Annotated in this window: 53 protein-coding genes, 2 tRNA genes, 2 other RNA genes, 2 pseudogenes and 1 other annotated feature (1 of these 60 running past the window's edge); of the genes and pseudogenes, 31 read left to right on the forward strand and 28 right to left on the reverse strand. The window is 55.4% G+C overall.

Annotated elements, in window-relative coordinates:
• Position 1: 1 nt before the first annotated feature.
• The 6 genes from V3W49_RS15730 to V3W49_RS15755 all read right to left on the reverse strand — a co-directional run bounded on the left by V3W49_RS15730 (position 2) and on the right by V3W49_RS15755 (position 2,071).
• Positions 2-133: non-coding RNA, RtT sRNA (locus V3W49_RS15730), on the reverse strand.
• A 46-nt stretch (positions 134-179) separates the two neighbouring features.
• A tRNA-Tyr gene (locus V3W49_RS15735) sits at positions 180-264 on the reverse strand.
• Between the two features lie 57 nt (positions 265-321).
• Positions 322-453: non-coding RNA, RtT sRNA (locus V3W49_RS15740), on the reverse strand.
• Between the two features lie 43 nt (positions 454-496).
• Positions 497-581: transfer RNA gene (locus V3W49_RS15745), tRNA-Tyr, on the reverse strand.
• A gap of 142 nt (positions 582-723) precedes the next feature.
• The gene (purU, locus tag V3W49_RS15750; RefSeq protein WP_500146759.1) at positions 724-1,566 is read right to left on the reverse strand and encodes a formyltetrahydrofolate deformylase; all 843 of its coding nucleotides are present in this window, start codon (positions 1,564-1,566) and stop codon (positions 724-726) included.
• A 46-nt stretch (positions 1,567-1,612) separates the two neighbouring features.
• The gene (locus V3W49_RS15755) at positions 1,613-2,071 is read right to left on the reverse strand and encodes a YchJ family protein (protein ID WP_500146760.1); all 459 of its coding nucleotides are present in this window, start codon (positions 2,069-2,071) and stop codon (positions 1,613-1,615) included.
• Positions 2,072-2,181: 110 nt separating this feature from the next.
• On the opposite strand from V3W49_RS15755, the gene rssA reads away from it, so the two are divergent.
• The 4 genes from rssA to V3W49_RS15775 all read left to right on the forward strand — a co-directional run bounded on the left by rssA (position 2,182) and on the right by V3W49_RS15775 (position 6,651).
• A complete protein-coding gene (gene rssA / locus V3W49_RS15760) occupies positions 2,182-3,069 on the forward strand; it encodes a patatin-like phospholipase RssA (RefSeq protein WP_500146761.1) in 888 nt (295 codons plus the stop codon).
• A gap of 93 nt (positions 3,070-3,162) precedes the next feature.
• Complete coding sequence (gene rssB, locus V3W49_RS15765; RefSeq protein WP_500146762.1) at positions 3,163-4,176, forward strand: two-component system response regulator RssB; 1,014 nt, start codon at positions 3,163-3,165, stop codon at positions 4,174-4,176.
• Positions 4,177-4,375: 199 nt separating this feature from the next.
• Complete coding sequence (gene galU / locus V3W49_RS15770) at positions 4,376-5,284, forward strand: UTP--glucose-1-phosphate uridylyltransferase GalU (protein WP_500146763.1); 909 nt, start codon at positions 4,376-4,378, stop codon at positions 5,282-5,284.
• A 23-nt stretch (positions 5,285-5,307) separates the two neighbouring features.
• A complete protein-coding gene (locus V3W49_RS15775; RefSeq protein ID WP_500146764.1) occupies positions 5,308-6,651 on the forward strand; it encodes a UDP-glucose dehydrogenase family protein in 1,344 nt (447 codons plus the stop codon).
• Between the two features lie 475 nt (positions 6,652-7,126).
• Here the strand turns inward: V3W49_RS15775 and hns are convergent, their stop codons facing one another.
• Positions 7,127-7,540 (reverse strand): histone-like nucleoid-structuring protein H-NS, encoded by a 414-nt coding sequence (gene hns / locus V3W49_RS15780; protein WP_500146765.1) that lies wholly within the window; start codon positions 7,538-7,540, stop codon positions 7,127-7,129.
• A gap of 540 nt (positions 7,541-8,080) precedes the next feature.
• On the opposite strand from hns, the gene tdk reads away from it, so the two are divergent.
• A complete protein-coding gene (gene tdk / locus V3W49_RS15785; RefSeq protein WP_500146766.1) occupies positions 8,081-8,686 on the forward strand; it encodes a thymidine kinase in 606 nt (201 codons plus the stop codon).
• A gap of 62 nt (positions 8,687-8,748) precedes the next feature.
• On the opposite strand, the gene adhE is transcribed toward tdk, so the two are convergent.
• The gene (gene adhE, locus V3W49_RS15790; protein ID WP_500146768.1) at positions 8,749-11,442 is read right to left on the reverse strand and encodes a bifunctional acetaldehyde-CoA/alcohol dehydrogenase; all 2,694 of its coding nucleotides are present in this window, start codon (positions 11,440-11,442) and stop codon (positions 8,749-8,751) included.
• Between the two features lie 442 nt (positions 11,443-11,884).
• On the opposite strand from adhE, the gene V3W49_RS15795 reads away from it, so the two are divergent.
• From V3W49_RS15795 to oppF, 6 genes are all read left to right on the forward strand, one after another.
• Positions 11,885-12,532 carry a YchE family NAAT transporter gene (locus tag V3W49_RS15795; protein WP_500146769.1) on the forward strand — a complete coding sequence of 216 codons (648 nt, stop codon included), beginning with the start codon at positions 11,885-11,887 and terminating at the stop codon, positions 12,530-12,532.
• Positions 12,533-13,072: 540 nt separating this feature from the next.
• Positions 13,073-14,704, forward strand: a complete 1,632-nt coding sequence (oppA, locus tag V3W49_RS15800) for an oligopeptide ABC transporter substrate-binding protein OppA (RefSeq protein WP_500146771.1) — start codon at positions 13,073-13,075, stop codon at positions 14,702-14,704.
• Positions 14,705-14,771: 67 nt separating this feature from the next.
• Positions 14,772-15,692, forward strand: coding sequence for an oligopeptide ABC transporter permease OppB (oppB, locus tag V3W49_RS15805; protein WP_500146773.1), 921 nt, complete (start codon positions 14,772-14,774; stop codon positions 15,690-15,692).
• Positions 15,693-15,706: 14 nt separating this feature from the next.
• On the forward strand, positions 15,707-16,615 hold the full coding sequence (gene oppC / locus V3W49_RS15810; protein WP_500146774.1) for an oligopeptide ABC transporter permease OppC: 909 nt from the start codon (positions 15,707-15,709) through the stop codon (positions 16,613-16,615).
• An 11-nt stretch (positions 16,616-16,626) separates the two neighbouring features.
• Positions 16,627-17,616: an ABC transporter ATP-binding protein gene (locus V3W49_RS15815; RefSeq protein WP_500146776.1), complete on the forward strand. Its 990-nt coding sequence runs from the start codon at positions 16,627-16,629 to the stop codon at positions 17,614-17,616.
• Positions 17,613-18,614 (forward strand): murein tripeptide/oligopeptide ABC transporter ATP binding protein OppF, encoded by a 1,002-nt coding sequence (oppF, locus tag V3W49_RS15820; RefSeq protein WP_500146777.1) that lies wholly within the window; start codon positions 17,613-17,615, stop codon positions 18,612-18,614. Before V3W49_RS15815 ends, oppF begins: the two co-directional genes overlap by 4 nt.
• A 36-nt stretch (positions 18,615-18,650) precedes the next feature.
• Here the strand turns inward: oppF and V3W49_RS15825 are convergent, their stop codons facing one another.
• Both V3W49_RS15825 and cls read right to left on the reverse strand, forming a co-directional pair.
• Positions 18,651-18,980, reverse strand: a complete 330-nt coding sequence (locus V3W49_RS15825) for an HI1450 family dsDNA-mimic protein (protein WP_138099263.1) — start codon at positions 18,978-18,980, stop codon at positions 18,651-18,653.
• A 32-nt stretch (positions 18,981-19,012) separates the two neighbouring features.
• Complete coding sequence (gene cls, locus V3W49_RS15830) at positions 19,013-20,473, reverse strand: cardiolipin synthase (protein ID WP_500146779.1); 1,461 nt, start codon at positions 20,471-20,473, stop codon at positions 19,013-19,015.
• 144 nt (positions 20,474-20,617) lie between these two features.
• Here cls and V3W49_RS15835 point away from each other — a divergent pair, with 144 nt between their 5' ends.
• Positions 20,618-20,791, forward strand: coding sequence for a YciY family protein (locus V3W49_RS15835; protein WP_500146780.1), 174 nt, complete (start codon positions 20,618-20,620; stop codon positions 20,789-20,791).
• Between the two features lie 322 nt (positions 20,792-21,113).
• Here the strand turns inward: V3W49_RS15835 and V3W49_RS15840 are convergent, their stop codons facing one another.
• A complete protein-coding gene (locus tag V3W49_RS15840; RefSeq protein ID WP_500146781.1) occupies positions 21,114-21,410 on the reverse strand; it encodes a YciI family protein in 297 nt (98 codons plus the stop codon).
• A gap of 214 nt (positions 21,411-21,624) precedes the next feature.
• On the opposite strand from V3W49_RS15840, the gene V3W49_RS15845 reads away from it, so the two are divergent.
• The gene (locus V3W49_RS15845) at positions 21,625-22,377 is read left to right on the forward strand and encodes an energy transducer TonB (RefSeq protein WP_500146782.1); all 753 of its coding nucleotides are present in this window, start codon (positions 21,625-21,627) and stop codon (positions 22,375-22,377) included.
• A gap of 168 nt (positions 22,378-22,545) precedes the next feature.
• On the opposite strand, the gene V3W49_RS15850 is transcribed toward V3W49_RS15845, so the two are convergent.
• The 5 genes from V3W49_RS15850 to V3W49_RS15870 form a co-directional block, all read right to left on the reverse strand.
• A complete protein-coding gene (locus V3W49_RS15850) occupies positions 22,546-22,812 on the reverse strand; it encodes a SymE family type I addiction module toxin (RefSeq protein WP_500146783.1) in 267 nt (88 codons plus the stop codon).
• Positions 22,813-23,722: 910 nt separating this feature from the next.
• On the reverse strand, positions 23,723-24,133 hold the full coding sequence (yciA, locus tag V3W49_RS15855) for an acyl-CoA thioester hydrolase YciA (RefSeq protein WP_500146784.1): 411 nt from the start codon (positions 24,131-24,133) through the stop codon (positions 23,723-23,725).
• Between the two features lie 138 nt (positions 24,134-24,271).
• Positions 24,272-24,808, reverse strand: coding sequence for a septation protein A (locus V3W49_RS15860; protein ID WP_500146785.1), 537 nt, complete (start codon positions 24,806-24,808; stop codon positions 24,272-24,274).
• Positions 24,809-24,861: 53 nt separating this feature from the next.
• Positions 24,862-25,605, reverse strand: a complete 744-nt coding sequence (locus tag V3W49_RS15865) for a YciC family protein (RefSeq protein WP_500146786.1) — start codon at positions 25,603-25,605, stop codon at positions 24,862-24,864.
• A 14-nt stretch (positions 25,606-25,619) separates the two neighbouring features.
• Positions 25,620-26,027, reverse strand: a complete 408-nt coding sequence (locus tag V3W49_RS15870; protein WP_500146787.1) for a YkgJ family cysteine cluster protein — start codon at positions 26,025-26,027, stop codon at positions 25,620-25,622.
• A 298-nt stretch (positions 26,028-26,325) separates the two neighbouring features.
• Between V3W49_RS15870 and ompW the strand changes: the two genes are divergently transcribed.
• On the forward strand, positions 26,326-26,958 hold the full coding sequence (gene ompW, locus V3W49_RS15875; protein ID WP_500146788.1) for an outer membrane protein OmpW: 633 nt from the start codon (positions 26,326-26,328) through the stop codon (positions 26,956-26,958).
• Between the two features lie 561 nt (positions 26,959-27,519).
• Here the strand turns inward: ompW and V3W49_RS15880 are convergent.
• Positions 27,520-27,888: a hypothetical protein gene (locus V3W49_RS15880; protein WP_500146789.1), complete on the reverse strand. Its 369-nt coding sequence runs from the start codon at positions 27,886-27,888 to the stop codon at positions 27,520-27,522.
• Between the two features lie 115 nt (positions 27,889-28,003).
• Between V3W49_RS15880 and V3W49_RS15885 the strand changes: the two genes are divergently transcribed.
• On the forward strand, positions 28,004-28,231 hold the full coding sequence (locus tag V3W49_RS15885) for a hypothetical protein (RefSeq protein WP_500146790.1): 228 nt from the start codon (positions 28,004-28,006) through the stop codon (positions 28,229-28,231).
• Positions 28,232-28,263: 32 nt separating this feature from the next.
• Here V3W49_RS15885 and V3W49_RS15890 read toward each other — a convergent pair whose 3' ends face one another.
• On the reverse strand, positions 28,264-28,686 hold the full coding sequence (locus V3W49_RS15890; protein ID WP_500146791.1) for a DUF2000 domain-containing protein: 423 nt from the start codon (positions 28,684-28,686) through the stop codon (positions 28,264-28,266).
• A gap of 146 nt (positions 28,687-28,832) precedes the next feature.
• On the opposite strand from V3W49_RS15890, the gene V3W49_RS15895 reads away from it, so the two are divergent.
• A complete protein-coding gene (locus V3W49_RS15895) occupies positions 28,833-29,306 on the forward strand; it encodes an Lrp/AsnC family transcriptional regulator (RefSeq protein WP_500146792.1) in 474 nt (157 codons plus the stop codon).
• 39 nt (positions 29,307-29,345) lie between these two features.
• On the opposite strand, the gene trpA is transcribed toward V3W49_RS15895, so the two are convergent.
• The 5 genes and pseudogenes from trpA to V3W49_RS15920 all read right to left on the reverse strand — a co-directional run bounded on the left by trpA (position 29,346) and on the right by V3W49_RS15920 (position 35,916).
• Positions 29,346-30,155: a tryptophan synthase subunit alpha gene (gene trpA / locus V3W49_RS15900; protein ID WP_500146794.1), complete on the reverse strand. Its 810-nt coding sequence runs from the start codon at positions 30,153-30,155 to the stop codon at positions 29,346-29,348.
• A complete protein-coding gene (gene trpB, locus V3W49_RS15905; protein ID WP_500146795.1) occupies positions 30,155-31,348 on the reverse strand; it encodes a tryptophan synthase subunit beta in 1,194 nt (397 codons plus the stop codon). The genes trpA and trpB overlap by 1 nt, the downstream gene beginning before the upstream one ends.
• Positions 31,349-31,359: 11 nt before the next feature.
• Positions 31,360-32,721, reverse strand: coding sequence for a bifunctional indole-3-glycerol-phosphate synthase TrpC/phosphoribosylanthranilate isomerase TrpF (trpCF, locus tag V3W49_RS15910; RefSeq protein WP_500146796.1), 1,362 nt, complete (start codon positions 32,719-32,721; stop codon positions 31,360-31,362).
• 8 nt (positions 32,722-32,729) lie between these two features.
• Positions 32,730-34,354, reverse strand: a pseudogene (gene trpD, locus V3W49_RS15915) (bifunctional anthranilate synthase glutamate amidotransferase component TrpG/anthranilate phosphoribosyltransferase TrpD).
• Entirely contained in the window at positions 34,354-35,916 is a 1,563-nt protein-coding gene (locus tag V3W49_RS15920; RefSeq protein WP_500146797.1) for an anthranilate synthase component 1, read from the reverse strand. Before V3W49_RS15920 ends, trpD begins: the two are co-directional and overlap by 1 nt.
• 24 nt (positions 35,917-35,940) lie before the next feature.
• Positions 35,941-36,031: a sequence feature (Trp leader region), on the reverse strand.
• 123 nt (positions 36,032-36,154) lie between these two features.
• On the opposite strand from V3W49_RS15920, the gene rnm reads away from it, so the two are divergent.
• From rnm to pmrB, 4 genes and pseudogenes are all read left to right on the forward strand, one after another.
• On the forward strand, positions 36,155-37,060 hold the full coding sequence (rnm, locus tag V3W49_RS15925) for an RNase RNM (protein ID WP_500146824.1): 906 nt from the start codon (positions 36,155-36,157) through the stop codon (positions 37,058-37,060).
• Entirely contained in the window at positions 37,057-37,677 is a 621-nt protein-coding gene (locus V3W49_RS15930; RefSeq protein ID WP_500146798.1) for an L-threonylcarbamoyladenylate synthase, read from the forward strand. The genes rnm and V3W49_RS15930 overlap by 4 nt, the downstream gene beginning before the upstream one ends.
• Before the next feature lie 229 nt (positions 37,678-37,906).
• On the forward strand, positions 37,907-39,208 hold the full coding sequence (locus V3W49_RS15935) for a carbohydrate porin (RefSeq protein WP_500146825.1): 1,302 nt from the start codon (positions 37,907-37,909) through the stop codon (positions 39,206-39,208).
• A 140-nt stretch (positions 39,209-39,348) separates the two neighbouring features.
• Positions 39,349-40,438, forward strand: a pseudogene (gene pmrB, locus V3W49_RS15940) (two-component system sensor histidine kinase PmrB).
• 217 nt (positions 40,439-40,655) lie between these two features.
• Here pmrB and V3W49_RS15945 read toward each other — a convergent pair.
• Positions 40,656-41,687, reverse strand: a complete 1,032-nt coding sequence (locus tag V3W49_RS15945; RefSeq protein WP_500146799.1) for a methyltransferase — start codon at positions 41,685-41,687, stop codon at positions 40,656-40,658.
• 345 nt (positions 41,688-42,032) lie between these two features.
• Between V3W49_RS15945 and rluB the strand changes: the two genes are divergently transcribed.
• Positions 42,033-42,908: a 23S rRNA pseudouridine(2605) synthase RluB gene (gene rluB / locus V3W49_RS15950; RefSeq protein ID WP_500146801.1), complete on the forward strand. Its 876-nt coding sequence runs from the start codon at positions 42,033-42,035 to the stop codon at positions 42,906-42,908.
• Positions 42,909-42,994: 86 nt separating this feature from the next.
• Here rluB and cobO read toward each other — a convergent pair whose 3' ends face one another.
• Together cobO and V3W49_RS15960 are read right to left on the reverse strand one after the other, a co-directional pair.
• Positions 42,995-43,585: a cob(I)yrinic acid a,c-diamide adenosyltransferase gene (gene cobO / locus V3W49_RS15955; protein WP_500146802.1), complete on the reverse strand. Its 591-nt coding sequence runs from the start codon at positions 43,583-43,585 to the stop codon at positions 42,995-42,997.
• Positions 43,582-44,343, reverse strand: coding sequence for a YciK family oxidoreductase (locus V3W49_RS15960; RefSeq protein WP_500146827.1), 762 nt, complete (start codon positions 44,341-44,343; stop codon positions 43,582-43,584). Before V3W49_RS15960 ends, cobO begins: the two co-directional genes overlap by 4 nt.
• A gap of 239 nt (positions 44,344-44,582) precedes the next feature.
• On the opposite strand from V3W49_RS15960, the gene sohB reads away from it, so the two are divergent.
• The gene (gene sohB / locus V3W49_RS15965) at positions 44,583-45,635 is read left to right on the forward strand and encodes a protease SohB (RefSeq protein ID WP_500146804.1); all 1,053 of its coding nucleotides are present in this window, start codon (positions 44,583-44,585) and stop codon (positions 45,633-45,635) included.
• Between the two features lie 36 nt (positions 45,636-45,671).
• Here the strand turns inward: sohB and V3W49_RS15970 are convergent, their stop codons facing one another.
• Complete coding sequence (locus V3W49_RS15970) at positions 45,672-45,923, reverse strand: YciN family protein (protein WP_500146805.1); 252 nt, start codon at positions 45,921-45,923, stop codon at positions 45,672-45,674.
• 391 nt (positions 45,924-46,314) lie between these two features.
• Here V3W49_RS15970 and topA point away from each other — a divergent pair, with 391 nt between their 5' ends.
• From topA to acnA, 6 genes are all read left to right on the forward strand, one after another.
• Positions 46,315-48,915 carry a type I DNA topoisomerase gene (gene topA, locus V3W49_RS15975; protein ID WP_500146806.1) on the forward strand — a complete coding sequence of 867 codons (2,601 nt, stop codon included), beginning with the start codon at positions 46,315-46,317 and terminating at the stop codon, positions 48,913-48,915.
• Positions 48,916-49,101: 186 nt separating this feature from the next.
• Entirely contained in the window at positions 49,102-50,076 is a 975-nt protein-coding gene (gene cysB, locus V3W49_RS15980) for an HTH-type transcriptional regulator CysB (protein WP_500146807.1), read from the forward strand.
• A gap of 344 nt (positions 50,077-50,420) precedes the next feature.
• Positions 50,421-50,549, forward strand: a complete 129-nt coding sequence (locus V3W49_RS15985) for a YmiA family putative membrane protein (RefSeq protein WP_500146809.1) — start codon at positions 50,421-50,423, stop codon at positions 50,547-50,549.
• Between the two features lie 2 nt (positions 50,550-50,551).
• Positions 50,552-50,719 (forward strand): YciX family protein, encoded by a 168-nt coding sequence (locus tag V3W49_RS15990; protein ID WP_500146810.1) that lies wholly within the window; start codon positions 50,552-50,554, stop codon positions 50,717-50,719.
• A gap of 160 nt (positions 50,720-50,879) precedes the next feature.
• Positions 50,880-50,975: a small membrane protein YmiC gene (ymiC, locus tag V3W49_RS15995; protein WP_277752980.1), complete on the forward strand. Its 96-nt coding sequence runs from the start codon at positions 50,880-50,882 to the stop codon at positions 50,973-50,975.
• A gap of 299 nt (positions 50,976-51,274) precedes the next feature.
• Positions 51,275-53,950, forward strand: coding sequence for an aconitate hydratase AcnA (acnA, locus tag V3W49_RS16000; protein ID WP_500146811.1), 2,676 nt, complete (start codon positions 51,275-51,277; stop codon positions 53,948-53,950).
• 63 nt (positions 53,951-54,013) lie between these two features.
• Here acnA and ribA read toward each other — a convergent pair whose 3' ends face one another.
• Positions 54,014-54,604 carry a GTP cyclohydrolase II gene (gene ribA, locus V3W49_RS16005; RefSeq protein ID WP_154776266.1) on the reverse strand — a complete coding sequence of 197 codons (591 nt, stop codon included), beginning with the start codon at positions 54,602-54,604 and terminating at the stop codon, positions 54,014-54,016.
• Positions 54,605-54,812: 208 nt separating this feature from the next.
• Between ribA and pgpB the strand changes: the two genes are divergently transcribed.
• The 3 genes from pgpB to lapB form a co-directional block, all read left to right on the forward strand.
• Positions 54,813-55,565 carry a phosphatidylglycerophosphatase B gene (gene pgpB, locus V3W49_RS16010; protein WP_500146813.1) on the forward strand — a complete coding sequence of 251 codons (753 nt, stop codon included), beginning with the start codon at positions 54,813-54,815 and terminating at the stop codon, positions 55,563-55,565.
• Positions 55,566-55,716: 151 nt separating this feature from the next.
• Complete coding sequence (locus V3W49_RS16015; protein WP_500146814.1) at positions 55,717-56,031, forward strand: LapA family protein; 315 nt, start codon at positions 55,717-55,719, stop codon at positions 56,029-56,031.
• Positions 56,032-56,037: 6 nt separating this feature from the next.
• Positions 56,038-56,747, forward strand: the 5' portion of a protein-coding gene (lapB, locus tag V3W49_RS16020) for a lipopolysaccharide assembly protein LapB (protein ID WP_500146815.1). It continues 460 nt past the right edge of the window; only the first 710 of its 1,170 coding nucleotides appear in the window; it begins with the start codon at positions 56,038-56,040; the stop codon falls past the right edge of the window.

Raw genomic sequence — 56,747 nt, forward strand, 5'->3', positions numbered from 1 at the left:
ATGGTGGTGGGGGAAGGATAATTCGTCGCTGCGCTCCTCACCCTGCGGGCCGTTGCCTGCGGCAACGTTCTCTCGCTTGCGCTCGAGTCGAACCTTTATCGAAGGTTCTCGTCCTTCCCTGTGTTTGTACACTATGGGAAAACTGACTCTGGGATTAAATACGGAGAAACATAAAGTGATGGTGGTGGGGGAAGGATTCGAACCTTCGAAGTCGATGACGGCAGATTTACAGTCTGCTCCCTTTGGCCGCTCGGGAACCCCACCGGGGGAAATCAAATTGTTGTGGCTTTACGCCGCTTCACTGTAAACAGTGAGGAAAGATGGTGGTGGGGGAAGGATTATTCGTCGCTTCGCTCCTCACCCTGCGGGCTGTTGCCTTCAGCAACGTTCTCTCGCTTGCGCTCGAGTCGAACCTTTATCGAAGGTTCTCACCCTTCCCGTCAGGTGTTGCGCAGTAGCTTTACCTGGCGGCTTACCGTATGGTGACGGCAAATAATGGTGGTGGGGGAAGGATTCGAACCTTCGAAGTCGATGACGGCAGATTTACAGTCTGCTCCCTTTGGCCACTCGGGAACCCCACCACTGGCCTGCTTCCGTCTCGGGAAGCGGGGCGCATCATATCAAATGAAGCGCCCCTGTAAAGAGATGAATTCGGGAAAATAAATTGTTTGCGTACTTTTTGCGCGTAACGCCCTAAAGTTAAACAACCTTTTCCCCGGGTGCTTACAGAATAATCGTTCGGTTACCGTAGACGAAGACCCGCTGAGCCAGCACCTGATACAGCGCGCGGCTCAGTACGTTTTTCTCTACATCGCGCCCGGCGCGCATCATATCCTCGGCGGTATAGGTGTGATCGACATGAATCACGTCCTGCATGATGATCGGGCCTTCATCCAGATTATCGTTGACGTAGTGCGCTGTGGCGCCGATGATCTTCACGCCGCGTTCATAGGCCTGGTGATAGGGACGAGCCCCGATAAAAGCTGGCAGGAACGAGTGATGAATGTTGATGATCTGATTCGGGAAGCGGGCCACGAACTCAGGGGTCAGCACTCGCATATATTTCGCCAGTACTACGTAGTCGGGCGACCAGGCTTCAATGGCTTCAGCCATCTGATTATCGTGCTGCTCGCGGGTCAGACCTTCATGACTCACCAACTGGAACGGGATGTCGAAACTTTCCACCAGCCCGCGCAGGGTATCATGGTTGCCGATAACCGCAGCGATTTCCACGTCCAGGCCGCCGTAGCGGGACTTCATCAGCAGATCGCCCAGGCAGTGGGCCTCTTTGGTCACCAGGATCACCACCCGGCGCGAACCGGCGGGATGCAGTTCGCGCCGGGAGCCTTCCGGCAGTGCGCCGTCAAGATCCGCCAGCAGGGTGGTATCGTTAAAGATGCCTTCCAGCTCGGTACGCATAAAGAAGCGACCGGTGCGGTGATCGACGAACTCATTGTTTTGTACGATGTTTAACTCGTGCTTGTAACAGATATTGGTGATGCGCGCGATTAGCCCTTTCTGGTCGGGGCAGATGGTGCGCAGAACTTTTCGTTGTAAAGCTTGCATTGCGGGGAAGATCCTGTTGAAGGAAAGTGAGTTGTTATATATGCCGCTAGCTACCGCAGCATTTTTTAAATTTTTTCCCGGAGCCGCAGGGGCAGGGATCGTTACGTCCGATATCCGGTCGCTGGCCGTCGATATAATACCACCGTCCCCGTTCTTTTAAGAATCGGGAACGTTCGATAATTGCGCCGGGCGCCCCCTGTTCCTGATAACGCGCGACAAAGCTAACGTAGCCCTCGTTCGCATTTCTGCCCGGACTCTCTTCAAATAGCGTCAGACCTAACCATTGCGTACGGCCGAAACCGGCTTCAAGATCGGCGCGCAGACGTTCAGCGCCCACGCCTGGGTGCCAGCTGGCGATCAGCCATTCGGCATCGTGCATGACAAAAGCGCTGTAACGGCTGCGCATAAGTTGTGACGGATCTTTGGGTAACAGGTCTCCGCGTAGGTAAGGCTGGCAACATAGGCTATAATCCAAACCGCTGCCACAAGGACAAAGCTGCGACAAAGTATCTCCTTGGGTATAAAAACGAACAGGTACGGCCAGGCGGCTTATATTAACTGAGCGGTGGCGTTGATGCCACGAGGTGTTTTTCCGGGGAAGCTGACCGAGGCGTAATGAGACAGGTGAAAATTGGACTGGCGCTGGGTTCGGGCGCTGCCAAGGGATGGGCCCATATTGGCGTGATTAATGCTCTGGCGCGGACGGGGATCCGGCCAGATATCGTAACGGGCTGTTCAGTAGGCTCCCTGGTGGGCGCAGCCTATGCCTGTGACCGTCTGACGATGTTTGAACGCTGGGTGCGTTCGTTTAGCTACTGGGACGTACTGCGCCTGATGGATCTTTCCTGGCGTCGCGGCGGTCTGCTGCGTGGTGAACGGGTTTTTAACCATGTTCGTCGCCTTATTCCTCACGATCGGATCGAGCAGACGCCGCTGCGTTTTGCTACTGTAGCTACTAATCTGAGCACCGGCCGCGAGCTGTGGTTTACCGAAGGCGATTTGCATACCGCCGTGCGTGCATCGTGCAGCATGCCGGGCCTGCTGGCGCCGGTACGCCATAACGGCTACTGGCTGGTGGACGGCGCGGTGGTTAATCCCGTGCCAGTTTCACTAACCCGGGCGCTGGGCGCAGATATCGTTATTGCGGTCGATCTTCAGCACGACGCCCACCTGATGCAACAGGAGCTGCTGTCTGATGAGCCCCGTAATGAAGCCGGGCGCCAGCCGTCCGGCTGGCGTAAGCGCCTTGGTCAACTGCTGACCCGGCGCACCAGCGCGCCTCCGGGCGCGATGGAAATTATGAGCACCTCAATCCAGGTGCTGGAAAATCGTCTGAAGCGCAACCGCATGGCGGGGGATCCGCCAGATATCGTACTGCAACCCTACTGCCCGCAAATATCCACGCTGGATTTTCATCGGGCCGAAGAGGCTATTGCAGCGGGAACTCTCTCGGTTGAGAAAAAGCTGGATGAACTATTACCTCTGGTGCGTACTCATGAGTAGTTCTGTGCGTTTTACGCTTCTTCGGCTAAATCTGGCAGGCGAAAACCCAAGGCAACTGCCACTATTTAACTATTGTCAGTCTGGGGAACGCACATGACGCAGCCGCTGGTCGGAAAACAGATCTTAATTGTCGAAGACGAACCCGTTTTCCGGTCGCTGCTGGACTCTTATCTGGTTTCTCTTGGTGCGGTGACGCGCCTGGCAGGGGACGGCATTGAGGCGCTGGAGCAGATCGCCTGCGCCGCGCCGGATCTGCTGATCTGCGATCTGGCAATGCCGCGGATGAACGGCCTTACTCTGGTGGAACGCATTCGTAATAGCGGCAATCAAATGCCCATTCTGGTGATCTCCGCCACCGAGAATATGTCGGATATCGCCCGGGCTTTACGGCTGGGAGTGCAGGACGTTCTGCTGAAGCCTATAAAAGACCTTAATCGCCTGCGCGAAACGGTGTTTGCCTGTCTCTATCCCTCTGCCTTTAATTCCCGGGTAGAAGAGGAGGAGCGCCTGTTCCAGGACTGGGATGCGCTGGTCAGCAACCCGCAGGCGGCCGCGAGTCTGTTGCAGCAGCTGCAGCCGCCGGTGCAGCAGGATATGGCTCACTGTCGGGTGAATTACCGGCAACTGGTTTCGGCCGATAAACCTGGCCTGGTGCTGGATATCGCGCCGTTATCGGATAACGATCTGGCGTTTTACTGTCTGGATGTTACCCGTGCCGGAGACAACGGCGTGCTGGCGGCGTTGCTGCTGCGCGCGCTGTTTAACGGACTACTTCAGGAGCAGCTGGCGCGCCAGCGTCAGCGACTGCCGGAATTAGGTACTTTACTTAAACAGGTTAATCAGTTACTTCGCCAGGCTAATTTAGTCGGGCAGTTTCCGCTACTGGTTGGTTATTATCACAGTACGTTAAAAAATCTTATTTTAGTTTCCGCTGGGTTGAACGCTTCTTTAAATACCGGCGGCCATCAAATCCAGGTCAGCAATGGCGTTCCGCTGGGCACCCTGGGCAATACCTACCTTAATCAAATTAGCCAGCGTTGCGACGCCTGGCAGTGCCAGGTCTGGGGTGCGGGGGGACGTTTACGCCTGATGCTGAGCACGGAGTAAGCGCTTAAATCCTTTCCCTAAAAATGGTATCTCCTGTTGTGTCCTTGTGGTGCTAATATCACCGCAGGTTGTTTCGTATTAGTCTTAATTTACTGGTGGGGCAGGTATTTCGGGGCGGAAATTTTTTTCAAGCTGATATACTCGACCTCGTTTTAATTGACGTACAAGTGTAATACTTGAACAGTCCAGGAGATTTTTAATGGCTGCTAATAATACAAAAGTAAGGAAAGCGGTAATCCCGGTTGCGGGTCTGGGGACGCGTATGCTGCCGGCCACTAAGGCCATCCCTAAAGAGATGCTGCCGCTGGTGGATAAACCGCTGATTCAGTATGTGGTCAATGAATGTATTGCTGCGGGAATCACCGAGATTGTTCTGGTTACCCACTCTTCCAAGAACTCCATTGAAAACCACTTTGACACCAGTTTCGAACTGGAAGCTATGCTGGAAAAACGCGTTAAGCGCCAGCTGCTGGCAGAAGTGCAGTCCATCTGTCCGCCGCACGTTACCATCATGCAGGTGCGTCAGGGGCTGGCGAAAGGGCTGGGTCATGCGGTGCTGTGCGCGCACCCGGTTGTGGGTGATGAGCCGGTAGCCGTGATTCTTCCGGACGTGATTCTGGACGAATATGAGTCCGATCTGAGCCGCGATAACCTTGCCGAAATGATCAAACGTTTCGAACAGACCGGCCACAGCCAGATTATGGTTGAACCGGTTGAAGACGTTACGGCGTATGGTGTGGTGGACTGCAAAGGCGCTGAACTGAATCCGGGCGACAGCGTACCGATGGTCGGCATTGTGGAAAAACCGAAGGCCAGCGAAGCCCCCTCTAATCTTTCTGTTGTGGGCCGTTATGTGCTCAGCGCTGATATCTGGCCGCTGCTGGCCCGAACCCCCCCTGGAGCCGGTGACGAAATTCAGCTGACGGACTCTATCGCCATGCTGATGGATAAAGAGACCGTTGAGGCTTACCACATGAAGGGTAAGAGCCACGACTGCGGCAACAAACTCGGCTATATGCAGGCGTTTGTTGAGTACGGCATCCGCCACGACAGCCTGGGCGAAGGGTTCAAGGCCTGGCTAAAAGAGGCCGTTGGCGGGAAAAAATAAATCACTGAAACCGGGACAACCTAATGAAAGTGACGGTATTTGGCATTGGCTACGTGGGGCTGGTGCAGGCTGCAGTGCTTGCTGAAGTCGGCCACGACGTCATGTGTATCGATGTCGATGAAACCAAAGTTGAGAATCTGAAAAAGGGAAATATTCCCATTTACGAACCGGGCCTGACGCCGCTGGTCACTAAAAATTATGAGGAGGGGCGTCTGAATTTCAGTACTGACGCCCGGAAAGGGGTGGAACACGGCACAATGCAGTTTATTGCCGTGGGAACGCCGCCGGACGAAGACGGCTCTGCGGATCTGAAATACGTCCTCGCCGTTGCCCGCACTATTGCCGAGCATATGACCTCTCACAAGGTGGTGCTTGATAAGTCCACCGTGCCGGTCGGCACAGCGGATAAAGTGCGCGCTGTGATGGAAGAGACGTTAAAGAGTCGCGGCGTAGAAATTCCTTTCGACGTTGTCTCTAATCCTGAGTTCCTGAAAGAAGGGGCTGCGGTGGCGGACTGTAAGCGCCCTGAGCGCATTGTAGTGGGAACCGACAATGATGAGGTTGTCGATCTGCTGCGTGAGCTGTACGAGCCTTTCAACCGCAACCATGACCGGATGATCCTGATGGATATCCGCAGCGCCGAGCTGACTAAATACGCCGCCAACTGCATGCTGGCGACCAAAATCAGCTTTATGAATGAGATAGCCAACCTGGCGGAGCATCTGGGTGCGGATATCGAAAAGGTGCGTCAGGGAATCGGTTCGGATTCTCGCATTGGTTACCACTTTATCTATGCCGGCTGTGGCTACGGTGGTTCCTGTTTCCCGAAAGATGTGCAGGCATTAATCCGCACGGCGCAGCAGATTGGCTATGAGCCAAGACTGCTGCGCGCGGTTGAAGATATTAACGACGATCAGAAGCAGAAGCTACCGCAGTATATCTCGCGCCACTTTGGCGACGATCTGAAAGGTAAAACTTTCGCGCTGTGGGGGCTTTCCTTTAAGCCCAATACTGATGATATGCGAGAGGCTTCCAGCCGTGTTTTGATGGAAGAACTCTGGAAACGTGGAGCGACGGTTCAGGCATACGATCCTGAAGCGATGGATGAAACGCAGCGTATTTATGGACATCGCGATGATTTACGCCTGATGGGCACTAAAGAGGCAGCGTTACATAAAGCGGATGCTTTGATTATCTGCACTGAATGGCAGAGCTTCCGCGCTCCGGATCTGGAGTTTATTAAGCAAACACTGAAGCAACCGGTTATTTTTGACGGACGTAATTTGTTCGATCCGGATCGCCTGAGTCGTCGTGGTTTTACCTATTATGCGATTGGTCGCGGGGCGTCTCTGAAGCAGGCCTCCTGATACTTTACTCGTGTTATGAAACAGGCAGTCGCTTCGGCGGCTGCTTTTTTTTGTCTGGTCTGATGTACGCCTCATTTCATTCATGGATCTTTTCATTAACCGGAACGGCATACGGGTTATTTGTCCTGCTCGTTCAGGGGAAGAGGCCTGAATGGTATAAATCGAAGCTTTATCCTAAAGGGTAAATTAATGAGTGGGGAGTTATAAGCCGCACCGGGAAGAGGGTGAATGTCAGAAAAAACCTGACATTATCGCCTAAGGTGATTCTCTATCAGCTATCCAGCCGGGGTGTGAGAAGCGCTGTGGCTAAGAGATGGATGAATTTATTGTCACAGTGCTATTGCGGTCTTATCGTTTAGCTGTAATTAACAGAGTGGTAACGAAGATGAGATTTTTCATGCTATCAGGGGAAGATTTATGTGGCAAAGGGCAATAAAAAATCCCGCCGTAGCGGGATTTTTCACATAAATCAGGGTTACTCTTTGATGAGGAAGTCTTCCAGGCTCTTGCCCTGCTCATCAATAGCTTTTTTGATTACAGCCGGAGTACGGCCCTGGCCAGTCCAGGTTTTGGCTTCGCCGTTTTCGTCGGTGTATTCATATTTAGCCGGACGAGCAGCGCGTTTGGCTTTGGTGCCAGACTTATTGCTGCTCATTGCACTCAGCAGATCGTTAGGATCAATGCCATCGGCAATCAGCATTTCGCGATATTGCTGTAGCTTACGGTTACGCTCTTCAATTTCAGCGGCTGCTGCGCTTTCTTCTTCGCGGCGCTCATTTACCACGACTTCCAGTTTCGCCAGCATTTCTTCGAGCGTTTCCAGAGTGCATTCTCTGGCCTGAGCACGAAGAGTACGGATGTTGTTCAGAATTTTAAGTGCTTCGCTCATTTTAGTAATCTCAAACTTATATAGGGGGTGGTTTGTTGAGGTAATAATAGAGCCTTCATTCTGGTTCTGCAATAGGATAAACGCAACGAACTCAAAATATCGCATTAGCCGACACATCTTTTATTATTCTATTTACTTTAATTGACCTTCTGCGGTATCACAAAAAGCGCAGTGGCAGTCAAAAATTCGGCAATGTGCCGCAGCATAAAGGATTAGATAAAAGCATCAATCGATAATTTTTTTTTTCGTTTTATTGGTCGCTTCTTCCTCAATATCAGACGATAACCTGAGGCGAGTCACAGTTTCCGTTTATGAATGAAAGCGAAGAGTGTGGCGATAAAAACGCTGTATAGTCCGTGGGTTAACAAAGGATAACCGCATAATGACCGGTCGGACAATCACACATGATAATAGTTTGTGGGTATATATAATTCGTTAATCATCCCTGATGTTGGCAGGGAATGGGCGTCGGGTGGATGAGGGATATGGTACAATCCGGCTTCTTTCGTTTTTGACATTCAACCCGGGGTTTTGACTGCGATGGCGCAGCTCTATTTCTACTATTCTGCAATGAATGCCGGTAAGTCTACCGCGCTGTTACAATCCTCCTGGAACTATCAGGAGCGTGGTATGAGGACGATGGTTTATACCGCGGAAATCGACAATCGCTTCGGTTCCGGCAAAGTAAGTTCTCGTATCGGACTCTCTTCTCCCGCGAGGTTATATAACCCACAGACGTCTCTGCTGGCGGAAATCCGCGAAGAGCACCAGCGTGAGGCCATTCACTGCGTTTTGGTGGATGAAAGTCAGTTTCTGACCCGAGAGCAGGTTTCCGGGCTGGCTGCGGTGGTGGATGACCTGGATATTCCAGTGCTCTGCTATGGACTGCGTACCGATTTTCGCGGCGAGTTGTTTAGCGGCAGCCAGTACCTGCTTGCCTGGGCGGATAAACTGGTGGAGTTAAAAACCGTCTGTTTCTGCGGCCGTAAAGCCGGCATGGTGCTGCGACTGGATCAAAGCGGGCGTCCCTATCAGGAAGGGGCCCAGGTGGAGATAGGGGGCAATGAGCGCTATGTTTCGGTGTGTCGTAAGCATTATAAGGCTGCGCTGGCAAAAGGCTCACTGCAGGCGATAAAGGGTTGCTGACGGTGTCCTGAACGCAAATAAAAAAAACCCTCCACATGGAGGGTTTTTTTATGGTTTAGCGATTAGGCGCTTTTTTTACTTTTGCGCGCTTTTGCGGCCGGTGCAGCTTTGGGTTTTTCCGCTGCTGCCGGTGCTTCTGCGGCTTCGCCTTCTACGAAATCACGGCCGTAGTAGGTATCCAGCATAATCTGTTTCAGCTCGGAGATCAGCGGATAGCGCGGGTTAGCGCCGGTACACTGGTCGTCGAATGCGTCTTCAGACAGTTTATCCAGGTTCGCCAGGAAGTCGGCTTCCTGAACCCCGGCTTCACGGATTGATTTCGGAATCCCCAGTTCAGCCTTCAGGCTTTCCAGCCATGCCAGCAGTTTCTCAATCTTCTGCGCGGTGCGGTCGCCCGGCGCGCTCAGGCCGAGATGATCGGCAACCTCAGCGTAGCGACGGCGCGCCTGTGGGCGATCGTACTGGCTGAAGGCGGTCTGCTTGGTCGGGTTGTCGTTGGCGTTGTAGCGGATGACGTTACAAATCAGCAGGGCGTTGGCCAGACCGTGCGGAATATGGAACTGGGAACCCAGCTTGTGCGCCATGGAGTGACATACGCCCAGGAAGGCGTTGGCAAACGCAATACCGGCGATGGTGGCCGCGCTGTGTACGCGCTCGCGAGCTACCGGGTTGTGGGCGCCTTCGTTGTAAGAGGCTGGCAGATACTCTTTAAGCAGCTTCAGCGCCTGCAGCGCCTGGCCGTCGGAGAACTCAGATGCCAGTACTGAAACATAGGCTTCCAGGGCGTGGGTTACCGCATCCAGGCCGCCGAAGGCGCACAGGGATTTCGGCATATCCATCACCAGGTTGGCATCGACAATCGCCATATCCGGGGTCAGGGCATAATCAGCCAGCGGATATTTCTGACCGGTTTCATCGTCGGTCACTACCGCGAACGGTGTGACTTCAGAACCAGTACCGGAGGTGGTGGTAACGGCAATCATCTTCGCCTTGACGCCCATTTTCGGGAACTTGTGGATACGTTTACGGATATCCATAAAGCGCAGCGCCAGTTCTTCGAAGTGGGTTTCCGGATGTTCGTACATGACCCACATAATCTTCGCAGCATCCATTGGGGAGCCGCCACCCAGCGCGATAATCACGTCAGGCTTGAAGGAGTTCATCTGGTCGGCGCCTTTACGCACGATGCTCAGCGTCGGATCCGCCTCAACTTCGAAGAAGACTTCGGTTTCCACTCCGGCGGCCTTCAGCACGGAAGTGATCTGGTCGGCGTAACCGTTGTTGAACAGGAAGCGGTCAGTCACGATGAAGGCACGCTTGTGGCCGTCGGTAACCACTTCATCCAGCGCCACCGGCAGCGAGCCGCGACGGAAGTAGATAGATTTCGGAAGTTTATGCCACAACATGTTTTCAGCTCGCTTAGCAACGGTTTTCTTGTTGATCAGGTGTTTCGGACCAACGTTCTCGGAGATAGAGTTACCGCCCCATGAGCCGCAGCCCAGGGTAAGAGAAGGTGCGAGCTTAAAGTTGTACAGATCGCCAATACCGCCCTGAGACGCCGGAGTGTTAATCAGGATACGCGCGGTTTTCATCTTATCGCCGAAGAAGTTCACGCGGGCCTGCTGGTTATCCTGGTCGGTGTAGAGGCAGGAGGTGTGACCGATACCGCCCATAGCGACCAGTTTTTCTGCTTTAACAACCGCATCTTCGAAATCGGTAGCGCGATACATCGCCAGAGTCGGAGAGAGTTTTTCGTGAGCGAACGGCTCGCTTTCATCCACCTCAGTCACTTCACCAATCAGGATTTTAGTGCCGGCAGGAACGTCGATGCCTGCCATTTCTGCGATCTTCACCGCCGGCTGACCGACGATAGCTGCATTCAGCGCGCCGTTTTTCAGAATGATTTCCTGAACGGCTTTCAGCTCTTTACCCTGCAGCAGGTAGCCGCCATGGCTGGCGAAACGCTCGCGTACCGCGTCATAGACGGAATCCACAACCACGACTGACTGCTCGGAGGCGCAGATAACGCCGTTGTCGAAGGTTTTGGACATCAGGATAGAGGCCACGGCGCGTTTGATATCCGCAGTTTCATCGATAACCACCGGCGTGTTGCCCGCGCCTACGCCGATAGCCGGTTTACCGGAACTGTAGGCGGCTTTCACCATGCCCGGGCCGCCAGTGGCCAGAATCAGGTTGATGTCAGGGTGGTGCATCAGCTGGTTGGACAGCTCTACGGAAGGTTCGTCGATCCAGCCGATGATGTCTTTCGGCGCGCCGGCTGCGATAGCCGCCTGCAGTACGATATCCGCCGCCTTGTTGGTGGCGTTTTTAGCACGTGGATGCGGTGAGAAGATAATGGCGTTACGGGTCTTCAGGCTGATCAGCGCCTTAAAGATAGCGGTTGATGTCGGGTTGGTGGTCGGAACGATACCGCAGATGATTCCGGTGGGTTCAGCGATGGTGATGGTGCCGAAAGTTTCGTCTTCTTCCAGGATGCCGCAGGTCTTTTCATCTTTATAGGCGTTGTAGATATACTCGGAAGCAAAGTGGTTTTTGATGACTTTATCTTCAACGATACCCATGCCGGATTCGGAAACGGCCATTTTGGCGAGGGGAATACGAGCATCGGCGGCGGCCAGTGCGGCGGCACGGAAGATTTTATCAACCTGCTCTTGGGTGAAATTGGCATATTCACGCTGGGCTTTTTTTACGCGCTCGACGAGTGCGTTTAGTTCAGCGACGTTAGTAACAGCCATAATGCTCTCCTGATAATGTTAAACTCTTTTAGTAAATCAGCATCCAGGATACCAGTATAGTTCGCCGATTTACTGTCGCTTGTTCGCAGGGAGCGAAAACTGCTGCGACGCAGATTTACTAAAAGAGCCTTGCCTGAAACATCATCAACCTGACGCTGTTATCCCTGGCGGCGTCACCAAGGTTACTCACTTCTGAGTAGTTGTTTTGTGATCTATGTCAATTTTACGCCAAGCTGACACCTTTCAGCAGGCGGTTTTGCCGCTTTATTAATCACGCCACCTGTGCAAAAGGGGTAGGCGTGGGATGAGTGGCTATAATATCAGCGAAACCGACGCTGTCTGTGAGGAGATAACGCTCTGTTGGCTAATTAACGTGGCGCCACGAGCGCTTTTCCATTACATTACGCGGGCCTTTTTTCCCCGTTTATTTTTGGAGTCTCGGGTGACTCAGATACTGTTTGATTTTCCAACCTGGTTTAAATTCTTTATTGGTTTGTTCGCGCTGGTGAACCCGGTAGGGATCCTGCCGGTGTTTATCAGCATGACCAGCTACCAGACCGCGGCGGCGCGTAATAAGACCAATATGACCGCCAGCCTTTCGGTCGCGATTATTCTCTGGTGCTCGCTGTTCCTGGGGGATGCTATTCTGCAGATGTTCGGGATCTCCATCGACTCCTTCCGGATCGCTGGCGGTATCCTGGTGGTCACTATCGCCATGTCGATGATCAGCGGCAAACTGGGGGAGGATAAACAGAATAAGCAGGAAAAATCGGAAACGGCCATTCGCGAGAACGTGGGGGTGGTGCCGCTGGCGCTACCGCTGATGGCTGGCCCCGGCGCTATCAGCTCCACCATCGTCTGGAGTACCCGTTATGACAACTGGCTCCATCTGGCGGGTTTTAGCGTCGCAATCGCGCTGTTTGCTCTGAGCTGTTGGCTGCTGTTTCGTGCCGCACCGTGGCTGGTGCGTTTGCTGGGACAGACCGGAATTAACGTCATTACCCGAATTATGGGATTATTGCTGATGGCGCTCGGTATTGAGTTTATCGTCACCGGTATTAAATCGATATTTCCCGGTCTGTTGAGTTAATCGACGGTTCAACACTTCTGTTTACCGCGGCGCCTGATGGGGCCGCGGTCATATTCTCTGTTCTGATATATCAAAATCCTATATAAATCGCTGAATTAGGCTCCGGGCCGGTTCCGGCCAGCCGACAGTCGATCGCGTCTTGCCGCCGCGATCGGTCAGTGTTATTAGTACCTGACTCCACGACTGGCATCGAGGGTTGAGTGATTTTTATTCGTCGGGTGCATTGCTTAACAATTTTGCAAAATATTCCTGGCGGAAGCCTTCGTCATTTTGCTAGTTTGCGGAGAGTCGAGCTATACCAATATTTATAATGAAATAAGCATAATTTATAGTGTTAAAACCCATTTTCTATCTTTTGTCTGGTGATTGTGTCTACCTCTGTCGACAGGATTCATAAATACGGTGCGCTGGATTAGCGCGAGCGTAACAGGAATGACGGGCTGTCGGTCTTTCGTTCAGCCGACGCCCGCCGCCGGGCTGTACCCGGCATGGCGCAGGCCTGAAAGGGCCAATAATTATAAGTACAGGAGCAATAACACAATGACCATCATCACAAAGAAAACCCGTATCGCGATGGCGATGCTGGGGGCATTAATCACGGCGAATGGGGCAGGGGCGGCGGAGGTTCCGCACGGAGTCACTCTGGCGGAAAAACAGACCCTGGTGCGCAATAACGGCGCGGAAGTACAGTCGCTGGATCCGCATAAAATTGAAGGAATTCCGGAATCCAATGTCAGTCACGATCTGTTTGAAGGGCTCCTGATTTCCGATCTCCAGGGCCACCCGATTCCCGGCGTGGCGGAGAGATGGGAAAATCAGGATTTTAAAGTCTGGACCTTTCATCTGCGTAAAGACGCTAAATGGTCCAATGGTGAACCTGTGACCGCCCAGGACTTTGTCTATAGCTGGCAGCGACTGGCGACGCCGGATACCGCTTCTCCTTATGCCAGTTATCTTCAGTATGGCCATATCGTCAACGTTGATGAGATTATCGCCGGTAAGAAAAAGCCGGAGAGCCTGGGCGTTAAGGCGCTGGATGACCATACGCTGCAAGTCACCTTAAGCCAGCCGGTACCCTATTTTTATAAGCTGCTGATTCATCCTTCTATGTCGCCGGTACCGAAGGCGGTCATTGAAAAATACGGAGATAAATGGACCCAGCCTGGCAAGATGGTGAATAACGGTGCCTATACCGTGAAGCAGTGGGTGGTGAATGAACGACTGGTACTGACCCGTAACCCACAATACTGGAATAACGATAAAACAGTTATCAATCAGGTTACCTGGCTGCCGATTGCTTCTGAAGTGACCGACGTTAACCGCTATCGCAGCGGTGGAATCGACATCACTAATAATTACCTGCCGATTGAGCTATTTCGCAAACTGAAACAGGAATTGCCGAAAGAGCTTAGCATCACCCCTTATATGTGTACCTACTATTTCGAAATCAATAATAACAAGCCGCCGTTTAACGATCCGCGAGTGCGCACGGCGCTCAAACTGGGTCTGGATCGCGATATTATCGTCAATAAGGTGAAAAATCAGGGCGACCTTCCGGCGTACAGCTATACCCCGCCTTACGCCGATGGAATGAAACTAACGAAGCCAGAATGGGTTGGCTGGAGCCAGGAAAAACGCAATGAAGAAGCGCGTAAACTGCTGGAAGCTGCGGGTTATGGTAAAGGAAAACCACTGAGTTTTGATCTGCTGTATAACACCTCGGATCTGCATAAGAAGATGGCGATTGCTGCCGCTTCTATCTGGAAGAAAAATCTGGGTGTTAACGTACGGCTGGAAAATCAGGAGTGGAAAACCTTCCTGGATACCCGCCATCAGGGGAATTATGATGTTGCTCGCGCCGGTTGGTGCGCTGACTATAACGAGCCGAGCTCGTTTTTGAATACCATGCTGTCGGACAGCTCCAACAATACCGCGCATTATAAGAGCCCGGCATTCGATAAAATTATCGCCGAGACTCTGAAAGCTTCTGGTAATGATGCCCGGGCAGCGCTTTACGATAAGGCAGAGCAGCAGCTGGACAAAGATTCCGTCATCGTGCCTGTCTATTACTATGTGAATACCCGACTGGTGAAACCGTGGGTGGGGGGATATACCGGCAAGGATCCGCTGGATAATACCTACACCAAAGATATGTACATTATTAAGCACTGATGGTTTGCGGCGGGTTAAGACCCGCCGCTCGATACCTCTCCAGTGACAGAGCCAGAGGGTTAGGGCAATGCTGAAATTTATCCTGCGTCGCTGTCTGGAAGCGATACCGACGCTGTTTATCTTAATTACCATCTCCTTTTTTATGATGCGCCTGGCGCCAGGTAGCCCTTTTACCGGCGAGCGTAATCTACCACCGGAAGTGATGGCCAATATTGAGGCTAAATACCATCTTAACGATCCCATCATGACCCAGTACCTGAGTTACCTGAAACAGCTGGCTCACGGGGACTTCGGGCCTTCATTTAAATATAAAGATTATTCAGTCAACGATCTGGTGGCCGGTGCTTTTCCGGTTTCAGCGAAACTGGGGCTGGCCGCGTTTGCACTGGCGGTCATTCTTGGAGTGGGGGCCGGTACTGTAGCCGCCCTGAAACAGAACACCAAATGGGACTATACGGTAATGGGCTTCGCCATGACCGGGGTGGTGATTCCGGGCTTTGTGGTGGCGCCGTTGCTGGTGCTGATCTTCTCAATTACGCTGAAATGGCTGCCGGGAGGCGGCTGGAACGGCGGACGGATAAACTATGTGATTCTGCCGATGGTGGCGCTGTCGCTGGCTTACATCGCCAGTATTGCCCGTATTACCCGCGGCTCAATGATAGAAGTGCTGCACTCGAACTTTATTCGCACCGCCCGGGCTAAGGGGCTGCCGATGCGGCGCATTATTCTGCGTCACGCGCTGCGTCCCGCTCTGCTGCCGGTGATCTCTTATATGGGGCCGGCTTTCGTGGGCATCATTACCGGCTCGATGGTGATTGAAACCATTTTTGGCCTGCCGGGTATTGGTCAGCTGTTTGTTAACGGTGCGCTGAACCGTGACTATTCGCTGGTGCTTAGCCTGACGATTCTGGTAGGGGTGCTGACCATTCTGTTCAACGCCGTGGTCGATGTGCTTTATGCGCTGATCGATCCGAAAATTCGTTACTGACGCGGAGCTGACCGATGATGATGAGTAATAAGAACAGCGCCGTGCTGGAGGATTTCAGCCAGCAGCTGGATGTCAAAGGCCGCAGCCTGTGGCAGGATGCGCGGCGTCGTTTTCTGCATAACCGGGCCGCTACCGCCAGTCTGCTGGTTCTGGCGCTGATTGCGATCTTTGTGATACTGGCGCCGATGTTTTCCGCCTTTACCTATGACGACACCGACTGGGCGATGATGTCCGCGGCGCCGGAATGGGCCAGCGGGCACTACTTCGGCACCGATTCTTCCGGGCGCGACCTGCTGGTGCGGGTGGCTATTGGCGGGCGTATTTCTCTGATGGTGGGTATTTGCGCGGCGCTGGTGGCGGTGGTTGTCGGCACGCTGTATGGCGCGCTTTCCGGATATCTTGGCGGTCGGGTGGATTCAGTGATGATGCGCCTGCTGGAAATCCTTAACTCATTTCCGTTTATGTTTTTCGTTATCCTGCTGGTGACCTTTTTTGGCCAGAACATTCTGCTGATCTTTGTGGCAATCGGCATGGTTTCCTGGCTTGATATGGCGCGTATCGTGCGCGGCCAGACCCTGAGTCTTAAGCGCAAAGAGTTTATCGAAGCCGCTCAGGTTGGTGGCGTCTCTACCGCCGGGATTGTGATGCGCCATATCGTGCCTAACGTGCTGGGCGTGGTAGTGGTGTATGCCTCGCTGCTGGTGCCGAATATGATTCTGTTTGAATCTTTTCTTAGCTTCCTGGGGCTGGGTACCCAGGAGCCGCTCAGTAGCTGGGGTGCGCTGTTGAGCGATGGTGCCAATTCGATGGAGGTTTCCCCCTGGCTGCTGCTGTTTCCGGCGGGGTTTCTGGTGGTGACTCTGTTCTGTTTTAACTTTATCGGCGATGGCCTGCGCGATGCCCTCGACCCGAAAGATCGTTAAGGAGTGAGCCGATGAGTCACAATCCAAACCTGACTGCGCCGCTGCTGGCGGTTAAAGACCTGCGGGTGACCTTCTCCACGCCGGATGGCGATGTTACTGCGGTTGATTCTCTGAATTTCAGCCTGCGAGCCGGCGAAACGCTGGGCATTGTCGGCGAGTCCGGCTCCGGTAAGTCCCAGACTGCGTTTGCCCTTATGGGGCTACTGGCGTCCAACGGCCATACTGGCGGCTCGGCGCGTTTTAATGACCGTGAGATCCTTAATCTGCCCGAAGCGCAGATGAACCGACTGCGCGCCGAGCAGATTGCGATGATTTTTCAGGACCCCATGACCTCTCTGAATCCCTATATGCGGGTAGGGGAACAGTTGATGGAGGTACTGATGCTACATAAAAAAATGAGCAAGGCCGACGCGTTCAGTGCCTCAGTACAGATGCTGGACGCGGTACGGATGCCGGAAGCCCGCAAGCGCATGCGCATGTATCCGCACGAGTTTTCTGGCGGTATGCGCCAGCGGGTGATGATAGCCATGGCGCTGCTGTGCCGTCCGCAGTTGCTGATTGCCGACGAGCCAACCACGGCGCTGGATGTTACCGTGCAGGCGCAGATTATGAGCCTGCTCAACGAGCTGAAGCGCGAATTTAATACCGCTATCATTATGATTACCCACGATCTGGGCGTGGTAGCCGGGCTGTGCGACCAGGTGCTGGTCATGTATGCCGGACGTACCATGGAGTATGGCAGCGCCCGGGATATTTTCTACCGGCCATCGCATCCCTATTCGCGAGGCCTGTTGAGCGCGGTGCCTGCGCTGGACAGTGAAGAAGAGGTGCTATTGACCATTCCGGGCAATCCGCCCAATTTGTTGAACCTGCCGACAGGTTGCCCGTTTCGACCGCGCTGTCCCTGGGCTATGGAGGAGTGTCGCCAGGCGCCACCGCTTACGCCGTTTGAACAGGGGCGGCTGCGCGCCTGCTATAAGCCACAGGAGGAGATGGTATGAGCCAGATCGAAGAACGTGAGGTTCTGCTCGAAGTCGATAGCCTGAAAGTTCATTTCGATGTGCGCGACGACAAACGCTGGTTCTGGCAACCGGCGCAGCAGCTGAAGGCGGTGGATGGTGTGACGCTGCGCCTGTACGCGGGTGAAACCCTGGGTGTGGTTGGGGAGTCGGGCTGCGGCAAGTCGACATTTGCCAGAGCCCTTATCGGTCTGGTAAAAGCTTCTGCCGGTCGAGTTACCTGGCTTGGGCGTGAACTGACGGAACTGGATACCCGGGCGTGGCGTGAAGTACGCAGCGATATCCAGATGATCTTTCAGGATCCGCTGGCGTCGCTGAATCCGAGGATGACTATCGGCGATATCATTGCCGAGCCGCTGCGCACATATCATCCGCAACTGCCGCGCCGTCAGGTGACCGATAAGGTTAAAGCGATGATGGCGAAGGTGGGGCTATTGCCTAACCTGATTAACCGCTATCCCCATGAATTTTCCGGCGGGCAGTGTCAGCGTATCGGTATCGCCAGGGCGCTGATTCTGGAGCCGAAGCTGGTTATCTGCGACGAGCCGGTATCGGCATTGGATGTCTCTATTCAGGCTCAGGTGGTGAATCTGCTGCGGGATTTGCAGCGAGAAATGGGGCTATCGCTGATTTTCATCGCTCACGATCTGGCGGTGGTAAAACACATTTCCGACAGGGTTCTGGTGATGTATCTGGGCCATGCGGTGGAACTGGGGGCCAGGGATGAGGTTTATCGTAATCCGCTCCATCCCTATACCCGGGCGCTGATGTCAGCGGTGCCGTTACCGGATCCGGATCGGGAGAAGGCGAAGCCGTTACAGCTGCTGGAAGGCGATCTGCCGTCGCCTGTTAATCCACCTTCGGGCTGCGTGTTTCGTACCCGTTGCCCGATGGCCGGGCCGGAGTGCGCTGCGACTAAACCGCCGCTGGAGGGGAGTTTTCAGCACGCAGTGGCCTGCCTGAAGGTGGATCCGCTATAAAAAAAGCCGCCGGAAACGGCGGCTTTTTTCAGGTCATTATTCGCGCCACAGGATATGACATAGCTTGTGGCTCTTTTCGCGGCACATCAGCACCCGGGCGAAGATATCGTTAATCTCACCGCCGTCTTCGTCGGCAAGACCGATCACCACCTCAGCGAAAAAGTCGGGATTGAGATCGAAGTCTACGTGTTCGGCCCAGTCTTCAGACGGATCGAACAATTCCGCGCCGCCGCGTTCTTCAAACTGCAGGTTAAACAGGATGATATCGGCTGGATCCAGGTTGTCCGGCGCCAGCTCCAGAAAGATATCGTAGGCCTGTTCCAGGGTTTCGTCTTCGCTCAGGCGGTTGTTAAGATCCATATCCATCATGATTACCACTTGTTGATTTGCGCCCTGTTTTACAGCAACGGACTAAAGAAGTAAAACAGTCGCTCGCAGATGCGCTGCCACAGCGGACGCTTCAGCCATAGCTGTTCATCCACCAGCCGCGAGCGGGAAATATAGTCGTCCTGGACAGCGGCCAGATCGCTGCCGAAGCCGTCATCATCGATAACCAGGGTTATCTCAAAATTCAGCCACAGGCTGCGCATATCCAGATTGACGGTGCCTACCAGACTGAGCTGGCCGTCCACCAGTACGCTTTTAGTGTGCAGCAGGCCGCCTTCGAACTGGTAGATCTTAACACCGGCGGCCAGCAGTTCGGTAAAGAAGGCGCGGCTGGCCCAGCCGACCAGCAGGGAGTCGTTTTTATGGGGAATAATGATACTGACCTCGACGCCGCGCTGGGCCGCGGTACAGATGGCATGCAGCAGATCGTCACTTGGCACGAAATAGGGGGTGGTCATGACCAGATATTTTTTCGCCGCATAGACCGACGTGAGCAACGCCTGGTGAATCAGATCCTCCGGGAAGCCAGGGCCGGAAGCGATAGTCTGAATAATATGGCCGCTGGCCTGCTCGAACGGCATTACGTTGGCATCCGGCGGCGGCGGCAGAATACGTTTGCCGGTTTCAATCTCCCAGTCGCAGGAGTAGATTACGCCCATTGAGGTCGCCACCGGGCCTTCCATGCGCGCCATCAGATCCACCCACTGGCCCACGCCGGCATCCTGCTTAAAATAGCGCGGATCCACCAGATTCATGCTGCCGGTGTAAGCGATATAGTTATCGATCATCACCATCTTCCGGTGCTGGCGCAGATCCATGCGGCGCAGGAAAACACGCATCAGATTAACTTTCAACGCTTCCACTACTTCGATGCCGGCGTTGCGCATCATCCCGGCCCACGGGCTGCGAAAGAAGGCGACGCTGCCGGCGGAATCCAGCATCAGACGGCAATGAATGCCGCGTCGTGCCGCGGCCATCAGCGATTCGGCGACTTTGTCCGCCATACCGCCGGGTTGCCAGATATAGAACACCATCTCGATATTGTGGCGCGCCAGCTGAATATCACGAATCATCGCCTGCATTACATCGTTTGAGTCGGTTAGCAACTGAAGCTGATTGCCTTTAACCTCGCCAATGCCCTGGCGGCGTTCGCACAGTTCAAACAGCGAACTGGCTACGTCGCTGCATTCGGTAGCGAAAATGCGCTTACAGGATTTCAGATCGTTCAGCCAGCGGGCGGTGGAAGGCCACATGGCCTGCGCCCGCTCGGCCCGGCGTTTGCCAAGATGTAATTCGCCCAGCGACAGATAGGCGATAATGCCTACCAGCGGAAGAATATAGATAATCAGCAGCCATGCCATCGCCGAGGGAACCGCGCGGCGTTTCATCAGTATCCGCAGCGTCACGCTGGCGATCAGCAGCCAGTAGCCCAGAATGACCAGCCAACTCACTACCGTGTAGAAGGTTGTCATAGTTCAAAAATCCGTTAGAAACCGAGTCCTTAAGAGTGTACGCACAACTGCGGCCACGGGAAACTAAAACAGTGGATAAAACGGCTGGTTTAGTGTGGAGAAGGATCTATAATGAAGCGTCGTTTTTCTTAAAGAGTCCAAAAAATGAGGCGTAGTCGAACCGAGGTCGGCCGTTGGCGCATGCTGCGCCAGACCCAAAGGCGCAAGACTCGCTGGCTGGAAGCCCAGTCGCGGCGTAACATGCGCATTCACGCCATCAGAAAGAGTCTGGCTCATCAGCAGCGCTTAACGTTGCTGTTTGCCTTTCACGATCGCTAAAGCGTGTTGCAGGGCACCCGTGGGGTGCCCTGAATGTTTCACGCTCATCTTCCTTTTCCCTCAGAATATATTTTTCTTACATATTGATTTTTAACAGCAATATAACATGTATTTAATATGCATCTTTTTGTGGTCAGGAGCCCCGTCCGGTGGTATAGTGCCGTCATCCGGTAGAGACCCTTTCCCTTTACCGAATGTCTTAGCGAATTGTTTTCTTAACCTGCATATTTATTGCGCCAGCACTGTTGTGCTGGCTTTTTTTTGTCATAAAAAAACGCGCCCGGCGAAAAGAGCCGGGCGCGTTCGGAAAGTGGCGGTTGAATCAGAAGGTGCGTTTGTATGGCTTTACCGTGACTTTCTGATAGACCCCCGCGGCCACGAAGGGATCGTCCTGGGCCCAGGACTGCGCGGCTTCCAGGGATTCGAATTCGGCGATAACCGTTGAACCGGTGAAGCCAGCGGCGCCGGGCTCATTGCTGTCGACGGCTGGCATCGGCCCGGCGGTAACCAGACGGCCTTCGTCATGCAACAACTGCAAACGGGCCAGATGTGCAGGGCGCACTGCCATACGCTTCTCCAGGGAATCGGCGGCATCTTCTGCATAAATCACATACAGCACGGTAAAACTCCTTGAGTTTGGATCAATCGCTGTTCACGTTATTTGAAAGCGCCGGGTGACGCAACGGAAAGATGGCAGGTCTTGATAAACCGCACAGATTATGAGGTAAAAAGCAGCGAACAGACCACCAGCGCCAGACAAATTGCTGCTCGTTATTGAATATGATTGCTATTTGCATTTAAAATTGACCCCTTACTACGTTACCGGGACCGCTATGACCGCAATGACCCTCGATACTCCCCGCCGTTTTCCGTGGCCAACGCTGCTTTCCGTGGTGTTGCACGGGGCCGTAGTGGCAGGGCTGCTTTACACCTCGGTAAATCAGACAATGCAACTGCCTGCGCCTTCCCAGCAGGCGATTAACGTCTCTATGGTGGCGCCCGAAGCGCTGGAGCCGCCGGCCCCGGCTCCAGCGCCTGTCGCGGAGCCGGAGCCGGCCGTGGAACCCGAACCGGTGGTTGAGCCAGAGCCAGAGCCGCCGAAAGAAGCACCGGTGGTGATCCATAAACCGAAACCGAAGCCGAAACCGAAACCGAAGCCGGTACATAAGGTGCAAGAGAAGCCGAAGCGTGAGGTAAAACCTGAATCGCGTCCGGCCTCGCCGTTCGACAGCGACCAGCCAGCGCGGCCTTCCACCTCCAGTACCAGCACCGCGCGCAGCAGCAATAACAGCGCCTCTGCCGCGCCTTCGGCACCGAGCGGTCCACGTGCGGTCAGCCGTAACCAGCCTCAGTATCCGTCGCGTGCTTATGCACTACGTATGGAAGGGCAGGTCAGAGTGAAGTTTGATGTGGACAGCAGCGGGCGGGTCGACAATATCTCAATTTTGTCGGCGAAACCGGCTAATATGTTCGATCGCGAAGTGAAACAGGCGATGCGTAAATGGCGCTATGAGCCGGGTAAGCCCGGAACCGGGCTGATTGTGAATATTGTCTTTCGGATTAATGGCGGCGCATCGGTGCAGTAAGCTGATTGCGCAGCAGAAAAAGCCCGCAGGTTTTTGGCCTGCGGGCTTTTTTTAGGTTTATTGCGGATGAGTGTGAGCCGGAGTAAAGCGGGGAGCGCTACATTTTTGGGCGGGTATATTGCGTTGACGAAGGCGCTGTTTACCCCCCGTGAATTCGGGATATCGCGTTTACTCCGGGCAAAGAATGATGTTGCCGGGACTAATGATGACCTTTACCGAACAGCCTGTTTTAAATCCGGTCTCGCCCAGCCAGTCGCCTTTCAGATGCAGACCTGGGGGCGGCAGTAGGTAGATGGTCATGCCGGCGGCGCTATTTTTGCGACTATGCCGTGTTCTGAAAGAATATGTCGCGCTGGCGAAGGTTCCGTTCACCTTAAGGTGATTTTTATATGCCGGTTGCGGAACCGGTGAACGAGCCAGGAGGCTCAAATGCACTGAACCCCAAAACCTGGCTTTCCGGCGTGAGAATCGCCCTTCGGGATTACTCGGCCCGTCCCTGGGCCTCGCCCCTCCGGGGCCAACGCCTGCGGCGTTGTTCAAAATGGCTCCCGGCAATTTTGTCCTGCGCTTTTCCCGGCAGCCGGACGGGTCGGGCGTGACGTCACCTCCCTGTGCCGTATGCCCTCAGCCCGACGTCCTGTCGGGCTGACCCTGGCCGCCGGGAATACTCCGGCGATTTTCAGGCCGGAGAATGTCATCGCCTTTAATCTTCTGCCCGGATTTATCAGTAAAGGTATTGCTGGTGTCATTTGAAAAAACAGACTGAAGCGATAAGGGGGTTATATCCCGGCTTAAAAAACGCCGAAGCGTTCACGCAGGGCCGGAGGAGCGACAGGATGTCGCGACAGGGCAAGGTCGCCATGGATGGCAACTCTTGCCCGTTCCGAAAAGCCCGGAGTGATAAGCGAAGGGGCCCGCGTCAGCGGCGTTTTTTAGCGCCGGGGAGCCCGGGTCGCCAGGGAGGCGGCGACTGAGCCCCCCTGGCCCGTTCACCGGCGGTGGATTAACAGAGAAGCAGAAACCTGAAGTGAACGGAACACTCGCCGCATCATTATATTCCGCCGCTTTTGTTCTGAAAGCGGGCGCCGGAGCCGCCTGTCACCCTCACCCCGGCCCTCTCCCGAAACGGGAGAGGGGGTTCCCGGCAGTGAACGGAACAGTCACCGCATCATTATATTCTGCCGGTTTTGTTCTGAAACAGGGCGCCGTCTGTTACCCTCACCCCGGACCGTACACACCCTGAAGGGAGAGGGCGTTTCTCGGCAATGAACGGAACAGCCCACCGCATCATCATCTTCTGCCGTTTTTCGGAAAAAAGTGGCACGCTAATTTGTGATGAACCTTTTTATGCCTGAGCAGGGCGCGGCAGAGGGCGCGGACGCCCGTTGTCGTCTACCGCGACGTAGATAAAGTTGGCCTCGGTCGCTTTGCAGCGTTGGCCCACCGGGGAGGAAGAGACCTTCTTTACCCAGACTTCGACATGAATGGTGATGGAAGTATTCCCGCGTTTCACCACGCTTGCGTAACAGCAAACAACGTCACCCACCGCAACCGGGTTGAGAAACGTCATGCCGTCAACCCGTACAGTCACTACGCGGCCCAGGGCTTCTTCTTTCGCCAGAATGGCGCCCCCCATATCCATCTGCGACATCAGCCAGCCGCCAAAAATATCACCGTTGGCATTGGTATCGGCCGGCATTGCCAGGGTGCGTAGCACCAGATCGCCCAAAACGGTTTCGGTCTCTTGTGTTGTCATTGCTGTGTTCCTGATACATCGTCTAAAAATCGTGGCCGATTATACACCAGGTCGCCAGTTCGTCAGGGTTTCTGCGTGCGCCATGCGGGGATAATAGAACGCCGGCTGAGGCCGGCGTGTGGTGACAAGCGTCTGTCGTTATTTTTGTTCGGGTGCCATATGACGATACATATAAACGCCGCTCAGCAGCGTGAAGACCAGCGTCAGCGCCGTCAGGCCGAAGACCTTGAAATTGACCCAGACGTTCTGAGGTAGCCAGAAAGCGACATAGATATTCGCCAGTCCGCAAATGATGAAGAACAGCGCCCAGGCCAGATTCAGCCGCGACCAGACGCTGTCTGGCAGGGTAATCTCTTTACCCAGCATGCTTTTAATCAGGTTCTTTTTCATGACCCACTGCCCAATCAGCAGGGCGGTGGCGAACAGGCCATAGATAGCCGTGACTTTCCATTTAATAAACTCATCGCTGTGAAAGAACAGCGTCAGGCCTCCGAAGATGGCCACCAGAACGAAGGTGACCAGGGTCATTTTTTCAACCTTGCGGTATTTGTACCAGCTAAAGATTAACGCCAGCGCGGTTGCGATAATCAGGGCGCCGGTGGCAACAAAGATGTCGTACAGCTTATAAAAAGCAAAAAAGACAATCAGGGGTAAAAAGTCGAGCAACTGCTTCATAATCGGTTCCAAATTATGCGGCGCCGAAGGCGTTGCCTGGGCGCCGTGGTTCATTACTGGCGTAGCAGCATATACAGACGATAGAGATAGATAATCATCGCCGCGGTAATCAGGTTGCTGAGCGTATTAAGTATGATGGAAGCCACCGTCGGCGTCACTGCCGCAAAGGAAGAGGCTATCACCATCAGAATCACCTTCGCCAGCAGCCAGCCGAGTACCGCGGGCGCAACCAGGCGCATATTAGCCCAGCCGAGACGCATGCTGTTACGCATGGACTGGAAAATTCCGCTGTGATCCTGGGCCAGCATGATGGGCGCCAGCGCCAGCACGATGGCCAGCAGCACGCCGGGCACGATAATCAGCATCATCCCTAACTGCACCACAAAAGTGGTCAGGAATAACAGAATAAACAGCCGTGGCAGCATGGGGGCAGAAACACCTATAGCGCGCAGGGCGCTCAAACGTTGGCCTGCGGAAACCAATTGAATCAGCGACATCATGCCGCCGACCAGCAGGGTATTGCCAATCAGCATCGCGAAGGTGGATGCTGCAGAAAGGCGCAGCAGCACCTGCTGTTGCTCCGGCGTCATATTTTGCACCAGATCGTACAGCCCGGTGCTTCCTTCCATATTTTCCACGCTGTTGAGGAGAGAAACCTGCTCCTCAGAAGGCGAGAAAACGTGGCCAAACACAATAGAGATAAAGGTACAAAGCAGCGCGATCAGCAAGATGGTAATGAACTGATTGCGGAAGAAATTTCCCGTGTCACGGTAAACCGCATTTGCCGTGATAGACATGCACACTCCTGGGGTTATGGCCGGTATTCATCAGCGGCCGATTGTACCCTGGTTGAAGGCTCTCTGGCACCTCCGGTTACAGGTGAATCGTATTTTAATGGCGCCAGCCCGTAACGGATCCGGGCACGATCGCAGGCTTCGTTCGCCACGCCCCCGTCACCGGAGCAGGCGAATTCCCGGCAGGGGGACGGGCGCAGGGAATAGATCGTACAACGGGTGGCGCTCCCCGGAATACCCGCCAGCGCCACACAGCGCGGTGATTTCTGATTGGTGCCGCGCATGGCCCGCAAATGTGGGGTTACTTGTTCGGTCAGCGCAGCGGGAACCGGACCGCCGCCGTCATCGGCTTCCGCCCAGTAAAAAGAGACCCGAAAGTAAGCACAGCAGGCGCCGCAGGTTATGCAAGGATTCATTTCGCTCATTTTGCACCGGCAAGTGAACGGAAGATTAATTACAGTGATTACGGTGGATTAACATAATCACAGCCGGGGAGGCTCTGCAAGAGGAACCGATCATTTTTTTGCTGTAATTCAGCGCCGGAAGAATCGTAAAACTTGACTTCAGATCAAATATAAGAGTTCACAATAATACGTAAAAATTAATCTGGATCATTGAATGTTAAAATAGCTAATTAAATGTGACCCAGACCGGATCCTAAGGTACTCCTTACCAGGTATATTCAGCAGCGCTAAGACCAAAAAGATAATAGGGAAAGGGATTATGAAAAAGTTTGCAGTGGCACTTCTGGCGTTTAGCTGTCTGTCCGGCGTCGCCTCGGCTCACGAAGCCGGGGAGTTTTTCCTGCGAGCCGGTAGCGCAACGGTTCGTCCCAGCGAAAGTTCGGATAACGTATTAGGAATGGGTGGATTTAATGTTAACAATAATACCCAGCTGGGGTTAACCTTCACCTATATGGCGACCGACAATATCGGTATCGAACTGCTGGCCGCAACGCCGTTCCGCCATAAGGTGGGGTTGGGGCCAACCGGCGATATTGCAACGGTACATCATCTACCGCCGACCCTGATGGCGCAGTGGTATTTTGGCAACTCTTCCAGTAAATTCCGTCCTTATGTCGGGGTGGGGGTTAACTACACCACCTTCTTTGACGAAGGCTTTAATAAAACCGGGAAAGAGGCGGGGCTTAGCGATCTCAGCCTGAAAGACTCCTGGGGCGTCGCCGGTCAGGTGGGGCTGGACTATATGATTAACCGCGACTGGCTGCTCAACATGTCGGTCTGGTATATGGATATTGATACCGAAGTGCGCTTTAAGGCGGGCGGAGAGAAGCAGAATATCAATACCAGTCTGGATCCGTGGGTATTCATGTTCTCTGCTGGTTATCGCTTCTAAAGCGTTCTGTAAAACTGGTCATTCAATGGCCAGTTTTTCTCTTCTCTATCCCCCCCTGTTAAAAGCAAGTATATGACGTAATACGAAGGGAAACTTCCAGCTGAGAATGCTAAAACGGAATAACAGCCACATATTCGGATAAAAACTTTATGAATGGTGTGTTACGCCAAAAGCCGATAAATAAAAAAGGGCTCCAGTCATCCACTGGAGCCAAAAATTAAACAATGAAGACAATCTTCGTATGATTAGCCACACGCCTCTGAGTGATGAGGCTGATGTGTCAGTTGTTGCACAATGTGGTCTGGCAGGCCGCACCGTGAATGCATCATACCGATACAGAAAACTGAATCCATCCCCGGTCAGCTTAATGGCAGATTAAGGGCATCGTCGCGTAGGATAAAAAATCCCCTCAGGCGATGAGGGGAGGAAATAAGGAAGTTCAGTTTGCATCAGGAAAATCACTGGTGAACCCATTTTCGCGCCAGCCAGCAACGAAATTATATTGCGTGCCGCACGCTTATCCCACTTACGCCTGAGCTTAGCGCAGCTTAAACATATGCTTCAGGTCAGCGGCTTTTTATAGCGGTTGAGCGGTGTTACGGGGTACGAAAAGGTTTCCAGTACCGAGCAGCGATCGGGAAGAGTTCCTCCGGCATAGAAAAACAGATAGCTGTCGCTACCCGGGAAATAGATCAGGTCGTCACCGTTGCGAAAGCTGGTAATGCGAAACGGCGTTCCTGAATCGGTATGGGCCTTTTTACTGCCTGCGGCAACCTGGAAATGATTGCCCCATTTCATGGTGGTCAGGCCGTAGTTAAATGACGAAACGATCACATTCTTGCGCACCGAGCAGGCCAGTTTGACGGCGGTGGCCGCGAAAGCGGGGGAGAGGAATAGCGTCAGCAGGCTGAGTAGTACGATTATCTTCATGACCGACTCCGGGGCTCCTGTGTTAACGTAATAATGAAAGACGTTAATTTATCACAATATTTTAACTATTGAGCAGTGCCGTTCAGGCACGGCCTATAAGTTCATCAGGAGAACGATGATGCTGGAAGATTATCCGCTTAGCGATGCGAGCGCTGAAGATAAGACCCGGCGACGGGTTCTGGCGGTTGCGGCGGCGCTTAAGATTATACAGGCGTCGGTTGCGGCACCCAATGCGTATGCCGGACGCGACAAACTCAGTAAGGATATCGATTATACCCGGGATAAAATTGGCGAACTGGCGGATGCTATCCAGGCGGCGCTGGAAGGGCCGGAACAGCTGTAACGAAGAGGGCGCCCGATGGGCGCTCTCTTCGATTATTTATAGAGCGCTAAATTTCCGGTCAGTCTGGTAATTTTCTTGCGTGGGCCGATAAGCCCAATGGCGACCAGCTCAATACGGGGACTGGTGATCGTCGCAATACGCTCGCCATATTCCTCATAACTGCGGCACGATTGTGCCAGCGCGCTAAAGGGTATGGCATAAATCTCTTCATCCTGGTGCGCGGCGTTTTGTAGCCTATGGAGGTATTCCCCGGAAGCCAACAGCACCGGCAGCGGGCTGTAGATCACGCCCGGATAATTCACGTCATCGGCGCTTTGCATATCCGGGCCGACCAGGTTTTCTACCGTACGACCGAAACTGATCCCAATGACGCTTGCGGCATTAATGGCGAGCCCTGCGGGCAGGTTGCTATCAATCACGATGGTGCAGCGATGCTGGCTGGCATCAAATTTCATCTTTACCCTCTTTTCAATATCTGTTGGTTCTGAGAACCAGTATGCATGAGCGCGGCGGGTATTTGCTGTCTTATTGGCTTGATAAAAAGGTCGATTTCGGAAAAAATTACCTGATAAATAAAAAATAAAGAAAGGAATTTCCCACTATGGCGCTCAGTGCGACAGAAATAAAGATTCTCAGGCTGCTACAGGACGATGCCCGGGTGACGAATCAGGAGCTGGCGGATAAGGCGGGCATGTCCGCGTCTCCCTGCTGGCGTAAAGTGCGTAAGCTCGAAGAAGAGAGAGTCATTGAAGGCTATCGGGCGGTGCTCAATCGCCGCAAGCTGGGGCTGGGGGTGATGGTTTTCGTCCGCGTTGCGATTGATAGCCACAACGACGTGGAATCCAGGAAATTCGAGGAACAGGTGATGGCGCTGGAGGATGTCGTGGCCTGTTACAGCATTGGCGGCGATGCTGATTTCCTGCTGCAGGTTGTGGCGCCGAATCTTGATAGCTACGCTGATTTTGCGATGTCGGTCATCCGTCGCCTGCCGGGCATTAAAGAGATGCAGAGTATGTTTGTCCTCAAGGAGATTAAACCCTTTGTCGCCTGGCCGATAAAACGACTGCCGGAATGAGCGATCAAAAAGGGCGCCGCTTCGGCGCCCTTGTGTGGATTAGCGGCCCAGCGTGGCGGCTTTCATCTGGCGGGCAAACTGGGTCAGTTCGCTCAGCATTTGCTGCGGCTGCTCCAGATTACGCTCAATGATTTTCACCACGGCAGAGCCGGAAATGGCGCCAGCGGCGCCGGCATCCAGCGCGTCACGCACCTGGGAAGGTTCAGAAATTCCAAAGCCCTGCAGCGGCGGCGCGGCGTGGTACTCCTTCAGTTTGTTCACCAGATGAGTCAACGGCGAACTGGCGCGATTTTCGGCCCCGGTCACCCCGGCGCGCGACAGCAGATAGGTGTAGCCGCGGCCGAACGACGCCAGCTGGCGCAGCAGGTCGTCATCGGCATTGGGTGGACAGATAAAGATTGGCGCAATTTCGTGGCGCATCGCCGCCTGGCGGAATGGCGCGGACTCTTCAATGGGCACGTCAGCCACCAGAACGGAGTCAACGCCCACTTCGGCGCAGCGCGCATAGAAGGCATCGATGCCCGGGTTCCACACCAGGTTGGCGTACATCAGCAGGCCAACAGGGATGTCAGGGTATTTGTGGCGAATCGCCGCCAGCATGTCGAAGCATTGAGCCGGCGTGGTACCCGCTGCGAAGGCGCGCAGGGTAGCGTTCTGAATCGTCGGGCCGTCCGCCAGCGGATCCGAGAAAGGAATCCCCAGTTCCAGGGCGTCGGCACCCCCTTCGATCAGCGCATCGATGATTTTCAGCGACTGCTCCGGCGAAGGGTCGCCCAGCGTGACGAAGGGAACAAAGGCGCCTTCCTTGCGGGCATCCAGCCGTTTAAAAAGCTGCTCGTAGCGTTCCATCAGATCTCCCCCCGTGATTTCAGAATGTCGTGAACCGTGAAAATATCTTTGTCGCCGCGCCCGGAAAGATTCACCACCAGTAGTTGCTCTTTTTGCGGCTCTTCGCGCATCATCTTCAGCGCATGAGCCAGCGCATGGGAGGATTCCAGCGCTGGCAGAATGCCTTCCTGACGACACAGGGTCTGGAAGGCGTCCAGCGCTTCATCATCGGTAATGGAGACGTAATCCGCCCGACCGGTGCTGTTAAGGTAAGCGTGCTGTGGCCCTACTGAAGGGAAATCGAGTCCGGCGGAAACGGAGTAGGACTCTTCAATCTGACCGTCTTCAGTCTGCATCATAGGCGCCTTCATACCAAAGTAGATACCGACCCGCCCGTGCTTCAGGGGCGCGCCGTGCTCGCCGGTTTCAATGCCGTGGCCGCCAGGCTCCACGCCGATAAGCTTCACGCTCTGGTCATCAATAAAGTCGGCAAACATGCCGATGGCGTTGGAGCCGCCGCCGACGCAGGCGATAACTGCGTCCGGCAGGCGTCCTTCTTTTTCCTGAAGCTGCGCTTTGGTCTCTTCGCCGATCATTCGCTGGAATTCGCGCACGATAGTCGGGAAGGGGTGTGGGCCTGCGGCGGTACCCAACATATAGTGCGCCTTTTCATAGCTGCCGGACCAGTCGCGCAGCGCCTCGTTACAGGCGTCTTTCAGGGTGGCGGAGCCGCTGTGCACCGGAATGACCTCGGCGCCCATCAGCCGCATCCGGAAAACGTTGGGAGACTGGCGCTCCACGTCTTTTGCTCCCATATAGATACGGCATTTCAGGCCCAGCAGGGCGCTGGCCAGCGCTGATGCGACGCCGTGCTGTCCGGCCCCGGTTTCAGCGATGATTTCGGTTTTGCCCATTCGCTTCGCCAGCAGCGCCTGGCCCAGTACCTGGTTAGTTTTATGCGCGCCGCCGTGCAGCAGATCCTCACGCTTCAGATAGAGCGTGGTACGGGTGCCGGCCGTCAGGTTACGGCATTTGGTTAACGCCGTCGGACGCCCGGCATAATTTTTCAGCAGGTCGCTGAACTGAGCCTGAAACTCGGGATCCTGACGGGCGCTGACGAAAGCTTCTTCCAGCTGGCGCAGGGCGGGCATCAGAATTTGCGGTACGTACATACCGCCGAATTCACCAAAATAAGGGTTCAATAGCGTTGTCATGATTCTCTTCCTTAATAAGCCCGCAAAGTCTGAAAGACCGCCGTCAGCTTGTTGGCATCTTTGATTCCTGGAGCGCTCTCCACGCCGGAGTTAAAATCCAGACCGTCGCAGCCCGCCTGTGCGGCATCCACGCAGTTGTCGGCGCTCAGGCCACCGGCCAGCATTACGCCGCTCAGCGGCTGGCCCGCCAGTAGCGACCAGTCGAAACGCTGGCCGCTGCCGCCGTTGCCGTTATCGAGCAGCCACTTGTCCACCTGCTTCAGCTCCCGGGGCGGCAGCGTTTTGTCTACGCTCACGGCTTTCCAGATTGCCACCTCTTTCGGGAGCGTCCGGCGCAGAGCGTCGATATAGGCCTGATCTTCGTGACCGTGTAATTGCACTGCGTGTAAACCAAGCCGCTGAGCGATGGCGGCCACTTCCTCCGTCGGCGCGTCGCGAAAGACCCCAACGTAGCGCAGCGGGGCACCCGCCATGACGGCTCTGGCCTGCTGTTCGCTGACCGCGCGCGGCGAAGAGGGAACGAAGATCAATCCTCCGTAGACGGCCCCGGCTTTGTGGGCCGCCAGCGCATCCTGTGGGCGGGTCAGGCCGCAGACCTTGTTTTCGCCCAGCAGCACCCGACGTACTGCGGATTCCAGGCACTCCTCGCCCATCAGCGCGGAGCCGATCAGAAAACCGTTAGCATAACGACTTAGTTCGCGAATCTGAGCATAGCGGTTAATGCCGGATTCGCTGATTACCGTTACGCCATGGCCCAGTCGCGGCGCCAGCTGGCGAGTGCGATCCAGATCGATTGAGAGATCGCGCAAGTCACGGTTATTAATGCCGACCACTTTCGCCTCCAGGCGAATGGCGCGCTCCAGCTCCTCTTCGTTGCTGACTTCGGTGAGTACGCCCATATTCAGGCTGTGAGCTACAGCCGCAAGTTGCTGATACTGCTCGTCATCCAGCACCGACAGCATTAGCAGGCAGGCATCGGCCTGGTAGCGGCGCGCCAGCCAGATCTGATAGGGGTCGATAATAAAGTCTTTGCACAGCACCGGTTGAGTCACGGTCTGGCTCACCAGCGGCAGGAAGTCGAAGCTGCCCTGGAAATATTTTTCATCCGTCAGTACCGAAATGGCGGAAGCGTAGTGACGATAAATACCGGCGATACGCACCGGGTCGAAGTCCTCGCGAATCAGCCCCTTAGAGGGGGACGCCTTTTTGCACTCCAGAATAAACGCGGTACGCGATCCCTGCAGCGCATGGTAAAAGTTGCGCGAGCTCGGGACGGTTTCATTCTGGAATGACGCCAGCGGCTGTTGCGCCTTACGGGCTTCGACCCAGATGGCCTTATCCGCAACGATACGTGCTAAAACGGTATCCTTCATTCTCTCTGTTATCCTCTTGCTGCCAGTGCGGCCACGCGCGACCAGGCTGCGCCGCTGCGAATCACATCCAGCGCATGGCTGGCGTTTTGCCGGAGATTTTCCTGGCCGTGAAGACGCATCAGCATAGCGACATTGGCCGCCACCGCAGACTCATGGGCTTGTGTCCCTTTACCTTGTAACAGGCGGGTCAGAATGTCACGGTTTTCTTCAGGCGTTCCACCGGCAAGCGCCTGTTTCTCGTAGCCTTTCAGGCCGAAATCTTCGGCGCTCAGCAGGTAGCTGTCGATCTGCCCGTCTTTCAATTCCGCCACCTGGGTATCGGCATGCAGGGAGACTTCGTCCATACCGCCGCTGTGAACCACCGCGGCGCGTTGATAACCCAGCACCTTCAGGGTTTCGGCGACAGGCAGCACCAGCTCAGGGCTGTAAACGCCAATCAGCGCCAGCGGCGGATGGGCGGGATTGATCAACGGCCCCAGCACGTTAAACAGGGTACGGGTTTTTAGCTGCTGGCGCACCGGCATGGCGTGACGAAAGCCGGTGTGATACTGGGGAGCAAACAGGAAGCAGACCCCCAGATCGTCCAGCGCCTGGCGGGAATCTTCGGCGCTCATGTCCAGCCGAATGCCGAAGGCGGCCAGCAGATCGGAAGAACCGGACCGGCTGGAAACGCTGCGGTTGCCGTGTTTGGCGACCTTCATGCCCGCAGCGGCGGCCACGAAAGCGCTGGCGGTGGAAATATTGATGCTGTTGCTGCCGTCGCCGCCGGTGCCGACGATATCGGCAAAGCAGTAGTCGGGGCGTGGGAACGGCCGGGCATCTTCCAGTAGAGCGGAAGCGGCGCCGGCGATTTCAACGGGATCTTCGCCGCGCACTTTCATGCTGATCAGCGCCGCCGCCAGCTGGCTTTGTTCCAGTTCGCCGCGCACGATGGCGGAAAACAGACGGTGACTTTCGTCACGGGTCAGTATCCCGGACTGAAACAGTTTTTCCAGAATCGGTTGCATTACGCTTCCCCCTCGTTAATAGCCGCGTTTTTTTTATTTTGTTGTGGGTCGGCGAGCGCCCATGCCAGGGTCTGCTCAAGGAGTTTCGCCCCAAGGGTGGTCAGAATGGATTCCGGATGAAACTGGAAACCACACACCCGGTCGGCGTCATGACGTACCGCCATCACCATATCATTGAAGGTGGCGTTGACCGTCAGCGTGGCCGGTACCTGGCTGCCAACCAGCGAATGGTAGCGGGCTACCGGCAGCGGGTCGGGCAGCCCGGCAAACATCGCTTCGCCGTCGTGGGTAATGGCGGAGGCTTTACCATGCAGAATTTCCCCAGCCTGGCCCACGTGCCCACCGTAAGCTTCCACGATGGCCTGGTGGCCCAGACAGATGCCGATAATCGGCAGTTGGCCGCGCAGGGTATTCAGCAGTTCCGGCATACAGCCCGCCTGGGCTGGCGCGCCGGGGCCGGGAGAGAGCATCAGCACCGGGTTTTCCATGCGAGCCAGGCAGTCCAGGATGGTTCGGGCCGGCACCTGGTTGCGATAAATCACCACCTGGTGGCCATTGGCACGCAGCTGATCCACCAGGTTCCAGGTGAAGGAGTCGATATTGTCGAGCAGCAGAATGTCGGCCATCAGAAGATCTCCTGTGCATGGTGAGCCGTGGCAATGGCGCGTAGCACTGCGCGGGCCTTGTTACGGGTTTCGTCAGCTTCTGACTGGGGAATGGAGTCGAGCACGACGCCAGCGCCTGCCTGGACGGTAGCGACGCCGTCTTCAACCCAGGCGGATCGGATAACGATGCAGGTGTCGAGGGAACCATCGGCGGTAAAGTAGCCGACGGCGCCGCCGTAGCTGCCGCGCCGCTCGCCTTCGGCTTCGGCGATAAGCTGCATGGCACGAACTTTGGGCGCGCCGCTCAGGGTGCCCATATTCATGCAGGCCCGATACGCGTGCAGTACATCCAGATCCTGGCGCAGTTCGCCCACCACCCGGGAAACCAGATGCATCACAAACGAATAGCGATCCACTTTAGTCAGATCCGCCACGTAGCGGCTGCCCGGGGTACAAATGCGCGCCAGGTCGTTACGGGCCAGATCCACCAGCATCAGATGCTCTGCCAGCTCTTTATGATCGGTACGCATTTCCAGTTCGATACGGCTATCGAGGTCGTGATCCAGCGAACCGTCTGCCCGGCGTCCGCGGGGACGCGTTCCGGCGATGGGGTAGATCTCAATCTGGCGCGAAGTCGCGTCATATTTGAGTGAACTTTCCGGCGAAGCCCCGAACAGCGTAAATTCGGCATCCTGCATAAAAAACATATAGGGGCTGGGGTTGCTCTGCTTCAGCACCTGATAGGCCGCCAGCGGCGACGGGCAGGGAAGCGAGAAGCGGCGCGAAGGCACGACCTGAAAAATTTCGCCCATCCGGATGGCCTGCTGCAGCTGGCTAACGACGGCGCCGTACTCTTCGTCGCTCTGATTGCAGTTCAGGGCCATTTCCGGCACGTTTTGCGCCGGGAGCAGTTCCGGGGCTATCTGCATCTGCTGTTCCAGTGCGGTCAGGCGCCGTTTCAGGCGATCGCGTTCGCTACCGTCATCGCCGAACAGGCTACCCTGCAGGCGACAGCTCTTTTCCTGATGGTCGATGACCACCAGGGTTTCCGCCAGGTAGAAGCAGTAGTCAGGACAGCGGTTGCTCTGGCGCAGCGGCGGCAGGTTTTCGAAGCCCGCCACCAGGTCATAGGCAAACAGACCGCCAAAGAACATGGCTTCGCGCTCGTGTTCCGGCACCTCCACCAGGGTGATCATCAACCGCAGGGCATCGAACACCGACAGCGAACGCAGACGGCTGTCTTCGTCCAGGGTCGCGTCCGCTTCGGGAAAGGTGAGTTCACGGCACAGAGGCGAGATGCGATTGTCCACGCTGGCTGGCAGGGCAGCATCCAGTAGCGGCAGCAGCCCGGCGCCGTTGGCGGAAAGCGCCTGCACTGTCACCACGTTGCCAAGAGCGCTGATACGCAGGGCGCTGTCCACCAGCAACATGCTTTTCAACGAATCTTTGCTGTCGATATCCGCAGATTCCAGCAGCAGAGTGGACGGACGGGCGCCGCACAGCTGCTGAAACAGCGCGCCTGGATTTTCACGATAGGGCGCCTCGCGGGCAATCAGTTCCAGTACAGGTTTGGCGTTTAACATCTCGTTATTCCTGAAATTGCGTTCAAAAAAAGGCCCGCTTTAAGGCGGGCCTGGTATCTGTATTGCGCTAAGCAAAAAACAGCACTGACCCCATTCAGGAGCTGCGCCACCAGTGTTTGTTCAGCGTCATTACACATGCCATGTCAGATACCTTTTTATTCTCAAGTGAACCTGCGTACTAGTTAACTGGTTCGTAGGCGTAATGTCAATAGCGATTTTTCATGTAGTGACCGTTATGATGGTACGCCACTTGATAATAACCAGTACGGGAGCCAGTTTGGGCGAATTACTTTACGATCTTCACAGTCATACCACCGCCTCTGACGGCCTGCTGTCACCGGAACAACTGGTTGAACGCGCGGTGGCTCAAGGTGTGGATGTGCTGGCGATTACCGATCACGATAGCGTGGCTGGCCTGGCGGCGGCTCGTGAGGCTATTGACCGCCAGGGGCTGACGTTGCAGCTGGTAAACGGGGTGGAGATCTCAACGGTCTGGGAGAATCATGAAATTCATATCGTAGGACTGAATCTGGATCCGGAGCATCCGGTGCTGGCGGCTTTTCTGGCGCAGCAGAGCGAACGGCGGTTACAGCGGGCGAGGCTGATTGCCGAACGGCTGGAAAAGGCGCGCATTACAGGCGCCTGGGAAGGCGCGCTGCGTCATGCCAACGGTGCGGCGATAACCCGCGGCCACTTCGCCCGTTTTCTGGTTGAGTGTGGGCGTGCGAACTCCTTTGCGGACGTCTTTAAGCACTATCTGGCGCGTGGGAAAATCGGCTATGTTCCCCCGCAGTGGTGTACAATAGAACAAGCTATTGATGTTATTCACCATTCAGGTGGACAGGCGGTAGTGGCGCATCCCGGCCGCTATCGGCTTTCCGCAAAGTGGTTAAAACGGCTGTTGGGGCAGTTTGCTCAGTCGGGTGGCGACGCTATGGAGGTGGCACAGTGTCAGCAGGCACCAGGCGAGCGTAACCAACTGGCGCAGTACGCCCGGCAGTTTGAGCTGCTGGCGTCTCAGGGCTCCGACTTCCACCAGCCCTGTGCCTGGATTGAGCTGGGACGCAGGCTGAAGCTGCCAGAAAACGTCGCTCCGGTGTGGCAAGGCTGGGAAACCACCGAACAAAAAGAGAGGGCAGTATGAGTCAGTTTTTTTATATTCATCCGGATAATCCGCAGCCTCGCCTGATTAATCAGGCGGTCGAGATTGTGCAGAAAGGCGGGGTTATCGTCTATCCCACCGACTCTGGCTACGCGCTGGGCTGCCAGCTGGAAAATAAAGACGCCATGGAGCGTATCTGCCGGATCCGGCAGCTGGAAAAAGGCCATAACTTTACGCTGATGTGCCGGGATCTGTCGGAACTGTCGACCTACGCCTGGGTAGACAATGTGGCGTTTCGGCTTATCAAAAACAACACGCCGGGTAACTACACCTTTATCCTGAAGGGGACTAAAGAGGTGCCGCGTCGTCTGCTGCAGGAAAAGCGTAAGACCATCGGTCTGCGGGTGCCTTCGAATCCAATCGCGCTGGCATTGCTGGGGGCGTTAAACGAACCGATGCTTTCTACTTCGCTAATGCTGCCGGGCAGCGAGTTTACCGAGTCGGATCCCGAAGAGATCAAAGATCGGCTGGAAAAGCAGGTGGATCTGATAGTTCACGGCGGTAACCTGGGGCAGAAGCCCACCACGGTGGTGGATCTGACTGAAGCGTCGCCGGTGGTACTGCGTGAAGGCATGGGGGATGTTAAACCCTTTCTGTAATCGCCTGCCAGCAGAGCACAAATATACAAGAAGCGTACCGGGGGCACGATTCAGCTCCCTTTTTTGTATGCCCGATCTCATTTTTCCAAAAAAGTTCCCGGCTTACTTTTTTTGCAGCACAAATCTATAAAACTTACCCTGTGACCAGCCCTAAACTCGGGCTCCATTTCCACTAAAAAAATAATGACTTATGAAACAATCGAAGGCAGTGACAAAAAAACACGGGGCTATGGCGCTCAGCGCGTTGTGTCTGGCGTTATTCGCAGGCGGCGCTTCTGCGGCAGGTGAGCCTTTCAGCTATGACTCTCCCTGGATGTTTGGTGACTGGGGCGGCGATCGCGCCGCGCTGGAGCAGAAAGGGGTTAAATTCAACGTAGATTACACTATGGAGGCCGCTTCCAACTTCGCCGGCGGTTACCACTCTTCCACTACGGCGCGCTACAGCGATCAGTGGGCCTTCGGGGTCAACCTCGACCTTGAAAAGCTGTTGGACTGGCAGGACGCCGAGTTCCAGATGACCATCACTAACCGTGACGGCAACAACCTGTCCGATCAGGTAGCCGACCCGCGTACCGGCATGCTCTCTTCGGTGCAGGAAGTCTATGGCCGCGGGCAGACCTGGCGTCTGACCCAGTTCTGGCTGCGTAAGGGCTTCTTTAACGACGTGCTGGATATCAAAGCCGGTCGCGTTACCGTGGGCGAAGATTTTGACAACTTCGACAGCAAATTCCAGAACCTGGCCTTCGGTAGCGGCCAGGCGGGAAACTGGCGCGGCGACCACTGGTACAACTGGCCGGTCTCCCAGTGGGGCGGAAGGGTAAAACTGAACTTTACCCCGGAAGTGTTCCTGCAGGTGGGCTTCTATAATCAGAACCCCTATAACTACGATCGCGGCGACGGTTTCCGTCTGGAGTTCAACCCGACCGAAGGCAACCTTGTGCCAGTGGAACTGGGCTGGAAACCAACCTTCGGGCCGGATAACCTGCCGGGTAACTACCGCATCGGTTTCTATTACTCTTCGACTCATGACGATGTATATGGAAGCTGGCATAACGGCGCTTTCCATGACGATGCCCACTCTTACGGCGGCTACATCCTTGCTCAGCAGCAGCTGTTCAGCCAGGGCGGCAGCGCCGACCGCGGTCTGACTCTGACCCTGCAGGCGGTGATGAACGACCATAAGACGGCCAAGACCGACAACTACCAGGCTATCTCTCTGGCATGGAAAGGGCCGTTCGACGCCCGTCCCCAGGATGAGATCGGTATCGGCGCCGCGCGTATTCACGTGAATTCCGATTACACCAGCATGCTACGCGCCCAGAACCGCGAAAACGGCGTTGCGGATTACAACAGCCCGACCTACCTGCCGATTCAGGAAGGTTCGGAATACAACTACGAAATCTACTACAACTTCCATGTCACCAACTGGCTGCAACTGCGCCCCAACCTGCAGTATGTTTCTGCCCCGGGCGCCGTTACCAAAGTTGACGATGCCTTTATCGGCGGTCTGAGCGCTAACCTGAGCTTCTGACCTTCCTGCGGCCCCTTTTCCCGGGGCCGCTTCGTTTCGACAGCAGCAGCCCTCCCGCAGTCTATAGCCTGAACAGGGTGTAGTCTGTATTATGCTATTAATCCCATGCCTGTCTTTATCTCTTTATATCGGGGGATGCGATGCTTAACCCGCGATTTCTTTGGCCTGTAACGCTACGCGCCAGGTTAATGCTGGCTGTCGGCGCTATTCTGATTGTGTGCCAGCTGTCCGGTACTTTCTGGCTGTGGCACGAAAGCCGGGATCAGATCCGCTATCTGGTGCAGGGGGTGCTGGATAACCATCATTATAATAACCACCTGCGCCGTGAAGTTCACGAGGCGCTGACCAGCCTGATCGTTCCGGGGCTGCTGATGGTGACGTTAACGCTGCTGATTTGCTATCAGGCTATCAAGCTCATCACTCGTCCTCTGGATCGGTTACAGCATGAGTTGCAGCATCGCGATGCGGATAACCTGGCGCCGCTTGCGCCCAGTGGACAGGTGGCGGAAGTGACCGCAGTCAGTGGGGGCACTGAATCAACTGGTGGCGCGTCTTTCCGCGATGCTGGAAAACGAACGCATGTTCAGTCGCGATGTCGCCAGCGCGTTACAGATGCCGCTGGAAGAGATCCGCGCGCTGCTGGAAGTGCAGGAGCGGCAGGGAACGGCTGGCGTAGAGCCTCTGCTGGCGCGGCTGGATCAAATGCGCGATCGGGTGGTGCAGTTATTAGAGCTCAGCCGGGTCGGGCAGGCTTTTGCCGCTGGAGAGTATCAGCGGGTGATGCTGATTGGTGACGTTGTCACGCCGTTACGTGAAGAGCTGGACACCATGTTGACGCGACGCCAGCAGCGATTGATCCTGAATACCGGCGGCGGGGATGTCGCGGTACGCGGCGACGCCACGCTGCTGAGGGTGGCGCTACGTAATCTGGTTGAGAATGCCCATCGCTATAGCCCGCAGGGTAGCGCCATTAGCCTGAGCGTGAGCGATTATCCTCAGCCGCAGCTTAGCGTTGAGGATCAAGGCACCGGCATTGATGAAAATCAGCGCGAGAAGCTGAGTCAGGCCTTTGTGCGTATGGATAGCCGCTACGGCGGCGTCGGTCTGGGGCTGAGCATTGTCAACCGTATCGCACAATTGCACCAGGGGCGCCTGCTGCTGAATAACCGCGCGCCGGAACCTGGGTTACAGGCACGGATTGCGTTACAGAGGGATGATTCTCCTGATTAACCTTTCACTCTATATATACATTAGCCCTGTTTCTTAATCAGAGTGGAATGCGGGTAAAATCACATGATAGCGGTGCCTACTATTCCTGATTCTGTTTTCTGGTGACAGCAAGGTATGGGGGGCGTGAGCCCCCTTAAGCAGGGATGGATTCCACCTTACCGCTGCTTTGTGGTTTTCTCATCACCTGGTTAATGACGTCGGGCATCGTCCGATAGTCTTAGACTGCCCGGGCACGGATTAATGAATACCCTGCGTATATCTCATTCGCCTCGAACTGCTGAAACCCTGACTGTTCCAGCATCTCTTTTAACTCTGAGGCTCTGAACTGCTTGCCTTTAGTGACGTACAGCATGTTAACAGAGAACAATCCCGCGACCAGTGGGCCGGCCTGGTTTTCGTCGATCAGCATTTCATAGAGCATGATTTCCCCGCCAGGAGGCAGAACCCGATGGGCACAGTTCAGTAGAAAGCGGCGTTGTTCTGCGTCCCAGTCGTGAAATATGTTTGCGGCGAAGATGGTATTGTAATCGTTGGGCCATGGTTGATTAAACATATCCAGGGGCAGGGTATCAACGCGTTGCTCCTGGCCGGCCGCCTGAATATTGTTTCTGGCTATATCGCAGACCGGTTGTAAATCCGCAATGGTGAATCGTGCCTGCGGATTATGCTGCGCCAGGGCAATGGAATAACAGCCCGATCCCCCACCGATATCCAGCATCCGACAGCCTTCAGGCAGCCTGAGTTTGCGAGCCAGGCCATAAGCCGGTGCCATAGAGAGGCTTTGCATGGCCGAGGTGATTTCCCTCGCGCGCTGAGGCGTCAGGCTAAAGTTTTCCCATCCTCCGGTGAGTGGCGCGCCGTCATCCAGCGTGGCTGGCTTATGCTGACGCAGCGTCTTCATCAGGCTATCGTGACAGGGGCGAACCTCCTGAAACAGGCGCAACATGTCGCCCCAGTAAAATGGGCTCTCTCGCCGCAGATAGTGATAACTGATATCCGTAAGCCTGAAGCGACCTTCTTCGTCTACAGAGAGTAGCTCCAGTCCCCCTAATACGCTGGTTAACGCTTCCACCGCCTCTGTACTGAGCTGGAGCCGTTCCGATAGCGCCTGCACAGAGAGCGGCTCACGGTCAAGAAGCTCGATAAGGCCCAGTTCAAGAGAAGCGGTGAGTACCGGGGGGATAAAGTTTGACAGCCAGAGCTGGCGAATAAAATTATCGGTTTGCTGAGGAAGAGCAGGTATTGCCATAGTGAGTGACCTCGCTACAACGTGATAACGGGTGACTTTCCATGAGAGTGTTGGAGCGCAGATGACTGGCCCCGGGCGCCACATACGCGCGGGATGGCGGTTTCCTCTGTGGCAACTGACTAGTATATACAATCCAGTGCCTGGCGGAGGACGCTTTACCGGGCAAGCATTCGTCGTGAAGTTCGTGTACCATACGCCCCCACACCGGCAGGTGCGTAGTGATGGACTAAAATCTGATGACGCAGCATGCCAAAAGTTACTTAGATAATAGTGGGTTGGCCGTTACGCTGCCCCCTGTTTTTACTGGTAGTAAGACGCCTGTGAAGGCGACACCCGAGGAGCTCTATGAGCGACAATAGCGAAAAGTTACAGAAGGTGCTGGCGCGAGCCGGCCATGGTTCGCGCCGTGAAATCGAAGGTATGATCTCTGCCGGTCGCGTTAGCGTGGACGGTAAGGTTGCCACTCTGGGGGATCGCGTTGAGCTGACGCCCGGTCTGCGTATCCGCATCGATGGTCATCTAATTTCCCTGAACGCCAGCACCGGGCAGATCTGCCGGGTGCTGGCCTACTATAAGCCGGAAGGGGAGCTGTGCACCCGTAGCGATCCCCAGGGGCGCCCCACGGTATTTGACCGACTGCCGAAGCTGCGCGGCGCGCGCTGGATAGCGGTAGGACGTCTGGACGTGAATACCTGCGGTCTGCTGCTGTTCACCACTGATGGAGAGCTGGCGAACCGCCTGATGCACCCGAGCCGGGAAGTGGAGCGTGAATATGCCGTGCGCGTTTTCGGTGAAGTGGACGAGGCTAAGCTACGCTCCCTGACCCGCGGCGTGCAGCTGGAAGATGGCCCGGCTGCCTTTAAAACCCTGCGTTACAGCGGTGGCGAAGGGATCAACCAGTGGTTTAACGTCACTCTGACCGAAGGGCGCAACCGCGAAGTGCGTCGCCTGTGGGAAGCGGTAGGCGTTCAGGTCAGCCGCCTTATCCGTGTACGCTATGGCGATATTTCTCTGCCCAAAGGGCTGCCACGCGGTGGCTGGACCGAACTGGATCTGGATAAGACCAACTATCTGCGTGCGCTGGTTGAGCTGGCGCCGGAAACGGCGACCAAAGTCGCGGTGGAGAAGGACAGACGGCGGATGAAGGCCAACCAGATCCGCCGCGCCGTGAAGCGTCACAGCAAAGTGAACACTGGCCAGCGCCGGGGCGGCGCGCGCTAATGTGCCAACCGGCTCCCTCTCCCCTCGGGGAGAGGGCTGGGGTGAGGGGGAAGGCATAGAGGCTCCGGGCCCACACTCTTAATACCTTAGTAATCAATCCCCAACTGGGCTTTAATACCGGCGTCGAAGGCGTGCTTCACCGGGCGTATTTCGCTAACGGTTTCCGCCAGATCGAGCAGGGTGCGATGACAGCCGCGACCGGTAACAATCACGCTCTGATGCGCTGGGCGGGCCTGGAGCGCTTCCAGCACGCCGTCAAGCGCCAGATAATCGTAAGAGATCATATAGGTCAGCTCATCCAGTATCACCAGATCGAGCTCTGGATCGGCCAGCATCCGTTGGGCGTGTTGCCAAACAGCAAGACAGGCGGCGGTGTCGCTGGCGCGGTTCTGGGTCTCCCAGGTAAAACCGGTAGCCATTACCTGAAATTCCACCCCGTGCGGCTCCAGCAGATTGCGTTCTCCGTTGGGCCACTCCCCCTTGATGAACTGAATTACGCCCACCCGTTTGCCGTGGCCGACGGCCCGGCTCGCCGTACCGAAAGCCGCGGTGGTTTTTCCTTTGCCGTTGCCGGTAAAGATCATCAGGATACCGCGTTCCTGCCGGGCCGCGGCGATCCGGGCGTCCACTTTCTCTTTCAGCCGCTGCTGGCGTTCGCGGTGGCGTTGGTCGTTCATTCGGCAATCCCCGGTTTGCGTTTGGGCTGCGCGTCGAAGCTCATGCCGGTCTTGCGTCGGCTGTCTTCGCCCATCAGCCACAGATAGAGCGGCATCAGGTCGCGTGGCGTTTTCAGCTTATTGGGATCTTCCGTCGGAAAGGCGCTGGCGCGCATTTTGGTGCGGGTGCCCCCGGGATTAATGCAGTTAACCCGCAGATTGTGGTGGCGATACTCTTCGGCCAGAACCTGCATCATGCCTTCGGTGGCGAATTTGGAAACCGCGTAGGCGCCCCAGCCGCTACGCCCCTGACGCCCGACGCTGGAGCTAGTGAACACAAGCGAACCGGCTTTCGATTTCAGCAGCAGAGGCAGCAGGGCCTGGGTCAGATAGAAGGTGACGTTGACGTTAATCTGCATCACCCGCTCCCAGACCGTGGGGTTTTGTTCGGTCATCGGCACGATATCGCCCAGGATGCCGGCGTTATGCAGCACGCCGTCCAGACGCGGCACCAGACCTGCCAGCCTGTGGCCGAACTGATAGCAGGTTTGCGCGTCGGCGCTGTCGTAGTCCAGTACAAACCACTGTGGCTGAGCCAGTCCGTGATTCTGAATCTCTCCGGCGACGTCGCGCAGTTTCTCTTCGTTACGGCCTACCAGCAGTACGGTGGCGCCATAGCGGGCATAGGTTAATGCGGCTTCGCGGCCGATGCCGTCACTGGCGCCGGTCACCAGGATTATCCGATTTTGCAGCAGGTCGGTGGTGGGTTGATAGTGCATCATAACTGACTCCTAAGCCGTAGGTGAGCGGCCTGAGGCCTGAGCTCGCAGGATTCTGATACCTGGCTTTATGCCCGATCCCGCCCGGTATTTCAATCGGATGGCTGTACGGCGTGGCGTCTATTAACATTTTGCAAATATTTCATCAGGGAGAAACCTCTGCAAAGGAAGAGGGACGATCCGGGAAGTTCAGGTTACAATGTCGGCAGCGTATCTATCAGGAAAGAAAAGGCGGAACTGTGGATCTGATCGTCAATTATGGATTGTTTTTAGCCCGTGTGGTGACGGTGGTGGTGGCGATTGCCATCGTCATTATGCTGGCGGCGAATGCCGCGCGCCATAAAAAGCAGCAGCGCGGCGAACTGCGCGTAACCCGGCTGAATGAGCAGTATCAGGAGATGCAGACCTCTCTTGGCGAGGCGCTGCTGGATGAACCGGCCCGCAAAGTGTGGCTCAAGGAGCAGAAGCGTCAGCGCAAACAGGAGGCTAAAGCCGCCAAAGCGCGCGCTAAACAGGGGCTGACGGACGCTTCATCCCGTAAGCCGGTACTGTGGGTGCTGGACTTTAAAGGCAGTATGGACGCTCATGAGGTGACTTCGCTGCGCGAAGAGATTAGCGCGGTGCTGGCGACCCATAAGTCCGGGGACGAAGTGCTACTGCGTCTGGAAAGCCCCGGAGGCGTGGTGCATGGCTATGGGCTGGCGGCTTCTCAGCTCCAGCGCCTGCGTGACCATCAGATACCGCTGACGGTGACGGTTGATAAAGTGGCCGCCAGTGGCGGCTATATGATGGCCTGCGTGGCCGACCGGATCGTCAGCGCGCCGTTTGCGATTATCGGCTCTATTGGCGTGGTGGCGCAGCTGCCTAACTTTCACCGCCTGCTGCAGCGCAACAATATTGATGTGGAGCTGCATACCGCCGGGCAATATAAACGAACTTTAACGCTATTTGGCGAGAACACTCAGGAAGGGCGGGATAAATTTCGCGAAGATCTGAACGAAACGCACCAGCTGTTTAAATCTTTCGTGCACAGTATGCGCCCGCAACTGGATGTGGAAGCGGTGGCCACGGGCGAACACTGGTACGGTACCCAGGCGCAGGAGAAAGGGCTGGTGGACGAGATAGGCACCAGCGACGACTGGCTGCTGGCGCGGCTTGAGCGATTCGATGCGGTCAATGTTCACTATGTACAGCGTAAAAAACTGGTGGATCGCTTTACCCGCAGCGCGGCGGAAAGCGCGGATCGCCTGCTGCTGCGCTGGTGGCAGCGAGGCGAGCGCCCGTTACCCTAAGCAAAAAGGCCGCTTGTGCGGCCTTTCTTATGGCGGTCAGTCGGCGAGGTGATATTTTTCCGACAGAACGTGGGCCAGGTGTTTAAACATATTAAACACCGCCGTGCTCTTCGCCGTAGGCAATCCCTGCTCATCCAGAAAATATTCGCCGCGAAAAACCAACACGCCGTTTTTCTCGACCACGTCGGTTGCGATCATCCCCTGGATAAAATCCTCATGCTCGCGCATGATCTTATTAGCTTCTTCAAGCAGTGTTTCCCGGGTTGCGGGTTGGGTCTGACGTTGCATCACTTTCTCCTTACAAACCGTGCGTAGTTTACGCCGGGCGTGGCGTTCGGGCAAATTGTGTGGCCGCTTACGTATTGAACTGTAAAGTTTCGCTGGCTGGCGGGATTCACTATTGCATGCTAATAAAGTTGCGTATCAAATTTTATCAGGTACAGTGTGACGCTTTCGCAGAACTGGCAACAGAATTGCTTGACATTCAGCCGAATATCCCGTCGCGCTGCATCAAAATTGCACGATAGTGCCTGTTTTATCTCCGTTTCGACGCCGGTAGAGCAGGGTTGATATCCATTTGCGCTACCGCCATATAGAGGTTTGTCGCCAGTGGACGGTGAATCAACCGACACGTTCTCTGAATAATCAGCTGGAAGAATCAGATTAGGTAAAGGTGAATATGGGTAAAGCTCTCGTCATCGTTGAGTCCCCGGCAAAAGCCAAAACGATCAACAAGTATCTCGGCAGTGACTATGTGGTGAAATCCAGCGTAGGGCACATCCGCGATTTGCCGACCAGCGGTTCAACTCAAAAAAAGAGCGCCGACTCTGCCTCCACCAAAACGGCCAGGAAAGGCAAAAAGGATGAGCGTGGCGCTCTGGTTAACCGTATGGGCATCGACCCCTGGCACAACTGGGCGGCGCATTATGAAGTGCTGCCGGGCAAAGAGAAGGTGGTGTCCGAACTGAAAGCGCTGGCCGAGAAAGCCGACCACATCTATCTCGCAACCGACCTTGACCGCGAAGGGGAAGCTATTGCCTGGCATCTGCGGGAAGTGATCGGCGGCGACGATAAGCGCTACAGCCGGGTGGTATTTAACGAAATCACCAAAAATGCGATTCGTCAGGCGTTTGAACAGCCGGGCGGACTGAATCTCGATCGGGTTAACGCCCAGCAGGCGCGGCGCTTTATGGATCGCGTGGTGGGCTACATGGTTTCGCCGCTGCTGTGGAAGAAGATAGCCCGCGGTCTTTCCGCCGGACGCGTACAGTCCGTGGCGGTACGTCTGGTGGTGGAGCGCGAGCGCGAAATCAAGGCGTTCGTACCGGAAGAGTACTGGGAGGTGGATGCTAACCTGACCACGCCAGGCGGTGAAAACCTGCCGGTTGAGGTGACGCATCAGAACGATAAACCTTTCCGCCCGGTAACCCGCGAGCAGACCATGGCTGCGGTGGCTCTGCTTGAAAAAGCGCGCTACAGCGTGCTGGAACGGGAAGATAAGCCGACCAGCAGCAAGCCAGGCGCTCCTTATATCACTTCCACGCTGCAGCAGGCGGCCAGCACTCGCCTGGGCTTCGGCGTGAAAAAGACCATGATGCTGGCTCAGCGGCTGTACGAAGCCGGACATATCACCTATATGCGTACCGACTCCACTAACCTGAGTCAGGACGCGTTGAATATGGCGCGCGGCTACATTGACAGTAACTTTGGCAAAGCCTATCTGCCTGCGTCGCCGAACCAGTACGCCAGCAAGGACAACTCGCAGGAGGCTCACGAGGCTATCCGACCCTCCGACGTTAATGTGGTGGCGGAATCCCTGAAGGATATGGAATCTGACGCCCAGCGGCTGTATCAGCTGATCTGGCGTCAGTTTGTCGCCTGTCAGATGACGCCGGCGAAGTATGACTCCACCACGCTGACCGTAGGGGCAGGTGACTTCCGTTTGCGGGCTCGTGGGCGAATTCTGCGTTTCGACGGCTGGACCCGGGTAATGCCGGCGCTGCGCAAGGGCGATGAAGATCGCACGCTGCCGGCGGTCGAAAAAGGCGATACTCTGTCGCTGGTGGAACTGATTCCGGCGCAGCACTTTACCAAGCCGCCTGCACGCTTTAGCGAGGCTTCGCTGGTCAAGGAGCTGGAAAAACGCGGCATCGGCCGTCCGTCTACCTATGCGTCGATCATCTCCACGATTCAGGATCGCGGCTATGTGCGGGTGGAAAACCGCCGTTTCTATGCGGAAAAAATGGGCGAAATAGTCACCGACCGGCTGGAAGATAACTTCCGCGATCTGATGAATTACGACTTTACCGCTCAGATGGAAAGCCGACTCGATGAAGTGGCTAACCATCAGCAGGAGTGGCGCAAGGTGCTGGATAACTTTTTCGACAACTTCAGCGCCCAGCTGGAGACGGCCGAAAAGGATCCGCAAGAAGGCGGTATGCGCCCGAATCAGATGGTTCTGACCAGCATCGAATGCCCGACCTGCAGCCGCCCGATGGGGATACGCACCGCCAGCACCGGGGTATTCCTGGGCTGTTCCGGCTACGCGCTGCCGCCGAAAGAGCGCTGCAAAACCACCATTAACCTGGTGCCGGAAAACGAAGTGCTTAACGTGCTGGAAGGCGACGACGCCGAAACCAACGCGCTGCGCGCCAAACGTCGCTGCCCGAAGTGCGGCACCGCGATGGACAGCTATCTTATCGATCCCAAACGCAAGCTGCACGTCTGCGGTAATAACCCGGCCTGCGACGGTTACGAGATAGAAGAGGGCGAGTTCCGCATTAAGGGCTATGACGGCCCGGTGGTGGAGTGCGAGAAGTGTGGTTCTGAAATGCACCTGAAGATGGGGCGTTTTGGTAAATACATGGCCTGCACCAACGATGAGTGTAAGAACACCCGTAAGATTCTTCGTAACGGTGAAGTGGCGCCGCCGAAGGAAGATCCGGTACCGCTGCCGGAACTGCCGTGCGAGAAGTCGGACGCTTATTTTGTACTGCGCGACGGTGCGGCGGGCATTTTCCTTGCGGCCAATACTTTCCCAAAATCCCGGGAAACACGGGCGCCGCTGGTGGAAGAGCTGTACCGCTTCCGCGATCGCCTGCCGGAGAAGCTGCGCTATCTGGCCGACGCGCCGCAGCAGGATCCGGACGGTAATCAGACGGTGGTGCGCTTTAGTCGCAAAACCAAACAGCAATATGTATCGTCCGAAAAAGAAGGTAAAGCGACCGGCTGGTCCGCCTTTTTCATCGATGGCAAGTGGGTGGAAGGTAAGAAAAAATAGTCTTCGCGCACGATGAACAGCCAGGGCCGGAATTTCCGGCCCTTTTTTATCCCCTGGTTATAACCTGATTATTATCTTTTCTTTTGGTCTATACAAATCAGCTATAAGTGATATAGTTGTTAAGACCACGCCCCCTTATATTCAAATCGCCTTAAGCGTGGTGTGCTTAATCCCGGACTGACAGCCATGAAACTACAACAGCTTCGTTATATCGTTGAGGTGGTAAACCATAACCTTAACGTCTCTTCTACTGCTGAAGGACTCTATACCTCCCAGCCTGGCATCAGCAAGCAGGTGCGCATGCTGGAAGATGAGCTGGGCATTCAGATTTTTGCCCGTAGCGGTAAACACCTGACCCAGGTGACCCCGGCCGGCGAAGAGATTATCCGTATCGCTCGCGAAGTGCTGTCCAAAGTGGATGCCATTAAGTCGGTGGCCGGTGAACATACCTGGCCAGATAAGGGCTCTCTGTATGTGGCGACCACCCACACTCAGGCTCGCTATGCGTTGCCGGGGGTGATTAAGGGCTTTATTGAACGTTATCCGCGGGTATCGCTGCATATGCATCAGGGCTCGCCGACCCAGATTGCCGAGGCGGTCTCCAAAGGCAATGCCGACTTCGCCATTGCCACTGAAGCGCTGCATCTGTATGACGACCTGGTGATGCTGCCTTGTTATCACTGGAATCGCTGCGTCGTGGTAACGCCCGATCACCCGCTGGCTTCCAAAGAGCATCTTAGTATTGAGGAGCTGGCCCAGTATCCACTGGTGACCTATACCTTCGGCTTTACCGGCCGTTCTGAGCTGGATACCGCGTTTAATCATGCCGGACTGACGCCGCGCATCGTCTTTACGGCTACCGATGCCGATGTCATTAAGACCTATGTCCGGCTGGGGCTGGGGGTAGGGGTGATTGCCAGTATGGCGGTGGATCCGGTATCCGATCCCGATCTGGTGAGAATCGATGCCCACGATATATTCAGTCACAGCACCACCAAGATCGGTTTCCGGCGCAGCACCTTTCTGCGAAGCTATATGTATGATTTTATTCAGCGTTTTGCGCCGCACTTAACCCGCGATGTGGTGGATGCCGCGGTGGCGCTGCGCTCTAATGATGATATTGAAGCGATGTTCCGCGATATTAAGCTGCCATCGAAATAATCGTAGCGGCGGCCTCTGTGAAAGGGGCCGCTGGACTGCGGAGAAAGATAATAGTAATCCCTCTCATCGTGACCCTCATTTCTAATAGCGCCGCCTTTTTGTAACCTTCTGCATTATCACTTATTACATAACGGCAACAACCGTAGTTAATAAGTGGCTTTCCGGCAAACACTGACTTCCAATAATTTATTTCAGGTCAAAAGATTTAATTTTTGCCGCGAAAATATACGTAAAGTCGCTGGCTTTTAAGCTAGAGTTTCTTTAGGATTAATCCCAATGGCGATTAGTCCTGCCAATTGTCAGGTAGCATTATGATAAGTGATGTCGATTGTAAGAGGTCTGCAATGTCATCTCCGGACGACGAGCTACAACGGGATTCCGAGCTAAAGCGCAAAGCCTGGCTTGCGGTATTCCTTGTGTCGGCGCTGTTCTGGGGAGGTCTCCTTCTTTTGGTCTGGAAATTCTGGGGCTGATTATGACAATTCAGACACCGACTTTGCCCGTATCCCGGGTATGTCAGAAAAATGACGAACATAAAATCGAGCGTAGTTCGGGGATTAAACTTCCCGCCAGCTGGAAGTTAACCAAACGGCAACAAGCTTTTATTGATTTGTTTGCTGAAGAAGATCACAAAAAACAATAATACTTAACAATTAATACCGGTTAGTAAAACCGGAACGGTGAGTTCTTTGCTATTAATAGTAATAACGAGCCACCATTTGAATGAAAAATAACCGCAGCAGCCGGGGGTTGATAAAATCATCAACCTGAATCCATTAATAAAATTAATCGTTACTTTTATTATGAATAGACATTGCGTCAAATACTGGTCATGGCTGAGCGCCTTTAGCCTGTCAATGGCGTTCTGGGCTCAGCTGGTCTGGGTTATTACCCGCTAATTCATTACGCCCGCGTTATGCGGGCGTTTTGCTACGAGTATCCTTGTCGTTCCTCTTTTTCCGGCAATAAAAATACCCGCCAATTATTTGTGGTATTGCACCGTTAACTATCCCGTCATTAAAAGCCACTATTGCTTATTAGCGAGTTGTCGCTTGCCTCCGTTGCGCAGTAGCTCTTCTCCGAGCTGGATTTAGCATTTTGGGTTGTTATCAAAACGTTACATTATGTTTGTGTTATCTTTAATACAAACCCGGACGTCTGTCCGGGGTATCACGATTCCCCGATCTAAGGAGGAGCTATGTCGTCGACACTACGGGAAGCCAGTAAGGACAGCCTGCAGGTACTGGACAAAACTTATTACTATTACAGTTTGCCGCAGGCTGCCGCCAGACTGGGGGATATCCACCGTTTGCCCAAGTCACTGAAAGTGTTGCTGGAAAACTTGTTACGCTGGCAGGACGGAGACTCGGTAACCGAGCAGGACATTCACGGGCTGGTCGACTGGCTTAAACAGGCTCATGCCGACCGGGAGATTGCCTGGCGGCCTGCGCGGGTGCTGATGCAGGATTTTACCGGCGTGCCGGCAGTGGTGGATCTTGCTGCCATGCGTGAAGCGGTTAAGCGCCTGGGGGGCGATGCGGCAAAGGTTAACCCGCTATCGCCGGTGGATCTGGTCATTGACCACTCGGTTACCGTCGATCGTTTCGGTAACGAGCAGGCCTTTGAAGAAAACGTCAAACTGGAGATGGAGCGTAACCACGAGCGCTACGTCTTTTTGCGCTGGGGACAGCAGGCATTTAACCGCTTCCGCGTTGTGCCGCCTGGTACCGGTATCTGTCATCAGGTCAATCTGGAATATCTGGGAAAAACCGTCTGGAGCGAAGAGCAGCAGGGGGAGTGGATTGCCTATCCCGATAGTCTGGTCGGCACCGACTCCCATACCACTATGATTAACGGCCTGGGCGTGCTGGGCTGGGGCGTAGGCGGTATCGAAGCGGAAGCAGCCATGCTGGGACAGCCGGTATCGATGCTGATTCCGGACGTCGTGGGCTTTAAACTTACCGGTAAGTTGCGCGAAGGTATAACCGCTACCGACCTGGTGCTTACCGTAACCCAGATGCTGCGCAAGCACGGCGTTGTGGGTAAATTTGTTGAATTCTACGGCGATGGCCTGGATTCGCTGCCACTGGCCGATCGCGCCACCATCGCTAACATGTCGCCGGAATACGGTGCGACCTGCGGCTTTTTCCCGGTGGATGATGTTACGCTCGACTATCTGCGTCTGAGTGGCCGAAGCGAGGAGCAGGTGGCGCTGGTCGAGGCCTATTCGAAGGCGCAGGGGCTGTGGCGCAGTCCCGGCGACGAGCCGGTATTCACCAGTACCCTGGCGCTGGATATGGGCGATGTCGAGGCCAGCCTGGCCGGGCCGAAGCGCCCGCAGGATAGGGTAGCGCTCGGCGATGTACCCGCCGCCTTTACCGCCAGCACCGAACTGGAATTGAATAAGCCGCGAAAAGCGCACGACCCGGTGCCTTATACCATGGACGGGCAAGCGTATCAGTTGCCGGAAGGCGCGGTGGTGATCGCGGCTATTACCTCCTGCACCAATACCTCGAACCCCAGCGTACTGATGGCCGCCGGCCTGCTGGCAAAGAATGCGGTGGAGCGCGGACTCATGCGTCAGCCATGGGTTAAGGCCTCGCTGGCTCCGGGTTCTAAAGTGGTTTCTGACTATCTGGCAAAAGCCGGGCTGACCCCTTATCTGGACGAGCTTGGCTTTAATCTGGTGGGCTATGGCTGCACCACCTGCATCGGCAACTCCGGGCCGCTGCCGGAACCCATCGAGCAGGCGATTCGCGACGGCGATTTGACGGTAGGGGCAGTGCTTTCCGGCAATCGCAACTTCGAAGGCCGTATCCATCCGCTGGTGAAAACCAACTGGCTGGCTTCTCCGCCGCTGGTGGTGGCCTATGCGCTGGCCGGTAATATGAATATCAATCTGACCCGCGATCCGCTGGGTCAGGATCAACGCGGTAATCCGGTGTATCTGAAGGATATCTGGCCCTCGACCGAAGAGATTGCCCAGGCGGTGGTTCAGGTTTCTACCGAAATGTTCAGCAAGGAGTATGCTGAAGTCTTCGAAGGAACGCCGGAATGGCAAGCCATCACTGTGGAAAACGCCGATACCTATGGCTGGCAGCCGGACTCCACCTATATCCGCCTGACGCCGTTCTTCGAGCAGATGGGGGCCGAACCCGAGCCGGTTGACGATATTCACGGCGCACGCCTGCTGGTGATGCTGGGCGACTCGGTCACTACCGACCATATCTCTCCGGCGGGGAGCATCAAGCTGGACAGTCCGGCCGGGCGCTACCTGCAGGAGCATGGCGTGGATCGTCTGGACTTTAACTCTTACGGCTCGCGCCGTGGCAACCATGAGGTGATGATGCGCGGCACCTTTGCCAATATCCGCATCCGCAATGAAATGGTGCCTGGGGTGGAAGGGGGAATGACCCGTCTGCTGCCGGGGAATGAGGTGGTCTCTATCTACGATGCCGCCATGCATTATCAGCAGCAGGGCGCTCCGCTGGCGGTGGTGGCGGGTAAGGAGTACGGCTCCGGCTCCAGCCGCGACTGGGCGGCAAAAGGCCCGCGCTTGCTGGGCGTAAGAGTGGTGATAGCCGAAAGCTTCGAGCGTATTCATCGCTCCAACCTGATTGGTATGGGGATTCTGCCGCTGGAGTTTCCGCAGGGGGTGACTCGTAAAACCCTGAAGCTGACGGGGGAAGAGACTCTGGATATTCGCGGCCTGAATGCGCTGAAACCTGGGGCGAGCGTGCCCGTGACCATTACCTTCCCGGACGATCGCCAGGAAGTCGTGGATTGCCGCTGCCGCATCGATACCGCCACCGAGCTGACCTACTACCAGAACGATGGCATTCTGCACTATGTGATTCGTAATATGCTGAAGTAAGGCGTATGGCGAAAAAAGCGGGCCGCGCATTGCGCGGCCCGTTGCGTACTATGGCGCTAACAATTACTCGGAAAGCAGATGACCCATTCGGGCGGCTTTGGTATCCAGATAGCGTTCGTTTTTCGGGTTTCGACCGACAATCAACGGCACCCGCTCGACGATGTTTATCCCCGATTCGGTCAGGATCTCGACCTTACGCGGATTGTTGGTCAGCAGACGCACGGCATCCACCCCCAGCAGCTTGAACATATCGGCGCACAGGGTGAAGTCACGCTCATCGGCAGCAAAACCTAACTGATGGTTGGCTTCCACGGTGTCGTATCCCTGATCCTGTAGAGCATAGGCGCGTATTTTGTTAAGTAGTCCGATGTTACGGCCTTCCTGGCGGTGATAGAGCAGAATACCGCGCCCTTCTTCAGCGATGTGGCTCAGGGCTGCTTCCAGCTGGAAACCACAATCACAGCGCAGACTGAACAGAGCATCACCCGTCAGACACTCCGAATGGACGCGCGCCAGAACCGGCGCGTTATCGCTGATATCCCCGAACACCAGGGCGACATGATCCTGTCCGGTTGCCAGTTCTTCAAATCCCACCATCAGGAAATCGCCCCAGGGGGTTGGCAGTTTGGCTTCTGCCACTCGTTTAAGCTGCATGTGATTCTCCAGATACGCATTCAGGGCCTGCAATGCCCCGCCAGTTGACTGGCTGTATGCAATTATTATCGGCTATTTTGCCACATCACGGGCACAATCGCCTCCCTGACGATAACAACGCTCATTCTCACCCGAAGCGGGGCGGGCGTTTTTTCCTTCGGTGCACTTTTCGGTTATCCTTGAAACACGCGGCTAACAAGGAGAAGCGATGCTGTCGATAGCAAAACGAACAGCCACCGGCGCGCTAATATTGTTGGCGATGCCTGATACGGTGTCACTAAGTGGCTGGCGATGGCATCCCGGCGAAAGCGCGCCGTGGCTGAGAGTGATGTATTGGGTCACCGAAACGGTAACTCAACCCTGGGGGATGATAACCCACCTGGTTCTGTGTCTCTGGTTTCTCTGGTGTCTGCGTTTTCGCCTTAAAGCGGCGCTGGTGCTGTTTTTGATCCTGGGGGCGGCGATTCTTGGCGGGCAGGGCGCAAAGTCGTGGATTAAGGAGCAGGTTCAGGAGCCGCGGCCTTATGTGGTATGGCTGGAAGAGTCCCATGGCATTCAGGCGCAGCAGTTCTATGATTTAAATCGCAAGCAACGCGCGCAACAGGTGGAAATCCTGCTTGAACAGCATCACGAACTGCCGGAATGGCTGCGCGGCCACTGGCAGAAAGAGACCGGCTTCGCGTTTCCTTCCGGGCATACCATGTTCGCTGCAAGCTGGGCGCTGCTGGCCGTGGGGCTGTTGTGGCCGCGCAGGCGGGTGATTAGCGTCGCGGTGCTTATGGTCTGGGCCGTAGGCGTTATGGGCAGCAGGCTGCTACTGGGAATGCACTGGCCGCGGGATTTGATAGCCTCCACCGCTATTGCCTGGCTGCTGGTGACCGTGGCGTGCTGGCTGACCCGACGATTCTGTGGATCGTTGACGCCGGCCCGGGAAGAGAGCCCGACCGGAGAATCTGACTGAAAGTGTTGTAAAAAGGTGCTTTTGCCTCCATATATCATTAACAGGCCTGCGCTTTATGATTCCCCGTCAGAGAGGGAAATGGTAATTTATGGGTCTGGACGCAGGGTTTCGGTCAGGCTTTATCCGATGACAACCACATACGGGAAGTAATGTGAAATATTTACTGATTTTCTTACTGGTACTGGCAATTTTCATTATTTCAGTGACGCTGGGCGCGCAAAACAATCAGGTTGTTCACTTTAACTACCTGCTGGCCCAGGGGGACTACCGCATCTCGACGCTGCTGGCAACGCTGTTCGGTGCAGGCTTTATCATCGGCTGGCTTATCTGCGGGCTGTTCTGGCTACGTTTACGCCTGTCGCTGGTGCGCGCCGACCGTAAAGTGAAGCGCCTGGAGCAGAAACTGAGCGATGGCGCCATGCCTGAGTCCGCCGCCAGTGCCGCCATGCCAGCCGTGAAGGAATAATTTTCGATGCTGGAGCTGCTGTTTCTTCTGCTGCCCGTCGCTGCGGCCTATGGCTGGTATATGGGGCGCAGGAGTGCGCACAACGACAAGCAGCAGGAAGCCAATCGCCTGTCACGCGAATATGTGGCCGGGGTTAACTTTTTACTGTCGAATCAGCAGGACAAAGCGGTTGATCTGTTCCTGGACATGCTTAAAGAGGACAGCGGCACCGTAGAGGCTCACCTGACGCTGGGCAACCTGTTTCGCTCGCGCGGTGAAGTCGATCGCGCTATCCGTATCCATCAGGCCCTGATGGAGAGCGCTTCCCTCGACTACGATCAGCGTCTGCTTGCGGTACAGCAACTGGGGCGCGATTACATGGCTGCCGGGATGTATGATCGGGCCGAAGATATGTTTACCCAACTGGTGGATGAGACTGATTTCAGGGTCAGCGCGTTGCAGCAACTGCTCCAGATTTATCAGGCCACCAGTGACTGGCAGAAGGCTATCGACACCGCTGAGCGCCTGGTGAAACTGGGTTACGACAAGCAGAAGGTGGAAATTGCCCACTTCTACTGTGAGCAGGCGTTACAGCTCATGGGCAACGACGATCTCGATCGTGCTATGGTGCTGCTGAAGAAAGGCGCCGCCGCAGATCGCGACAGCGCGCGCGTTTCGATAATGATGGGACGTTTGCTGATGGAAAAGGGGGATTATGCCCGGGCGGCAGAGCATCT

The organism is Rosenbergiella sp. YN46, from assembly GCF_036620675.1.
Classification (GTDB): Bacteria; Pseudomonadota; Gammaproteobacteria; order Enterobacterales; family Enterobacteriaceae; genus Jejubacter.

Bases quoted from the DNA above. Each gene is read 5' to 3' on its own strand.
- V3W49_RS15775 (WP_500146764.1), top strand. From the start codon at position 5,308: ATGAAAGTGACGGTATTTGGCATTGGCTACGTGGGGCTGGTGCAGGCT.
- V3W49_RS15845 (WP_500146782.1), top strand. From the start codon at position 21,625: ATGACCGCAATGACCCTCGATACTCCCCGCCGTTTTCCGTGGCCAACG.
- rssA (WP_500146761.1), top strand. From the start codon at position 2,182: ATGAGACAGGTGAAAATTGGACTGGCGCTGGGTTCGGGCGCTGCCAAG.
- galU (WP_500146763.1), top strand. From the start codon at position 4,376: ATGGCTGCTAATAATACAAAAGTAAGGAAAGCGGTAATCCCGGTTGCG.
- ribA (WP_154776266.1), bottom strand. From the start codon at position 54,604: ATGCAGCTTAAACGAGTGGCAGAAGCCAAACTGCCAACCCCCTGGGGC.
- oppF (WP_500146777.1), top strand. From the start codon at position 17,613: ATGAGCCAGATCGAAGAACGTGAGGTTCTGCTCGAAGTCGATAGCCTG.
- purU (WP_500146759.1), bottom strand. From the start codon at position 1,566: ATGCAAGCTTTACAACGAAAAGTTCTGCGCACCATCTGCCCCGACCAG.
- trpA (WP_500146794.1), bottom strand. From the start codon at position 30,155: ATGGAACGCTACGAGCAGCTTTTTAAACGGCTGGATGCCCGCAAGGAA.
- V3W49_RS15930 (WP_500146798.1), top strand. From the start codon at position 37,057: ATGAGTCAGTTTTTTTATATTCATCCGGATAATCCGCAGCCTCGCCTG.
- ompW (WP_500146788.1), top strand. From the start codon at position 26,326: ATGAAAAAGTTTGCAGTGGCACTTCTGGCGTTTAGCTGTCTGTCCGGC.
- V3W49_RS15945 (WP_500146799.1), bottom strand. From the start codon at position 41,687: ATGGCAATACCTGCTCTTCCTCAGCAAACCGATAATTTTATTCGCCAG.
- hns (WP_500146765.1), bottom strand. From the start codon at position 7,540: ATGAGCGAAGCACTTAAAATTCTGAACAACATCCGTACTCTTCGTGCT.
- V3W49_RS15825 (WP_138099263.1), bottom strand. From the start codon at position 18,980: ATGGATATGGATCTTAACAACCGCCTGAGCGAAGACGAAACCCTGGAA.
- V3W49_RS15960 (WP_500146827.1), bottom strand. From the start codon at position 44,343: ATGCACTATCAACCCACCACCGACCTGCTGCAAAATCGGATAATCCTG.
- topA (WP_500146806.1), top strand. From the start codon at position 46,315: ATGGGTAAAGCTCTCGTCATCGTTGAGTCCCCGGCAAAAGCCAAAACG.
- adhE (WP_500146768.1), bottom strand. From the start codon at position 11,442: ATGGCTGTTACTAACGTCGCTGAACTAAACGCACTCGTCGAGCGCGTA.
- V3W49_RS15880 (WP_500146789.1), bottom strand. From the start codon at position 27,888: ATGAAGATAATCGTACTACTCAGCCTGCTGACGCTATTCCTCTCCCCC.
- V3W49_RS15865 (WP_500146786.1), bottom strand. From the start codon at position 25,605: ATGTCTATCACGGCAAATGCGGTTTACCGTGACACGGGAAATTTCTTC.
- V3W49_RS15920 (WP_500146797.1), bottom strand. From the start codon at position 35,916: ATGTTAAACGCCAAACCTGTACTGGAACTGATTGCCCGCGAGGCGCCC.
- oppA (WP_500146771.1), top strand. From the start codon at position 13,073: ATGACCATCATCACAAAGAAAACCCGTATCGCGATGGCGATGCTGGGG.
- oppB (WP_500146773.1), top strand. From the start codon at position 14,772: ATGCTGAAATTTATCCTGCGTCGCTGTCTGGAAGCGATACCGACGCTG.
- trpCF (WP_500146796.1), bottom strand. From the start codon at position 32,721: ATGAAGGATACCGTTTTAGCACGTATCGTTGCGGATAAGGCCATCTGG.
- V3W49_RS15935 (WP_500146825.1), top strand. From the start codon at position 37,907: ATGGCGCTCAGCGCGTTGTGTCTGGCGTTATTCGCAGGCGGCGCTTCT.
- V3W49_RS15890 (WP_500146791.1), bottom strand. From the start codon at position 28,686: ATGAAATTTGATGCCAGCCAGCATCGCTGCACCATCGTGATTGATAGC.
- pgpB (WP_500146813.1), top strand. From the start codon at position 54,813: ATGCTGTCGATAGCAAAACGAACAGCCACCGGCGCGCTAATATTGTTG.
- tdk (WP_500146766.1), top strand. From the start codon at position 8,081: ATGGCGCAGCTCTATTTCTACTATTCTGCAATGAATGCCGGTAAGTCT.
- V3W49_RS15985 (WP_500146809.1), top strand. From the start codon at position 50,421: ATGTCATCTCCGGACGACGAGCTACAACGGGATTCCGAGCTAAAGCGC.
- rnm (WP_500146824.1), top strand. From the start codon at position 36,155: ATGGTACGCCACTTGATAATAACCAGTACGGGAGCCAGTTTGGGCGAA.
- V3W49_RS15970 (WP_500146805.1), bottom strand. From the start codon at position 45,923: ATGCAACGTCAGACCCAACCCGCAACCCGGGAAACACTGCTTGAAGAA.
- V3W49_RS15815 (WP_500146776.1), top strand. From the start codon at position 16,627: ATGAGTCACAATCCAAACCTGACTGCGCCGCTGCTGGCGGTTAAAGAC.
- V3W49_RS15895 (WP_500146792.1), top strand. From the start codon at position 28,833: ATGGCGCTCAGTGCGACAGAAATAAAGATTCTCAGGCTGCTACAGGAC.
- V3W49_RS15870 (WP_500146787.1), bottom strand. From the start codon at position 26,027: ATGAGCGAAATGAATCCTTGCATAACCTGCGGCGCCTGCTGTGCTTAC.
- trpB (WP_500146795.1), bottom strand. From the start codon at position 31,348: ATGACAACGCTATTGAACCCTTATTTTGGTGAATTCGGCGGTATGTAC.
- cobO (WP_500146802.1), bottom strand. From the start codon at position 43,585: ATGAACGACCAACGCCACCGCGAACGCCAGCAGCGGCTGAAAGAGAAA.
- V3W49_RS15835 (WP_500146780.1), top strand. From the start codon at position 20,618: ATGAGGCGTAGTCGAACCGAGGTCGGCCGTTGGCGCATGCTGCGCCAG.
- acnA (WP_500146811.1), top strand. From the start codon at position 51,275: ATGTCGTCGACACTACGGGAAGCCAGTAAGGACAGCCTGCAGGTACTG.
- V3W49_RS15990 (WP_500146810.1), top strand. From the start codon at position 50,552: ATGACAATTCAGACACCGACTTTGCCCGTATCCCGGGTATGTCAGAAA.
- rluB (WP_500146801.1), top strand. From the start codon at position 42,033: ATGAGCGACAATAGCGAAAAGTTACAGAAGGTGCTGGCGCGAGCCGGC.
- cysB (WP_500146807.1), top strand. From the start codon at position 49,102: ATGAAACTACAACAGCTTCGTTATATCGTTGAGGTGGTAAACCATAAC.
- V3W49_RS15860 (WP_500146785.1), bottom strand. From the start codon at position 24,808: ATGAAGCAGTTGCTCGACTTTTTACCCCTGATTGTCTTTTTTGCTTTT.
- ymiC (WP_277752980.1), top strand. From the start codon at position 50,880: ATGAATAGACATTGCGTCAAATACTGGTCATGGCTGAGCGCCTTTAGC.
- V3W49_RS15885 (WP_500146790.1), top strand. From the start codon at position 28,004: ATGATGCTGGAAGATTATCCGCTTAGCGATGCGAGCGCTGAAGATAAG.
- rssB (WP_500146762.1), top strand. From the start codon at position 3,163: ATGACGCAGCCGCTGGTCGGAAAACAGATCTTAATTGTCGAAGACGAA.
- oppC (WP_500146774.1), top strand. From the start codon at position 15,707: ATGATGATGAGTAATAAGAACAGCGCCGTGCTGGAGGATTTCAGCCAG.
- cls (WP_500146779.1), bottom strand. From the start codon at position 20,473: ATGACAACCTTCTACACGGTAGTGAGTTGGCTGGTCATTCTGGGCTAC.
- yciA (WP_500146784.1), bottom strand. From the start codon at position 24,133: ATGACAACACAAGAGACCGAAACCGTTTTGGGCGATCTGGTGCTACGC.